General features: G+C 69.7%; 48 protein-coding genes (2 of these 48 running past the window's edge). 28 read left to right on the top strand and 20 right to left on the bottom strand.

Annotation, left to right across the window (positions count from 1 at the left end; genetic code table 11):
- On the top strand, positions 1 to 79 hold the final stretch of the coding sequence (locus tag ACFPQ9_RS22495; protein ID WP_380855944.1) for a nuclear transport factor 2 family protein. 302 nt of this gene lie to the left of the window's left edge; the window shows 79 of its 381 coding nt (coding positions 303-381); its start codon lies off the left edge, out of view; the stop codon is at positions 77 to 79.
- Positions 80 to 118: 39 nt separating this feature from the next.
- Here ACFPQ9_RS22495 and ACFPQ9_RS44650 read toward each other — a convergent pair whose 3' ends face one another.
- Complete coding sequence (locus ACFPQ9_RS44650) at positions 119 to 2,866, bottom strand: SpoIIE family protein phosphatase (protein ID WP_417803952.1); 2,748 nt, start codon at positions 2,864 to 2,866, stop codon at positions 119 to 121.
- A gap of 196 nt (positions 2,867 to 3,062) precedes the next feature.
- Between ACFPQ9_RS44650 and ACFPQ9_RS22515 the strand changes: the two genes are divergently transcribed.
- The 3 genes from ACFPQ9_RS22515 (at position 3,063) to ACFPQ9_RS22525 (ending at position 6,450) form a co-directional block, all read left to right on the top strand.
- On the top strand, positions 3,063 to 4,190 hold the full coding sequence (locus ACFPQ9_RS22515; RefSeq protein WP_380855947.1) for a PP2C family protein-serine/threonine phosphatase: 1,128 nt from the start codon (positions 3,063 to 3,065) through the stop codon (positions 4,188 to 4,190).
- A 208-nt stretch (positions 4,191 to 4,398) separates the two neighbouring features.
- Positions 4,399 to 5,136, top strand: coding sequence for a hypothetical protein (locus tag ACFPQ9_RS22520; protein ID WP_380856286.1), 738 nt, complete (start codon positions 4,399 to 4,401; stop codon positions 5,134 to 5,136).
- A gap of 252 nt (positions 5,137 to 5,388) precedes the next feature.
- Complete coding sequence (locus ACFPQ9_RS22525; RefSeq protein ID WP_380855950.1) at positions 5,389 to 6,450, top strand: NAD(+)/NADH kinase; 1,062 nt, start codon at positions 5,389 to 5,391, stop codon at positions 6,448 to 6,450.
- Between the two features lie 71 nt (positions 6,451 to 6,521).
- Here the strand turns inward: ACFPQ9_RS22525 and ACFPQ9_RS22530 are convergent, their stop codons facing one another.
- Positions 6,522 to 7,154: a TetR/AcrR family transcriptional regulator gene (locus ACFPQ9_RS22530; RefSeq protein ID WP_380855953.1), complete on the bottom strand. Its 633-nt coding sequence runs from the start codon at positions 7,152 to 7,154 to the stop codon at positions 6,522 to 6,524.
- Between the two features lie 138 nt (positions 7,155 to 7,292).
- On the opposite strand from ACFPQ9_RS22530, the gene ACFPQ9_RS22535 reads away from it, so the two are divergent.
- Positions 7,293 to 8,690 (top strand): MFS transporter, encoded by a 1,398-nt coding sequence (locus tag ACFPQ9_RS22535; protein ID WP_380855956.1) that lies wholly within the window; start codon positions 7,293 to 7,295, stop codon positions 8,688 to 8,690.
- The gene (locus ACFPQ9_RS22540) at positions 8,687 to 9,907 is read left to right on the top strand and encodes an FAD-dependent monooxygenase (protein WP_380855959.1); all 1,221 of its coding nucleotides are present in this window, start codon (positions 8,687 to 8,689) and stop codon (positions 9,905 to 9,907) included. Before ACFPQ9_RS22535 ends, ACFPQ9_RS22540 begins: the two co-directional genes overlap by 4 nt.
- A 13-nt stretch (positions 9,908 to 9,920) precedes the next feature.
- On the opposite strand, the gene ACFPQ9_RS22545 is transcribed toward ACFPQ9_RS22540, so the two are convergent.
- Together ACFPQ9_RS22545 and ACFPQ9_RS22550 are read right to left on the bottom strand one after the other, a co-directional pair.
- A complete protein-coding gene (locus ACFPQ9_RS22545) occupies positions 9,921 to 10,994 on the bottom strand; it encodes a sensor histidine kinase (RefSeq protein WP_380855962.1) in 1,074 nt (357 codons plus the stop codon).
- Positions 10,987 to 11,682, bottom strand: a complete 696-nt coding sequence (locus ACFPQ9_RS22550) for a response regulator transcription factor (RefSeq protein WP_380855965.1) — start codon at positions 11,680 to 11,682, stop codon at positions 10,987 to 10,989. The genes ACFPQ9_RS22545 and ACFPQ9_RS22550 overlap by 8 nt, the downstream gene beginning before the upstream one ends.
- An 87-nt stretch (positions 11,683 to 11,769) precedes the next feature.
- On the opposite strand from ACFPQ9_RS22550, the gene ACFPQ9_RS22555 reads away from it, so the two are divergent.
- Entirely contained in the window at positions 11,770 to 12,444 is a 675-nt protein-coding gene (locus ACFPQ9_RS22555; RefSeq protein ID WP_380855968.1) for a M15 family metallopeptidase, read from the top strand.
- Between the two features lie 23 nt (positions 12,445 to 12,467).
- Entirely contained in the window at positions 12,468 to 13,556 is a 1,089-nt protein-coding gene (locus tag ACFPQ9_RS22560; protein WP_380855971.1) for an endonuclease/exonuclease/phosphatase family protein, read from the top strand.
- A gap of 42 nt (positions 13,557 to 13,598) precedes the next feature.
- Here the strand turns inward: ACFPQ9_RS22560 and ACFPQ9_RS22565 are convergent, their stop codons facing one another.
- Entirely contained in the window at positions 13,599 to 14,672 is a 1,074-nt protein-coding gene (locus ACFPQ9_RS22565; protein WP_380855974.1) for an alkene reductase, read from the bottom strand.
- Positions 14,673 to 14,796: 124 nt separating this feature from the next.
- On the opposite strand from ACFPQ9_RS22565, the gene ACFPQ9_RS22570 reads away from it, so the two are divergent.
- Both ACFPQ9_RS22570 and ACFPQ9_RS22575 read left to right on the top strand, forming a co-directional pair.
- The gene (locus tag ACFPQ9_RS22570; protein WP_380855977.1) at positions 14,797 to 15,174 is read left to right on the top strand and encodes a MerR family transcriptional regulator; all 378 of its coding nucleotides are present in this window, start codon (positions 14,797 to 14,799) and stop codon (positions 15,172 to 15,174) included.
- A gap of 262 nt (positions 15,175 to 15,436) precedes the next feature.
- Positions 15,437 to 16,822 (top strand): MFS transporter, encoded by a 1,386-nt coding sequence (locus tag ACFPQ9_RS22575; protein WP_380855980.1) that lies wholly within the window; start codon positions 15,437 to 15,439, stop codon positions 16,820 to 16,822.
- A gap of 38 nt (positions 16,823 to 16,860) precedes the next feature.
- Here ACFPQ9_RS22575 and ACFPQ9_RS22580 read toward each other — a convergent pair whose 3' ends face one another.
- Complete coding sequence (locus ACFPQ9_RS22580; RefSeq protein ID WP_380856289.1) at positions 16,861 to 17,496, bottom strand: nucleotidyltransferase domain-containing protein; 636 nt, start codon at positions 17,494 to 17,496, stop codon at positions 16,861 to 16,863.
- A gap of 2,239 nt (positions 17,497 to 19,735) precedes the next feature.
- Here ACFPQ9_RS22580 and ACFPQ9_RS22585 point away from each other — a divergent pair.
- Entirely contained in the window at positions 19,736 to 20,704 is a 969-nt protein-coding gene (locus tag ACFPQ9_RS22585) for an alpha/beta hydrolase (RefSeq protein ID WP_380855982.1), read from the top strand.
- Between the two features lie 21 nt (positions 20,705 to 20,725).
- On the opposite strand, the gene ACFPQ9_RS22590 is transcribed toward ACFPQ9_RS22585, so the two are convergent.
- The 6 genes from ACFPQ9_RS22590 to ACFPQ9_RS22615 all read right to left on the bottom strand — a co-directional run bounded on the left by ACFPQ9_RS22590 (position 20,726) and on the right by ACFPQ9_RS22615 (position 27,145).
- Complete coding sequence (locus tag ACFPQ9_RS22590; protein ID WP_380855985.1) at positions 20,726 to 22,000, bottom strand: MFS transporter; 1,275 nt, start codon at positions 21,998 to 22,000, stop codon at positions 20,726 to 20,728.
- Between the two features lie 90 nt (positions 22,001 to 22,090).
- A complete protein-coding gene (locus ACFPQ9_RS22595; RefSeq protein ID WP_380855988.1) occupies positions 22,091 to 22,687 on the bottom strand; it encodes a hypothetical protein in 597 nt (198 codons plus the stop codon).
- A 96-nt stretch (positions 22,688 to 22,783) separates the two neighbouring features.
- Positions 22,784 to 23,620 carry a carbohydrate ABC transporter permease gene (locus ACFPQ9_RS22600; protein WP_380855991.1) on the bottom strand — a complete coding sequence of 279 codons (837 nt, stop codon included), beginning with the start codon at positions 23,618 to 23,620 and terminating at the stop codon, positions 22,784 to 22,786.
- Positions 23,617 to 24,597 carry a carbohydrate ABC transporter permease gene (locus tag ACFPQ9_RS22605; protein WP_380855994.1) on the bottom strand — a complete coding sequence of 327 codons (981 nt, stop codon included), beginning with the start codon at positions 24,595 to 24,597 and terminating at the stop codon, positions 23,617 to 23,619. Before ACFPQ9_RS22605 ends, ACFPQ9_RS22600 begins: the two co-directional genes overlap by 4 nt.
- Positions 24,598 to 24,599: 2 nt before the next feature.
- Positions 24,600 to 25,901: an ABC transporter substrate-binding protein gene (locus tag ACFPQ9_RS22610; protein ID WP_380855997.1), complete on the bottom strand. Its 1,302-nt coding sequence runs from the start codon at positions 25,899 to 25,901 to the stop codon at positions 24,600 to 24,602.
- A 17-nt stretch (positions 25,902 to 25,918) separates the two neighbouring features.
- The gene (locus ACFPQ9_RS22615; RefSeq protein WP_380856000.1) at positions 25,919 to 27,145 is read right to left on the bottom strand and encodes an aminotransferase class V-fold PLP-dependent enzyme; all 1,227 of its coding nucleotides are present in this window, start codon (positions 27,143 to 27,145) and stop codon (positions 25,919 to 25,921) included.
- Positions 27,146 to 27,372: 227 nt separating this feature from the next.
- Here ACFPQ9_RS22615 and ACFPQ9_RS22620 point away from each other — a divergent pair, with 227 nt between their 5' ends.
- Entirely contained in the window at positions 27,373 to 28,089 is a 717-nt protein-coding gene (locus ACFPQ9_RS22620; RefSeq protein WP_380856003.1) for a FadR/GntR family transcriptional regulator, read from the top strand.
- Here the strand turns inward: ACFPQ9_RS22620 and ACFPQ9_RS22625 are convergent.
- Positions 28,086 to 29,135, bottom strand: coding sequence for a YihY/virulence factor BrkB family protein (locus ACFPQ9_RS22625; protein ID WP_380856006.1), 1,050 nt, complete (start codon positions 29,133 to 29,135; stop codon positions 28,086 to 28,088). The two genes, ACFPQ9_RS22620 and ACFPQ9_RS22625, sit on opposite strands and share 4 nt — an antisense overlap.
- Positions 29,136 to 29,190: 55 nt before the next feature.
- Here ACFPQ9_RS22625 and ACFPQ9_RS22630 point away from each other — a divergent pair, with 55 nt between their 5' ends.
- Complete coding sequence (locus ACFPQ9_RS22630; RefSeq protein WP_380856009.1) at positions 29,191 to 29,871, top strand: dienelactone hydrolase family protein; 681 nt, start codon at positions 29,191 to 29,193, stop codon at positions 29,869 to 29,871.
- 79 nt (positions 29,872 to 29,950) lie between these two features.
- Here ACFPQ9_RS22630 and ACFPQ9_RS22635 read toward each other — a convergent pair whose 3' ends face one another.
- A complete protein-coding gene (locus ACFPQ9_RS22635) occupies positions 29,951 to 30,577 on the bottom strand; it encodes a TetR/AcrR family transcriptional regulator (protein WP_380856012.1) in 627 nt (208 codons plus the stop codon).
- An 80-nt stretch (positions 30,578 to 30,657) separates the two neighbouring features.
- Between ACFPQ9_RS22635 and ACFPQ9_RS22640 the strand changes: the two genes are divergently transcribed.
- Positions 30,658 to 31,581: an oxidoreductase gene (locus tag ACFPQ9_RS22640; RefSeq protein ID WP_380856015.1), complete on the top strand. Its 924-nt coding sequence runs from the start codon at positions 30,658 to 30,660 to the stop codon at positions 31,579 to 31,581.
- Positions 31,582 to 31,601: 20 nt separating this feature from the next.
- Here the strand turns inward: ACFPQ9_RS22640 and ACFPQ9_RS22645 are convergent, their stop codons facing one another.
- The gene (locus ACFPQ9_RS22645; RefSeq protein WP_380856018.1) at positions 31,602 to 32,621 is read right to left on the bottom strand and encodes an NAD-dependent epimerase/dehydratase family protein; all 1,020 of its coding nucleotides are present in this window, start codon (positions 32,619 to 32,621) and stop codon (positions 31,602 to 31,604) included.
- 259 nt (positions 32,622 to 32,880) lie between these two features.
- On the opposite strand from ACFPQ9_RS22645, the gene ACFPQ9_RS22650 reads away from it, so the two are divergent.
- The 9 genes from ACFPQ9_RS22650 (at position 32,881) to ACFPQ9_RS22690 (ending at position 43,215) form a co-directional block, all read left to right on the top strand.
- Entirely contained in the window at positions 32,881 to 33,441 is a 561-nt protein-coding gene (locus tag ACFPQ9_RS22650; RefSeq protein WP_380856021.1) for a TetR/AcrR family transcriptional regulator, read from the top strand.
- Positions 33,442 to 33,868: 427 nt separating this feature from the next.
- On the top strand, positions 33,869 to 34,063 hold the full coding sequence (locus ACFPQ9_RS22655; RefSeq protein WP_380856024.1) for a hypothetical protein: 195 nt from the start codon (positions 33,869 to 33,871) through the stop codon (positions 34,061 to 34,063).
- Positions 34,064 to 34,239: 176 nt separating this feature from the next.
- A complete protein-coding gene (locus ACFPQ9_RS22660) occupies positions 34,240 to 34,368 on the top strand; it encodes a hypothetical protein (protein WP_380856027.1) in 129 nt (42 codons plus the stop codon).
- Positions 34,369 to 34,525: 157 nt separating this feature from the next.
- Positions 34,526 to 35,557: a LacI family DNA-binding transcriptional regulator gene (locus ACFPQ9_RS22665; protein WP_380856030.1), complete on the top strand. Its 1,032-nt coding sequence runs from the start codon at positions 34,526 to 34,528 to the stop codon at positions 35,555 to 35,557.
- 461 nt (positions 35,558 to 36,018) lie between these two features.
- Complete coding sequence (locus ACFPQ9_RS22670) at positions 36,019 to 37,113, top strand: ABC transporter substrate-binding protein (RefSeq protein WP_380856033.1); 1,095 nt, start codon at positions 36,019 to 36,021, stop codon at positions 37,111 to 37,113.
- A gap of 71 nt (positions 37,114 to 37,184) precedes the next feature.
- Positions 37,185 to 38,744 (top strand): sugar ABC transporter ATP-binding protein, encoded by a 1,560-nt coding sequence (locus tag ACFPQ9_RS22675; protein ID WP_380856036.1) that lies wholly within the window; start codon positions 37,185 to 37,187, stop codon positions 38,742 to 38,744.
- Entirely contained in the window at positions 38,737 to 39,699 is a 963-nt protein-coding gene (locus ACFPQ9_RS22680; RefSeq protein ID WP_380856039.1) for an ABC transporter permease, read from the top strand. The genes ACFPQ9_RS22675 and ACFPQ9_RS22680 overlap by 8 nt, the downstream gene beginning before the upstream one ends.
- Positions 39,696 to 40,730, top strand: a complete 1,035-nt coding sequence (locus ACFPQ9_RS22685) for an ABC transporter permease (RefSeq protein WP_380856042.1) — start codon at positions 39,696 to 39,698, stop codon at positions 40,728 to 40,730. The genes ACFPQ9_RS22680 and ACFPQ9_RS22685 overlap by 4 nt, the downstream gene beginning before the upstream one ends.
- A gap of 124 nt (positions 40,731 to 40,854) precedes the next feature.
- The gene (locus tag ACFPQ9_RS22690; RefSeq protein ID WP_380856045.1) at positions 40,855 to 43,215 is read left to right on the top strand and encodes an AbfB domain-containing protein; all 2,361 of its coding nucleotides are present in this window, start codon (positions 40,855 to 40,857) and stop codon (positions 43,213 to 43,215) included.
- Between the two features lie 69 nt (positions 43,216 to 43,284).
- Here the strand turns inward: ACFPQ9_RS22690 and ACFPQ9_RS22695 are convergent, their stop codons facing one another.
- Positions 43,285 to 46,560: a LamG-like jellyroll fold domain-containing protein gene (locus tag ACFPQ9_RS22695; RefSeq protein ID WP_380856048.1), complete on the bottom strand. Its 3,276-nt coding sequence runs from the start codon at positions 46,558 to 46,560 to the stop codon at positions 43,285 to 43,287.
- A 314-nt stretch (positions 46,561 to 46,874) separates the two neighbouring features.
- Here ACFPQ9_RS22695 and ACFPQ9_RS22700 point away from each other — a divergent pair, with 314 nt between their 5' ends.
- Complete coding sequence (locus ACFPQ9_RS22700; RefSeq protein WP_380856051.1) at positions 46,875 to 47,945, top strand: glycoside hydrolase family 43 protein; 1,071 nt, start codon at positions 46,875 to 46,877, stop codon at positions 47,943 to 47,945.
- 13 nt (positions 47,946 to 47,958) lie between these two features.
- Here the strand turns inward: ACFPQ9_RS22700 and proP are convergent, their stop codons facing one another.
- The 3 genes from proP to ACFPQ9_RS22715 all read right to left on the bottom strand — a co-directional run bounded on the left by proP (position 47,959) and on the right by ACFPQ9_RS22715 (position 51,212).
- Positions 47,959 to 49,467 (bottom strand): glycine betaine/L-proline transporter ProP, encoded by a 1,509-nt coding sequence (proP, locus tag ACFPQ9_RS22705; RefSeq protein WP_380856054.1) that lies wholly within the window; start codon positions 49,465 to 49,467, stop codon positions 47,959 to 47,961.
- A gap of 157 nt (positions 49,468 to 49,624) precedes the next feature.
- A complete protein-coding gene (locus tag ACFPQ9_RS22710) occupies positions 49,625 to 49,909 on the bottom strand; it encodes a hypothetical protein (protein ID WP_380856057.1) in 285 nt (94 codons plus the stop codon).
- A 223-nt stretch (positions 49,910 to 50,132) separates the two neighbouring features.
- Positions 50,133 to 51,212 carry a LacI family DNA-binding transcriptional regulator gene (locus ACFPQ9_RS22715; protein ID WP_380856060.1) on the bottom strand — a complete coding sequence of 360 codons (1,080 nt, stop codon included), beginning with the start codon at positions 51,210 to 51,212 and terminating at the stop codon, positions 50,133 to 50,135.
- 261 nt (positions 51,213 to 51,473) lie between these two features.
- On the opposite strand from ACFPQ9_RS22715, the gene ACFPQ9_RS22720 reads away from it, so the two are divergent.
- The 4 genes from ACFPQ9_RS22720 (at position 51,474) to ACFPQ9_RS22735 (ending at position 56,599) form a co-directional block, all read left to right on the top strand.
- Entirely contained in the window at positions 51,474 to 52,835 is a 1,362-nt protein-coding gene (locus tag ACFPQ9_RS22720; protein ID WP_380856063.1) for an extracellular solute-binding protein, read from the top strand.
- A gap of 21 nt (positions 52,836 to 52,856) precedes the next feature.
- Complete coding sequence (locus tag ACFPQ9_RS22725) at positions 52,857 to 53,807, top strand: carbohydrate ABC transporter permease (RefSeq protein ID WP_380856066.1); 951 nt, start codon at positions 52,857 to 52,859, stop codon at positions 53,805 to 53,807.
- A gap of 2 nt (positions 53,808 to 53,809) precedes the next feature.
- On the top strand, positions 53,810 to 54,709 hold the full coding sequence (locus ACFPQ9_RS22730) for a carbohydrate ABC transporter permease (protein WP_380856069.1): 900 nt from the start codon (positions 53,810 to 53,812) through the stop codon (positions 54,707 to 54,709).
- 66 nt (positions 54,710 to 54,775) lie between these two features.
- Positions 54,776 to 56,599, top strand: a complete 1,824-nt coding sequence (locus ACFPQ9_RS22735) for a glycoside hydrolase family 2 protein (RefSeq protein ID WP_380856072.1) — start codon at positions 54,776 to 54,778, stop codon at positions 56,597 to 56,599.
- Between the two features lie 6 nt (positions 56,600 to 56,605).
- On the opposite strand, the gene ACFPQ9_RS22740 is transcribed toward ACFPQ9_RS22735, so the two are convergent.
- Positions 56,606 to 57,315, bottom strand: the 3' portion of a protein-coding gene (locus ACFPQ9_RS22740) for an alpha/beta hydrolase (protein ID WP_380856075.1). It continues 217 nt past the right edge of the window; only the last 710 of its 927 coding nucleotides appear in the window; its start codon lies beyond the right edge, outside the window; it ends in the stop codon at positions 56,606 to 56,608.

The raw sequence follows: 57,315 nt of genomic DNA on the forward strand, positions 1-57,315 counted from the left end.
CATCTGGCGCGTCGGCGGCGACGGACTCATCATCGGCTTCCGGGTCGTGCTCGACCTGGCTCCGGTGTACGCGCCCTGAGCGCGGTTCGACGGGCCGACGTCGCAGCACGGCCTCACGTCAGGCCTTCGGGTCGGCTGTCTCACGGCTCCGGAACGCGTCCACGGCGGCCGGCGTGGGGACCGGCTGTTCGACGACCTCCGGCAGGGCCTGTTCGGCCCAGATGACCTTGCCCTGCGGGGTGTAGCGGGTGCCCCAGCGCTCGGCCATCTGGGACACCAGGAACAGGCCCCGGCCGCCCTCGTCCGTCGTCGCGGCGTAGCGCAGATGCGGGGAGGTGCTGCTGCCGTCGGACACCTCGCAGATCAGCATGCGGTCGCGGATCAGGCGTACATGGATCGGTTCGGCGCCGTAGCGGATGGCGTTGGTGATCAGCTCGCTCAGGATGAGTTCCATGGTGAAGCCGAGTTCGGCCAGACCCCACTCCTCGAGCTTGTCCGAGACGGCGTCGCGCATCCCTGCGACCGCGGCCGGGTCCGGCCGTACGTCCCAGTCGGCGATGCGGTCGGCCGGCAGTTGGCGGGTGCGGGCGACGAGCAGGGCGACGTCGTCCTTGGGGCGCTCGGGGAGCAGACAGTCCAGCACGTCCCGGCAGGTGTCCTCGGGTGACCGCGAGGGGTGGCCCGTCAGCGCGGCGCGCAGCAGGTCCATCCCCACGTCCAGGTCGCGCCTGCGGTCCTCGATGAGGCCGTCCGTGTACAGGATGAGCTGCGTGCCCTCCTCGAGGCAGAGCTCAGCGGTCTGGAACGGCATGCCGCCGACGCCGAGGGGCGGACCGGCCGGCACGTCCGGGAAGGTGACCGTCCCGTCGGGCTCGACCAGCGCGGGCGCCAGGTGCCCGGCACGCGCCATGACGTAGCGGCGCGTCACGGGGTCGTAGATGCCGTAGAGGCAGGTGGCGCCCACGACGCCCGCGGCACTCTCGGCCGCCTCGTTCTGGTCGATGCGGCCGACCAGGTCGTCCAGATGGCTCAGCAGCTCGTCGGGTGGCAGATCGAGGGTGGAGAAGTTGTGCACGGCGGTCCGCAGCCGTCCCATGGTGGCGGCGGCGTGGAGGCCGTGGCCGACCACATCGCCGACGGCCAGGGCCACCCGGCTCCCCGGCAGGGGAATCACGTCGAACCAGTCCCCGCCCACGCCCGACTGGGCGGGCAGGTAGCGGTAGGCGATGTCGAGGGCGTTCTGCTCGGGCATGGCCTGGGGGAGCAGGCTGCGCTGGAGCGTGACGGCCATGGCGTGCTCGCGGGTGTAGCGGCGGGCGTTGTCGATGCTGATCGCGGCACGGGCCACCAGTTCCTCGGCCAGCGACAGGTCCTCCTCGTCGAAGCGCTCATGATGTTGCGCGCGCCAGAAGTTGGCCATGCCCAGGACGACGCCCCGGGCCTGGATGGGGGCGGTGATCAGGGAGTGGATGCCGTAGTCGATGATCGCCTGGGCACGCTCGGGGTCCTGCACCCGCCAGGTCGTGGCGGTCGGCAGATCGCTGACCAGCTGGGAGCGGCCGCTGCCGTAACCGCGCGCCTGGGGCGTGGCGGGGAGGTAGGCGAACAGCCGGCCCTGCTCGGAGAGCGGATGGTCGTCGCGGATGCCGCAGACGGCCGCGCGTCGCATGTCCGTCGCCGTGGGAGCCGGCTCCTCGCCGTGCAGGACGGCGTCGGCCAGGTCGACGGTGACGAAGTCCGCGAACCGGGGAATGGGGACGCACGCCAGCTCGTCGGCGGTGCGCAGTACGTCCAGCGTGGTGCCGATACGCAGTCCGGCGTCGTACAGCAGCCTGAGCCGCTCCCGTGCGACCTCCGCCCTGCCGGTCACCGCCTGGAGTTCGGTGGAGTCGCGCAGCGTCACCACCGTTCCCTCGGGGCCGCCGTCGCGATCCGTGGGCCGCTGGTTGACCGCCAGCAGCCGCTCCCCGGCGAGGTGCACCTCGTCGGTGGCCTCGCGTCCGGAAACGAGGAGCGCCTTCGTCTCGGGGTCGAGGCCCGACAGCTCCGGGACGAGCCGTCCCTCGGCGTCCGGGGGCAGCTCGAGCAGTCGTCTGGCCTCGTCGTTCGCCAGCATCAGCCGCCCGTCCGGGGCCACGATCAGCACACCTTCCCGGACGGAGTGGAGCACCGTGTCGTGGTGCTCGTACATCAGGGTCATCTCGGCCGGGGCCAGGCTGTGCGTCTGCCGTCGCAGCCGCCTGCCCACCAGTGCCGTCACTCCGGTGGACAGCGCGAGGGCCGCGGCCCCGGCGCCCAGGATGATCGGCAGTTGCCGGTCCACCTGGCTCTCGACGTTCTTGACCTTCATGCCGGCCGAGACGAGGGCCACCACCTGGCCGTTCTCGTCCCTGATCGGGACCGTGGCCTGCACCTCGCGGCCGAGCGGGCCGTTGACGTTCTCCACGTAGACCTTGCCCGCCAGGGACGGTCCGATCTCGCCCACGAACCGTTTCCCGATGCGGTCCGGGAGGGGGTGCGTGTACCGGATGCCCTCGGTGTTCATGACCACGATGAAGTCGACGCCGGCGGCCCGGCGTGCCGCCTCGGTGAGCGGCTGGAGGATTTTGCTCGGGTCCGGGGTCTCCAGTGCCTCCAGGACGCCCGGTGAGTGCGCGAACGTCTGAGCCACGGCGGTGGAGCGGTGCCTGGCCTCGGCGCTGGTATCCCGCTCCGACTGCAGGACAAGGGCGATGACGGCGCAGGTCACGAGCAGCACCACCAGAGCCACCTGGAAAACCAGCACCTGGCCGGCCACGCTTCGCGTGCTCCTGCTGAATAGCCGCTTGACCGATAGGTGCCGAAAACGGGCGAATCGATTCGCCATGCGACCTTTCTAGCATCGGTGATCCTGGGTGGCCAGGGCCCACCCGTCGGATCCTCGCCCGGCTGACCTCGGACGTCTGTGCCGTCAGACCCGCCCGGCCGTGGTTCCTGAGGGCGCGGCCACGCGTCGAGGGCGGGCGTGCGGGCCCATGATTTCTCCGTGCTTGATGCCCGCTTAGGCCGATATGATGCATTTTGTGATCATGTCTGCACGGCCCGGGCGTCGTCGCCCCGCCTACAGCGGCCGATGGGAAGTCGCCCGGCTGGCACCCGTGATCCTTGCCGTACTCATCGCAGGCCTGGCGTTCTCCACCCCCAGGGAGATCTCCATCAGCCGTCTGCTGCCCGCCGCACCCGCCCTGGCCGCCGCGATGTGGCCCGTGTTCCCCACGCTTCTGCTGGGGGCGTTCTGCTTCCTGATCATGATCTTCCTCAGCTTCTTCTACACCGATCTGGGGACGCAGTACACAGCGGCCGCGATCATCGCCGTCACCCTCGCGGCCGCGTACGGGAGCCATGTCCGGCTCCAGCGAGAGGAGATCCTCTTCCACGTCCGGCTCGTCGCCGACGCGGCCCAGAAGGTGCTGCTGCGCCCGCTGCCGCGCCGCATCGACGACGTCGAGATCGAGTCGCTGTATCTGGCGGCCCAGGAACAGGCCAGGATCGGCGGCGACTTCTACGAGGCGATCGGCACACCGCACGGCATCCGGCTGCTCATAGGTGACGTACGGGGCAAGGGCCTGTCCGCGGTGGGGGCCGCCTCGGCGGTGATCAGTTGCTTCAGGGAGGCCGCGTACGACGAGCCCGACCTGAGAGCCATCATCCATCGCCTGGAGACCACCATCACCCGTCACAGCGCGTCGTTTCCGGCCCAGGACCAGCCCGAGCACTTCGCCACCGCGCTCCTCGCCGAGATCCCGCACGGCGGCGGCCGCGTACGCATTCTCAACTGCGGGCATCCTCCGCCACTGATCGTGCACTGCGGGAAGGTGAGGGTCCTGGAGCCCACCATCGCCTCCCCACCCCTCAACCTGGCGGCGCTCATCGGCGACCGCTACTGGGTCGACGTCGTCGCCTTCACTCCGGGTGACCGCCTGCTGCTCTATACGGACGGCGTGTCGGAGACCCGGGACCACTCCGGTCAGTTCTTTCCGCTGGCGGACTGGATGCAGCAGCAGGACCTGGAACAGCCTCGCGACCTGCTCGACCAGCTGCACGGGGACCTGCTCCGGCACAGCGGCGGCAGGCTCGACGACGACATCGCCGCCCTCGCGCTGAGGTGCTCCGGTGTGCAGGATCGGGGGGCTGTGGGGGTGGAGGACTGAGCGGGGGCTTTCCGACGTCCGTCCGACGTCCGTCCGACGTTCTTCCGGAATGTTCTGCCTCACGGCCGGCCGGGCGGATAAGGTCCGCAGGTGCGTTGATCTTCCGGGCGGCGGCCTTCAGTGCTGCCGCAGACGGTGCGGGGCGCTTTCCGAGTCAGGGATCGCCCCGGCAGCCATGCCCGTCCCCACGCCACCGGAGATCCGCACAGTGACCGCTCAGCAGCCACTCACCTACGACGCTTTTGTCGCACACGCCACCGCTGATCCGGCCGTCGTCGGCCTCGTCCTCAAGGGCTCCCGGGCCCACGAAGGCATGATCACCCGGCATTCCGACCACGACCTGTACGTGGTCCTGGCGGATGACGCGACGACCGACCTCACCCGTTTCGAGGGCCACCGCACCCCCGAGCTCGATCTCGTCATCGTCTCTCTCACCGCGTTCCGGGCAGCGGGCATGCCCGGCTTCGAGCGCTACGCCCTCGCCCGCGCCCAGGTCCTGCTCGACCGGCTCGACGGAGGAATCGCCCGGATCCTCGCCGACAAGGCCGGCCTGAGCGCCGAGGAGGCGTTCCGGGACTGCGGCACCTGGCTCGACGCCTACGCGAACTCCCTCTACCGCTCCGTCAAGAACCACCGGGACGGCCACGCCCTCGCCGCGCGCCTCGACGCCGCCGACAGCATCCGTTTTCTGCTGGAGCTGCTCTTCGCTCTCGATCGCCGTCCCCGTCCCTACAACAAGTACCTGGAGTGGGAACTCGCCCGGTACCCACTCCCGGGCTGGGACACCGCCGAGTTGCTCCATGCCGTGGACGGCATCTCGCTGACCGGCGACGCATCGCGACAGCGGAACCTCTTCGCTCTCGTCGAGCCGGTGGTCCGGCGGGCCGGGCACGGGGAGGTCCTCGACGCGTGGGGCGAGGACCTGGACCTCATGCGACCGCAGTAGAGGACGTCTTCTGCGGTCGCGGGTGGGCCATGGGGAAGGCAGTAGCCGTGGACCCCGGCGGTCACGCGGCGGGGCAGGCGGACGGTCGCGATCCGGTCGAGGCCCGAGGCGTCGAGCCCTGCCTACGCCCGCCAGGGTGACACCTGGGCCGCGCTCCGCCGGGTCGCCCCGACCTGGTGGTCGGCTAGGGCTGTGAGGCGACGTGCCGGTCCGCCGGCCCGTCCGTGCGAGGACGAAGTCCCGGAGGCAGAGATGACGGTGAACCGGCTCGGTCTGGTGGTGCACGGCGGACGTGCGGAGGCCGTGGAGGCGGGCCATGTGGTCCGCGCCTGGTGCGAGGAGCACGGCGTACGGTGCGCGGACATCGACGTATGGGACGACGGCGGCCGCCGCAACGCCCAGGACGAGGTCGAGGCCGCGGGCCGGCCCGATCTCATCGTCACGCTCGGCGGAGACGGCACCTTCCTGCGCGGCGCCCGACTGGCCGCTCAGGGCGACGCGCTGGTTCTCGGCGTGGACCTCGGCCGGGTGGGCTTCCTGACCGAGGTCCCGGCCTCCGAGGTGCGTGCGGCCCTGGACGCGGTGCGCGAGGACCGACTCCACATCGACAGCCGGATGCTGCTGGCCCTGCGCGCCTCCCGGCGCCTGGAGGTACCGGCGGACGTGGAGGAGATGATGCGGTACGGCCGCGGACCGCTGCTGCCTGCGCCGCAGGTGCGCCAGGACTGCGAGGTCGACGAGGAGTGGGGCATCCCGCTGAACGTCACCGCGCTCAACGACGTGGTGCTGGAGAAACTCTCCAGGGACCGCCAGGTCTCCGTCGGCGTCTACGTCTCCGGCCGGCTCCTTGCCTCCTACTCGGCCGACGCCCTGCTCGTGGCGACCCCGACGGGCTCGACCGCTTACAGCTTCGCCGCCGGTGGCCCTGTCGTCTCACCGCGCGCCGAGGCCCTCGTCTTCACCCCGGTCGCCCCGCACATGACGTTCAACCGCTCCATCGTCACCGCCCCTGACGAACCCGTCGGACTGCGCGTCCTCGAACGCTCCGGGCAGGCCGCGGTCAGCATCGACGGCCAGGTGCGGGGTGTGCTCGAACCGGGTGACTGGATCGGTGTGTTCGCCGCGCCACGACGGCTGCGTGCCGTCCGGCTCGGGCCGATGGACTTCTACGGCCGTCTGCGTCAGCGGATGAATCTGACGGACGCTCCGGCGGCGGTAGCCGACGGAACTCCCGCGCCCCTGTGGTCCGTTTCGTCACCGCCGCCCCGGGACCTCTCGCATCTGACGCTGCTGACCGTCCCGGACACGCACTGAGACTGCACGTCAGGCCGCGGTCAGCCTCCTGGGCGGGCGACTCCACCCTTCTTTCGTGCTGCTCCCCGGCCCTACCGCGTTCGGTATGCCCGGAGGAACGTCCGCACTCCCTCGACGACGAGGGGCCGGACGCGGGTGTCCTCCGCGGCATTCGCGGAACCGAGCCTGTCCAGTGCGACGCCGAAGGTCAGCGCGATGAACTGATCGGCCGCGAGTCGGGGGTCGGGGACATCGAGCAGCCCGGCCGCGCCGAAGGCGGCGAACCGCTCGGCGATCGCCTCGTCGGGGGTGTCGGCCATGGCGTTGTAGCCCCGGTGCGGCAGGTGGCCGGATTCCGCCCGGACCAGTCGTTGGAGCGTCGCGTACTCGGCCGAGCCGAGCATGTCGGTGGCGATGCTCATCGAGAACGTGACCAGGGCGTCCTCGAGGTCTGCGGCCTCGGTGAGGTCGGTGAGGGTGTCGTCGAGCGTGCTGCGGATCGTCGTGATCATCGACTGGCCGATGGCGTCGACGACCGCCTGCAGCAGCGTCCGCTTGTCGCCGAAGTAGTCGTAGACCGTCCGCTTGGACACCTCGGCCCGGGCGGCGACCGCGTCGACGCTGGTCCGGTCGAAGCCGTCGGTGAGGAACAGTTCCCGGGCCGCCGAGAGGATGGCGGCCCGCTTCCGCGTGGACCCCTCGCGCAGTGTCTTCGTGGTCGGCATGGGCACATCCTAACCGTTCTACACTGCACGGTGTAGTGTAGTGTCGGATCGAACCTCGGACCTGTCCCCAATGCACCCCGCAATCCGTACGCCGCACACCGCGCCACGCGTGAAATGGCCGCCACGGAAAGGACATCCATGACCGCAACTCTGGCTCCCTCGATACGCATCGGGAAGGCGGCTGTCGGGGCCCTCGGCATGCTGGCAGTCGCCACCGGTGCCCTGGAGTCGGTGGTGACGCCGACGCTCCCACTCCTGCAACGAGAACTGGACATGAGCCCCGCCGAAGGGGCGTTACTCAGCATCGTGCTCCTCATCACCGGCGCACTCGTCACACCGGTCGCCGGCAGGTTGGGCGACCGCTACGGCGGGAAACAGGTCCTGATCCGGCTGATGGCCGTGGTCTGCGCCGGTGGTCTGGTGTCCGCCCTGGCACCGAACCTGCCCGTGCTGCTGCTCGGTCAGGTGCTTCAGGGCGCGATGGTGGGCGCGCTGCCGCTGTCGTTCATCCTGGTGCGCGAACACCTCCCCGAGGGAGAGTCGAAGGTGGCCATCGGGGTGGTCAGCGGGCTGTTCGTCGGGGGCGGGATGGCGGGCACCCTGTCCGCCGGGCCCGTGGCGGAAGGGCTGTCCCGACACTGGATGTTCGCGCTGCCGACGATCGCGCTCATCGGGGCCACACTGCTGGTGAACAGGCTGATGCCACACGATCCGCCGCGCCGGTCGGACGACACCGGGGTCGACTGGCCCGGCCTGGCTCTCCTGAGCGGGACCCTGGTCACGCTCATGCTCGTGCTCGCCCTGGCACCCGACATCGGCTCGCACCCGCTCGTGCTCGGCGCCCTCGTCGTCGTACTCGCCGCCTTCGTGACCGGGTGGATAACGGTGGAGCGGCGTGCGGTCGCGCCGATGGTCGATCTGCGCATGCTGGCACGGCCCACGATGTGGAAGTCGTGTGTGCTGACGTTCGTGATCTGTGTCGGGACCTCGGTGGCGGTCTATCTCGTCCCGCAGCTGTTCGCCGTGCCCTCGCGCGAGTACGGCTTCGGGGCCAGCGCCACGGAGATCGGCTTCTTCCTGTTGCCCGGAGCCGTGGCCGCGTCGCTGGCCGGGCCGATGAGCGGGATCGGAACACGGCGTTTCGGCTCGCGTGCCGTGGTCACCACCGGGCTCGTCATCATGGCCGTCGCCCTGACCGCCCTGGCAGCCGTGCACTCCGAGATCTGGCACCTCGTCATCGGCAAGGTGATGATCTCGCTCGCCAACGGCCTGTGCGTCACGGCGTTGGTGACCGGTATCGCCACCTCCGTGGATCGAAGCGACACCGGTATCGCCACCGGCCTGGTCCTGGTGACCCGGGTGATCGGCTTCGCCGTGGGTGCGCAGCTCGGCGGTGCGATCCTCACCGCCGCGACGCCTCCCGGGTCGGATGTCCCGGCCGAATCGGCCTTCGTCACCGGCTTCGTCATAGCCGGTGCCGTCACCGCGCTGTCCCTGCTCGTCGCCCGCACCATGAGCAAAGGAGTCAAGGAATGACCCGCACCGACCTGTCGAGGGACGGCCGTGGCACACCGAGGCGCACGGTCCTTATATCCGGGGCCAGTGTCGCGGGGCCGGCTCTCGCGTACTGGTTGAACCGCTACGGATTCGCGGTCACGGTGGTGGAGAAGGCGGGCGCACTTCGTGGCGGTGGCTATCCCATCGACGTCCGCGGCACCGCCCTCGACGTCGTACGGAAGATGGGAATCCTGCCGCAACTGCGGGACGCGCACATCGACCTCCGCCGACTCACCTTCCTCGCCGAGGACGGCACCGAGGTGGCTTCCGTCCACCCGCACACCGTCACCGGCGGTGTCGCGGCACGGGACCTCGAGGTGCGGCGCGGCGATCTGACGGGCGCCCTGTACACGGCGGTCCGTGACGACGTGGAGTTCTTGTTCAACGACTCCGTCGACACCCTCGACCAGTCCGGACACGGCGTCGACGTCACCTTCCGCGGGGGAGGCAGCCGTACGTTCGACCTGGTGATCGGTGCGGACGGGCTGCACTCACGTACCCGCGAGTTCCTGTTCGGCCCCGAAGAGCAGTTCCACCGGTACCTCGGCTACTGCTTCGCCGGGTTCACCCTGCGCAACACCTTCGGCCTCTCCCACGAGCTCATGATGTGGAACGCCCCGGGCCGGGCCGCGGCACTCTATGCCGTGGGGGACAACGACGACGTGCACGGCTTCCTGAACTTCGCCCTCCCACAACCGCCGTTCGACGCGTTCCGGAACCCCGAAGCCCAACGGGAACTGGTCGCCTCGACCTTCGCCGACGCGGGATGGGAAGTGCCGGGCATGCTTGCCGCCCTGCGCGACGCGGACGACCTGTTCTTCGACGGCGTCAGCCAGATCCGCATGCCCCGCTGGTCCGGCGGCAGGGTCGCGCTGGTGGGCGACGCCGCGTACGCGCCCTCGTTCCTCACCGGACAGGGCTCCAGCCTCGCGCTCGTCGGCGCGTACATGCTCGCCGGCTCCCTGGCCGGCCGCGACCACACCTCGGGCTTCGCTGCCTACGAACACACCACCCGTGAGTTCGTGAACCTGAACCAGGAGCTCGTCGGCGAGGGCGACGCCGCACTCTTCCCGACCACCGCGCGGGCCCTTGCGCAGCGCAACGACATGCTGCGCAATCTCAGCGCCATGCCCTCCGCGGAAGGACGACCGGCCCATTCGGCCCTCACGCTGCCCGACTTCATGCCCATGGCGTGAGCGCGCTGCCGCTTCACGCGGGCAGTTCCACGGTGATACGGATCCCGCCGGCGGAGCGCGGAGTGAGGCTGAGCGTTCCGTCGTGCGCGTGGGTGATGGTTCTGACGATGGCCAGGCCGAGGCCGACGCCCGCGTGGTCGGTGTGGACGCGTTCCGTGCCGCGGCGGAACGGCTCGGTGAGTGTCGAGATCAGCTGTGGGGTGAGTTTCTCGCCGGTGTTCTCGACGGTCAGCGTCACCGTCTCGGGGCGGACGCTGGTCGTGACCCACACGGAGCCCCGCTCGGGCTGGTTGTGGACGATCGCGTTGTGTACGAGGTTCATGGTCAGCTGGAGCAGAAGCGGCTGAGAGCCGTCCGTGGGTGTGATGTCGCCGCTGGTCACGATGGTGACGCCGTGCTTCTCCGCGAGCGGGAGGAGCGTCTCGACGGCTTCTTCCGCCATCAGGGACAGGTCGACGCGCTCTCGGGTGAAGGACCGCTGCTCGGCGCGGCTGAGCAGGAGCAGTGCCTCGGTCAGGTCGATCGCCCGGCTGTTCACGGCTTGGAGGCGGTCCATGAGCGTGCCCGTGTCGGGGCTCGGATCGGCGCGTGCCACATCGATCAGCGACTTCGAGATCGCGAGCGGGGTACGCAACTCGTGCGAGGCGTTGGCGGCGAACCGTTGCTGTTCCGCGACCTGCGCTTCGAGCCGGGCTAGCATCGTGTCGAAGGCGTCGGCGAGTTCACGGAATTCGTCCTTGCGGCCGGACAGCCGAATCCGATGGGAGAGCGATCCGTTCGCGGCCGTACGTGTGGCGTCCCTGATGCGCGTCAGGGGAGCGAGCATGCGACCGGCGAGGAGCCATCCTCCCAGGAGACCGAACAACAACAGGAACGCCATGACCGTGGCCGCCGCAGGGGCGAAAGTACGCACGAGGAGTTGGCGGTTGGGATTCTCGTGGAGAAGTCGGCGGTCCCAGTCGTCGGGGACGTATTCCAGGAGGAATACCCATACGGCGGCGAGCAGCAAGGTACCGGCGAGCATGACGAACCCGGCGTAGCTGAGGGTGAGTTTGACGCGAACGCTCAAGCCCGGTGCCCTATCCACGGTCCGTTCCCTCGTTTCCGGCCCGCGCCGGCGTGTCGATGCGGTAGCCGACGCCGGGCACCGTGGCGATGAGCCAGGGTTCGCCGAGTCGTTTGCGCAGTGCCGAGACGGTGATGCGCACGGCGTTGGTGAACGGGTCGGCGTTCTCGTCCCACGCCCGCTCCAGGAGCTCCTCGGCGCTGACGACACCGCCCTCGGCGGCGACGAGGACGTCGAGCACCGCGAACTGCTTCCTGGTCAGGGCGACATAGCGGCCGTCCCGGTAGACCTCCCGGCGGAACGGATCGAGCCGCAGCCCCGCGATCTCTCGCACCGGCGGCCGGTTGTGGGCGCGTCTGCGGTCCAGTGCGCGGAGCCTGAGCGCGAGTTCCCGGAGCTCGAAGGGCTTGGTGAGATAGTCGTCGGCGCCGAGTTCGAACCCGGAGGCCTTGTCGTCGAGACGGTCGGCCGCGGTGAGCATGAGGATCGGCATGCCGCTGCCGGAGGCGACGATACGTGCGGCGATCTCGTCGCCTGAGGGTCCCGGGATGTCGCGGTCGAGGACGGCGATGTCGTAGGTATTGCTGCCCAGCAGGTCCAGCGCGGTGTCGCCGTCGCCTGCGATGTCGGCCGCGATGGCTTCCAGCCGCAGGCCATCGCGGATTGCCTCCGCCAGATAGGGCTCGTCCTCGACGATCAACACACGCATGTGATCGATGCTAGGAGGCGGCGCATATCGTCGGCATATCGAAAACCACATACGTGCCGGCAACACCGCGCTGCCTTGACTGGCGGCATGACTCGAACCCCACGATTAGCGCGGACGGCGCCCCGCCGGATTCGCGGGCCGCTCCTTTTCGCCGCCCTCATCGGCGTCGTGGCGGCGATCACCGCGGCCCTCGCGTACCAGGCGCTGAAGTCCTCGCCCGCCCTCCCCTCCGCGTCGTTCTCGGCCTCCGCACCCTCCTTTGCCCCGTCACCCTCGGATACGCGCCGTGGGGAGTACCGAGAACCGCTCGGTGAGGCCGACGGTGCCGTCCCCGACGGTGTGACGGTGTTCGATGACGCGGTTCCGGCCGTGGCCAACCTCGACGCGGATCTGCTCCAGGCCCTGCGTCGGGCCGCGACGGATGCCGCGGACTTCGGAGTCGCGTTCCACGTCAACGGCGGCTGGCGCTCCCCTCGGTACCAGGACCGGCTTCTCCGCGAGGCCGTCGCCAGGTACGGGTCCGCAGAGGAGGCCGCCCGATGGGTGGCCACCGCGACGACATCTCCCCACGTGTCCGGTGACGCGGTCGACCTCGGCCGTTCCGACGCGACGGCATGGCTGTCCCGGCACGGCGCCCGCCATGGGCTGTGCCAGATCTACCGGAACGAACCCTGGCACTACGAACTGCGCACCGAGGCGATCCACCACGGCTGCCCGGGCATGTACGCCGACCCCACCCAGGACCCGAGGATGCACCAGTGACCGACAGTGAGCGAGGACGGACGATGACGCAGGTGGACACGGCGGCGACCGGCGAGGCCGGCGCCGACCGCCCGGACGCCGCGGGCTCCGGCACCCGGCGCGCACGCATCCGCGCCGCGATCCGCGTCCTCTCCCGACCGGGTCCCTGGAAGCGCGGCCCGCTCCTCGCGGCCCTGGCGCTGCTGCTGGGCCTGCTCATGCTGGTGCACGCGCGGATCACCGACCGCTGGGGCCTGGGCAGTCTGGTGGAGAGCCTGCTTCCCTGGTTCGGCGCGTTCGTACCGGTGCTCCTGGCCGGTGCGCTGTGGCGTCGGTCGGCCTCCGCGGTGGCCGCGCTGCTGCTGCCGGTCACGGTGTGGCTGAGCCTCTTCGGCGGGCTGCTCACCGACAAGTCCCACCCGGGCAGCGACCTGACTCTCGTCAGCCACAACGTCGGCGCCGAGAACCCCGACCCGACCGCCACCGCGCGTGACCTGGCCGCCTCCGGGGCGGACGTACTGGCGTTGCAGGAGATCACCTCGCAGGCCCGCGCCACATACGAGAAGGAGCTGGCGAAGACGTACCCGCACCACACCGTGCTGGGCACGGTCGGGCTGTGGAGCAGGCTGCCGCTGTCGGACACCCGGCCGGTCGACATCCAACAGGACGTCGGGCCGCTGGGGGACGCCAAGCCGGACGACGTCAAGCTGGCCTACAACCGTGCGCTGCGCACCACGGTGGCCACGGACCAGGGGCCGCTGGCGGTGTATGTGGCCCACCTGGGGTCCGTACGCGTGATGCCGAGGAACGGCTTCTGGACGGACAGCCGGGACCGCAACGCGAAGGCGCTCGCCGAGGCGCTGGCCGCCGAGCGCAATGAGCGGGTCGTGCTGCTCGGCGACCTGAACGGCACCGTGGACGACCGCGCGTTCACCGGCATCACCTCCCAGCTGGACTCGGTCCAGGACGTGGCCGGGGACGGGTTCGGCTTCAGCTGGCCGGCGGAGTTCCCGGTGGCACGGATCGACCAGATCCTGGTCCGCGGCGTGGAACCGACGAGCTCCTGGCTGCTGCCCGCCACCGGCAGTGACCACCGGCCGGTGGCGGCCGGAATCAGCTGGCCCAGGAGGTAGCGGAAGCCGCTCCCACCGGCCGAGGCCAACGGCCCTTCGGCGTCACGCCGAGTGCTGGTACGCCGAGTAGGTCAGATAGCCGTGGTCGCCGCCCTCGAAGTACGTGGCCTCGTCGGCGGGGGCGATCGGGAGGCCGGTGCGCAGGCGTTCCACGAGGTCGGGGTTGGCGATGAAGGCGCGACCGAAGCTGATGAGGTCGGCTCCCAGGCCGAGCCAGTGGTCCGCGTCGGTGCGGTCGGCCTGCTTGGGGCCCATCGGCAGGACCGGGTTCATCACCAGCGTGCCGTCCCAGGCCCGGCGCAGACCGAGGAGCGTCTCCTCGTCGGTGGTGGCCTCGAGGTGGACGTAGGCCAGCCGGAGCCGGGACAGTTCGGTCAGGAGGGCGGCGTAGAGCTCGGGGACGTCGGTCTCCTCGATGCCCCAGAAGGGGCCACCGGGGGAGAGGCGGATCCCGGTCCGGTCCGCGCCGATGGCTTCGGCGGTCGCGGTGGCCGCCTCGACGGCGAACCGGATCCGGTTGGTCACGGAACCGCCGTAGCGGTCCGTGCGCAGGTTGGCGTTGGGGGAGAGGAACTGCGAGATCAGATAGCCGTTGGCACCGTGGAGTTCCACGCCGTCGAAGCCGGCGTCCACGGCCCGGCGTGCGGCATCCGCGTACGACCGCACGTGCTCGGGCACTTCAGCGGTCTCCAGGGCACGCGGAGTCGGCGCCGGCTGGGGCCCGCTGGGGGTGAACACTTCCCCGACGGCCGCCACGGCCGAGGGGCCGACGGGCCGCATCCCGGTGGTGTCGGGATGTGACACCCGCCCGCCGTGCATGATCTGGGCGAAGATCCGGCCGCCGTTGGTGTGCACGGCATCGGTCACCGTGCGCCACGCGGTCACCTGATCGTCGGTGTGCAGGCCCGGAGTGCCCGGGTTGGACTGGCCGATGAGGCTCGGCTGCACCCCCTCGGTGACGATCAGGCCGGCCGTGGCCCGCTGGGCGTAGTAGCGCGCCATCGAGGGCGTCGCCAGACCGCCCGCGGCGGCTCGGACACGGGTCATCGGGGCCATCACCACCCGGTTGGGCAGCACCAGGTCGCCGAGCCGGTAGCCGGTGAAAAGGGTCGTCACGTCATGTCTCCTTGGCCTGTCGCGTGTGAGGCGTCGTGCCTGACCGGGCACACGAGTTACGCTAAAACCTGACACTGACGTCAGAGGCAAGGGTTGTGCCCCGGATCACAGCAGGGAGAGCGGCATGCGCATCGGCGAGCTCGCGGCACGGGCCGGTGTGAGCGTCCGGTCCTTGCGCTACTACGAGGAACAGGGCCTGCTCACCAGCACCCGCAGCGCCAGCGGGCAGCGGCACTACACGGAGGCCCACGTCGAGCGCGTCACGTTCCTCCAGCGCATGTACGCCGCAGGTCTGTCCAGCCGGACGATCGTCGAACTACTGCCGTGCGTCGACTCACCGAGCGAGTCCACGTCCGACGCCGCGCTGGAACGGATGGCCGAGGAGCGCGAACGGCTCTCGGCGCACATCGAAGAACTCGTCCGCACCCGGGACGCACTCGATGTACTGATGGCCGTGAACCGGGCGCATCGCGAGAGCATCCGCCGTCTGCCCTCTGCTTAATCGCCTTTGCTCTCTGCTTAATCGCCTTTCGCGCCCTGCCGCGCCGGAGCTAGTGTTCGCGCAGCGAGTGACTCACGAGGAGCGAAGACATGGTCGGTCGTCCCGGCGCGCGTTGACATTCGAGGCCGTGCGCGGCCTGTCATCGCGTGCCGCCCTTGAATCGCGGCACAGCGAGCGTTCCCTTCCCGCTGCCTGAACCTGGTCGGTGCACCTGCTGCGCGCCGGTTGGCGGGTCACGTCTTCGGTCATCCGAGGAGTCCCTGTGCCGTCTTCTCCCTCCGCCGTATCCGATTCCGATCGACCTGTTTCGCCCAGCCTGTGGCGGGACCGCGACTTCCGCCGGCTCTGGCTGGGCCAGACGGCGTCCCAACTGGGCGAACACACAAGCCTGGTGGTCCTCCCGCTCTTCGCCGTCCTGACGCTCAATGCTGGCGCCGGCCAGTTGGGCGTCCTGCGCGCGGTGGGGCAGGTGCCGATCCTGCTGCTGTCGCTCTTCGTCGGCGCGTGGGTGGACAGATGGCGGACCCGTACGGTGATGGTGCTGACCGACGCCGGCCGGGCGCTCGCGCTGGGCGCGGCCGCCGTGGCCGGACTCCTCGGTGTGCTCGGCCTGCCGGCGCTGCTCGTCGTCGCCTTCGTGATCGGGGCTCTGTCCGTGTTCTTCGACGTGGCGTACCAGGCCTCCTTGGTACGGCTGGTGAAACGGGATCAGTTGCTGCGGGGCAACAGCGCGCTCGAGGGCAGCCGGTCCGCGGCGCAGATCGGCGGTCCCGCCCTCGGCGGTGCGCTGGTGTCCGCGCTGTCGGCGCCGGTCGCTGCCGCGGCCGGTGCTGTCCTCTTCGCGCTGTCGTTCCTGTCCATCGGCCGGATGGGCCATCGCGATCCCCTCAGGGAACACCGAAAACACTGGAAACACCGGGGATACCAGGACCGCCGGGACCGCCGGGACCGCAGGGACCGCAGGCACCGCCAGGAACACCGGGAACGAAGTCCCAGGGTATGGCGCCAGATCCACGAGGGGCTCCGGTTTGTCGCCGACGACACCTCGCTACGGACGGTGTGCCTCGCATCAGCAGCCTTCCAGTTCTTCTTCGCTGCCGTGATGACCGTGTATCTGCTGTTCCTGCCACGGGACTTGGACCTTTCGGGCACGGCCGTCGGGCTGGCCCTCGCGGCGACGGGGCCGGGTGCGCTCCTCGGCTCGCTGCTGGCAGCCCGCCTGCCGAACCGCTTCGGACACGGCGTAGTGCTCGTGCTCGCGGCAGCACTGGGCGACGGCGTGTTCCTGTTCGTACCGGCACTGCACGGCTCGCCTTCGCTGACGGTTGGCGCGCTGCTGGCGATCAACTTCGTCTTCGGGACCTTCAGTCAGCTGGTGAACGTCACGGTCATGGCCATCCGGCAGACCGTCACTCCGGACGGCATGCAAGGCCGCGCGGCCGCGACGATCACCTTCGTCGGCATGGGGCTGACCCCGCTCGGCTCGCTGCTCGGCGGCTTTCTCGCGGAAACGTGGGGGACACGCACGAGCCTGCTGGCAACGGCCGCGGGCATGCTGCTCTCACCGGCCCTGATGGCCCTGTCCCCCCTCACCCGCCTGGGCCGGACGCTCCCCACCCCGCCGGAGACACAAGTGCCGTCCGCGTGACGCCATCTGCCGCATCAGGGCCTGAAGACCCGCGCGAACTACTCCACCAGCTTCGCCAGCCACGGATGCCCGGGATACACCCGCTCCAACCACGCAGCCAGCGTGTCCCGCCGGGCCCGGCCCAACAGCGGCAGCACCCCGTCGAAGTCGGCTTCGTCCTTGGGCCGCGGCGCCTTGGCCTTGAACAGCAGTACCAACTCTGGGACCAGATACGGAATCCCGTCCGCCGTCCGCTCGATGATCTCGTCGTACGACAGCCGAAGGGTGTCGTCCCGCCGGCAGATCCACGTCCCGCCCTCGTGCGGCTCACGGAAGACGTCGAACAGGAACCGACCACTCGCCGGATCCCTCAGCCAGGTCTGATGCGTCGCCGCCAGCTCCTCGGCTTCTGCCGCCGCCCAGACCCGTCCCGAACCCACCGCGTCAAATACGTACCCGGGGAAGCGGGCCTGGATCTCGGAGAACCCCGCAGCGGGCACGGCGATCTCCAGATCACCGTGTGCTCGGGACTGTTCTCCGCGGAACAAGTCCAGCGCCCATCCCGCTGCGACGCACCAGGGTGCATCGACTCCGAGCAACCGCTCCGCCACCTGTTCCGGCCGCCAGGCATCCGCCCATCGGGCGTCCAACTCGTCCACATCGAGCTCCACACCGCCGGGCGGCAGCCACGGCAGTGCGAGGACGCGGTCCAGTGTCGAGCGGAGCTGCTCGTCCTGGAGGAACGCCCGGTGGTCCCGGTACGACGACAGTCGGCGGTCGGAATCTCGCACTGAACGGAGGGTTGACCGGGTCGACGGGGAGACCGTGCCGATGCGAGCGAGGGCCCGTAGCGCGTCGAGGAAGTGGCCGTAGGGTTCGCTGTCATCGGCGAAGCGGAGGGCGCATTGCTCGACGACGGGTCCACTCGGCTCCGACCGGCCCGTGATCGACCACAGCGCGATCGCCGCCCGCAGCCGCACCCAGGTGTCGCCGTGTTCCATGACATGCCGCACCCGGTCCGCGTAGTGCGCCGCCGCCGGGCCGAATTCGCCGAGGAGAGCGACGGGACCGTAGAGCGGCTCTTCCTCCGTCAGCACGGCCTCACCGATCTGTCGCAGCGCCGCGTCGCGGTCGCCGCCGAGGCGCCAGAGCGCCCACGCGATCCTCTGATGGTTGCCGGGGTGGTCGAGGACCGTGCACTTGCGTACGTCGGGCTCGGCGACCGCCGCGGCCGGTCCCATCGCCACCAGCGCATCGACCGCGGCAAGGGAGTACCGGGCGTCGTCCAGTCGGGCCACCACCTCCGGCAGGGCAGGCGCCGCAACCGGCCCCCACGCCGCGAGTACTTCGAGGAGGCGGCGGGGCAGCGAACTCCCGACTTCGTCGTCCCGCAGCAGCCTCCGCATCTCGGGCAGTAGGGCTTCCGCGTGCTCCCTCAGCGGCTTGAGCACGTCCTCGACTTCCGGCAGGCGCGGGTCACCGGCGACGTACGCGCGGGAGTACTGACCGCGATACGGCGCAGCCAGCCGCTCGACCAGCCCGGGCAGGGCACGCCGGTCGCCGAGGCGGGTCAGTGCCCAACGGGCCTGGTCGCCGACGGTGCCCTCGAGGAACTCGGCCTCGGCCGGGTCGTCGAGGAGCGCGGCCAACTCGTCGGCGTAGGGAGCCGCTTGCGAGCCGAGCACGGCGAGCAGATGGGCCGCCCGGTACCGCACTTCGGCGTCGGGGGCGGCGAGCATCGCGCCCGCCTGCGGCAGCAGCGCGGCTGCCGCGGAGGGCCGGACCACCAGCAGCCGCCACGCCTCGTCGAGGGCGGCCCGGGACAGTCGGATGTCTCCGTTCCGGCGTGCCGCTTCCATGAGTTGGACGACGAAGGAGAGTGTCGTCCGCGGCGAGGTCTCGAAGAGCCGGGCCGTCCAGGAGACGACGTCCTCGCGGGTGAAAGCCCTGTCGATGTCCGGCAGGTACCACGCCGCCTCGAAGCGCGGTTGCACGGCCGGGTCGGACAGCACGTCCAGCAGCAGGTCGAGTTCACGGACCGGAGCCTGAGGATCGAACGCGGCCCACGCGTGCACAGCTGCCACCTGCATGACGGGGGCGTCGGCGCGCAGCACCTCGGTCACCACCGACCGCACCCGGTCAACAGCACCGGGGTCGGCGGCGGACCCGGCCACCGCGCCGCCCAACGCGAGCAGCAGGGGCAGCCGTACCGTCGGATCCGTCTCGGCGTGCCACCGCTCCAGCAGCCCGTCGACCCCGTCCGCGAGGGGCAGGGCTTCCCTGCGCACCTCGGGCCGGAGATCCGAGAGCAACGCCAGGACGCGAGGTCGATACCGGTCCCAGGCCTCGTGCCACCCCGCGTCCACCAGACCCGGGTCGGCCTCCGTCGCCGTACTGGACACGCCCGCGAGCCACTGGACGAGTGTGGGCCGCGCGCCCATGTCCTGATCGCAGGCGAGGGCCACGACGAACGGCAGCGCGGCGGTCGCGAGGAAGGGCACACGCCCGGTGCCGAGCGCGAGGCAGTCGAACAGGGGGTCGCAGTCCCCCTCGGCCGCCGCCTCCCCGTTGAGCGCCAGGCGCCGCAGGGCGCGCCGCATCTCCTTGACCGGGTTGCGCCCGAGCGCCGACTCCAGCCGTTCCCACGGCATGTCGTCCAGCACGTCGAGCGCCGCGTCTGACACCTACGCCCCCTGACCTCGCGAATCGGCTCCCCGACGAACATCTTGTCATCGGCAGGGTGCCCTCCCTCTTGGAATGCAGCGACGGAGAATGCGTGACTATTCTGGACATAGCTCGTCACATGGCCCATCAGAGGCTTGATCCCGGGCGCAGGCCCCTCTGCCCACCCCACAGCCCGAGCGCACAGCGACGCTCGTCCATTCTCGTGTGCTCGTCACCCAGCGCTTCACGGACTTCCCAGGGAGTATTCCCATGGCTGCTCATACCGCCTCCGTCGTTCTTGAGCCCGAGGCACAGGAGCTCGCCGACGCCACCGCGCACCACCCGTTCCTGTACGAGCTCGAACCGACCGAGGCGCGCAAGGTCCTCGACGACCTTCAGGCCGCGCCGATCGACAAGCTGCCGGTCGACGAGGAGTGGGTGACCGTACCGGCCACCGTCGGTGATGTACGGGTACGCATCGTCAAACCCCAGGGCGCCACCGGAATGCTGCCCGTCGTGCTGTACATGCACGGCGGTGGCTGGGTGCTGGGCAACGCCGGCACTCACGACCGTCTGGTGCGGGAGTTGGCGGTCGGCGCGCGTGCGGCAGTGGCCTTCGTCGAGTACACGCCGTCACCCGAGGCCCACTATCCCGTGGCCATCGAGCAGGGTTACGCGACCGCGCAGTGGATCGTCCGCGAGGGAGCGTCCAAGGGGCTGGACGCACAGCGCATGGTCGTGGCCGGGGAATCGGTCGGCGGGAACATGACCGCCGCGCTCGCCCTCATGGCCAAGGAGCGCGGTGACGTCGACTTCCTGCAGCAGTCGATGTACTACCCGGTCACGGACGCGGCCATGAACACCGGTTCCTACGACGAGTTCGCCACCGGCTACTACCTGAGCCGCAAGCTGATGGAGTGGTTCTGGGACGCCTACACCACCGACCCGAAGCAGCGCGCGGAGATCACCGCGTCCCCCAACCAGGCCACGGTCGAGCAGCTGTCCGGCCTGCCGCCGGCCCTGCTGATCGTCGACGAGGCCGACGTCCTGCGCGACGAGGGTGAGGCGTACGCCGCCAAGCTCCGGGCTGCCGGTGTTCCGGTGACGACGGTGCGCTACGACGGCACGGTCCACGACTTCATGTTGCTCAACTCGCTCAGTCGGTCGGCGGCAACCCGCGGGGCCATAGATCAGTCCACGCTGTTCCTGCGCAACGCCCTCGGAACCGGCGAAGCCTAGATCGAGAGTCGACAGGCCCGGTCACTGTGCCGTCCCCTCGTCCACCGTGGGCGCCCCGACAGCCGGGGGCGCCGCCGGCCGGGCCGTGGCGGTGAGTCCGCGAACCTGCGGCGACAGCAGGGCGGCGCCCGTGGCCAGAGCGATCAAGGCGGCACAGCCGGCCAGCGCCTGCTGGATGCCGACACCGTCGGCGACGGGACCGGCCACGAGCAGCCCGAGCGGGGCGAAAGCCAAGGAGCCGAACCAGTCGTAGGAACTGACTCGGGAGAGCGCCTCCTCGGGAACCTCACGCTGGATCGTCGTGGCCCAGAGCACGCCGAAGATGTCCGCGGAGACACCCGAGCCGAACATGGCCACCGCGATCAGCCAGACCGGAGCCGAGACGGCGAGCAGGGCGAGGGGCAGGGCAGCCGGGAAAGTGGCCAGAACCGCCACCAGGACGGGCCTGTTCACGCGGACACGCGCGGCCAGGCCGGCGCCGGCGATCGTGCCCAGGGCCTGCGCTGCGACGATGAGCGACCACGCCCGGGCCCCGCCCAGATCTTCCTCTGCCATGAGGGGCCCCAGGACGCCGACGTTGGCGTTGAGCGCCGCGACGACGACCGCGTACTGGGCGACGACGACCCACAGCCACTGCCGGGAGGTGAACTCCCGCCACCCCTCCTTGAGATCGTCCCAGCCCGAGGACTTCTTGGCCGCGCGGCCGGGAACCCGCAGGCGGGTGGTGAGGAACGCGCTGACCACGAAGGACGCGGCATTGAGGGCCAGTGCCCATCCGGCCCCGGTCCACGCGACGACGACACCCGACAATGCCAGCCCCAGCAGCAGGGAGCTGTTCGTGCACACCCGCAGCATTCCGTTGGCCTGCTGGAGCCTGTCCCTCTGAACGACCAGCGGCACAAGGCCGTCCATCGCGGGGGAGAACAGCGCGGTCGCCGTCCCGGCCACGACCGCCAGCACACACATCAGCGCCAGCGGCGCGTGACCGGACAGTACGAGGGCTGACAGTCCGGCGTAGGCGGCCGCACCCACGACGTCGGCCACGACCATCAGGCGTGCGCGCGACATGCGGTCCGCGATCACTCCGCCGGCCAGGATGAACACCAGCTGAGGCAGTGCCTGACAGGCCACCACCAGCGAAAGCCGGCCCGGAGTCGCCCCGGGCAGGGCCAGCACGGCGAATGCCAGCGCCACGCGGGCAAAACCGTTGCCCAGCACCGAGATGGTCCGAGCCGAAGCGAGCAGAAGAAACTGCTGGTCACCCCAGAGGGAGGACCGATCGGGGGAGGCAGACATGGCGTCGGACTCTACGCGGCGGTCCCGATGCTCCGGTCTTCAATCAGCCAGTCTTCAATCAGCCATCCACGAGCCGCGATCGGGGGCGGTTCAGTGGCCGTAGGGCGGCTCGAAGCAGCCCGTCTCCGGGTACGGACCATTGGTCCGCACGGCGTAGTTGGACTTCTGCACGAACGCCGAGACACAGGCGTCGTCATGGACGCGCAGGGCGACCAACGCTCCCTCGGGCGTGACGTATTCGCCGTTCTCGTAGCGCGAGAACATCTCGTGGACGGTGAGCGTCCCGCCGAGCCGCTTACCGTCCTTCGTGATGCGTTCCTCCTCGTAGCCCAGCCGAAGCAGGGCCGAACGCACCGCCGAGGGTTGCCACTTGTGCTGCTCCCACAGTCGCTTCAGCACCGGCCTGATGCGCTCGGCCTCCCGCTGGGCGTCCTTCGCGTGCGCGGGGGACATGTCGCCGGACTGCCGGTAGGCGTTGTTCTCGTTGTAGTGCGGCGCACCGTCATTGGCCCCCGGCTCCACATACGGCGACGCACCCGAGGCGGTCACCGACGGGCTGGGCGTGGCAGCCCCGGCCGTCGTACCCGGGGCAGGCACGTCACCGCAGGCAGTGAGGGTCAGTGCGCCCGTGAGGACGAGGCCGGCGCCGGCAAGAGCCCTGAGACGGGCGGACGTTGGGGAGGACATGGGGTGAGTCTGTCATCGGGCCCGAGTACCCGGATGGGCGGTTTCGCGAGTGAGGAGTGAGTACGCGTACTCATGAGGCGCTGGGGAGCCCGTCCATCAGCCCTTCACCGCCCCCGAGGTGAGGCCCTGCACGATGTGGCGGCTGGCGAAGGCGAACAGGAGCATGGTGGGCAGGATGGTGAGCACGGCCGCCGCGGACATCGAGCCCCAGTCGATGTTGAAGCTGGAGATGAAGCCGTTCAGCGCCGTCGGGACGGTCTTGTTGCTGTCGCTGTTCATCAGCGTCACCGACAGGAACAGCTCGTTCCAGCAGTTGACGAAGTTGAAGATGAACGCGGCGATGATGCCGGGGCGCATCACCGGCAGCAGGACCCGGAACAGCGCCGAGAACCGCGACAGGCCGTCGATCATGGCGGCCTCCTCCAGGGCGTCCGGGATGTTCTCGAAGAAGCCGCGCAGCATCACCGTGCAGAAGGGGATGCACACCGCGATGTAGACGAGGATCAGACCGAAGCGGTTGTCCACCAGCTGCAGGTCGGTCATCAGCAGGTACAGCGGTCCGAGCGCGATGAACGACGGGATCATCTGGGTGACCAGCGCGGCCATCAGCAGCGCGGACTTGGTGCGGAACTCGAACCGGGCCAGCACGTACGCCGAGAGCATCGAGATCGCGGTGGCCGTGGCACCGGCAACGGTGGAGACGATGAGGCTGTTGGTGAGGTAGGTCCCGAAGTCGGCCGTGCCGAACAGGCCGCTGTAGTTCTCCAGCGAGAACCGCTCGGGCCAGTAGGCGAGTGGGAACTTGAAGATGTCGCCGGGGGCCTTGAGCGAGGTGACGGTGATCCAGTAGAGGGGGAAGACGGTGAAGAGCAGCCACACGCCGAGGAAGGTGAACTTCACGGCCCGGCCGGCCGCGGACTCCTTGCCGATCATCGCCTCGCTCCTTTCTTCTCTCGCGTGGCCATGAGGAAGAACACCGCGAACACCAGCAGCGCGGCCACCACGAGGAGGCCGAGCGCGGAGGCCCTGCCGTAGTCGCCCTGCTGAGTGATCTTGATCATCCAGGTGGTCACGATGTGCGTCTCGTTGTTCGGCCCGCCGCCGGTCATGCCGAAGATCAGGTCGGGGAAGTTGAAGATCCAGATCACCCGCAGCAGCACGGTCAGCGCCAGCGTGGTGCGGATGTACGGGATCGTGATCTGGAACAGCGTGCGTGCCTTGCCCGCGCCGTCCAGCGCCGCCGCCTCGTAGAGCTCGTCGGGGATCGACTGGAGCGCGGCCAGGATCATGATCGCGAAGAAGGTGACGCCGTACCAGATGTTGGCGATCAGCACGGCCACCATCGCCGTCTTCGGATCCGCCAGCCAGGCGACCGGCTCGTCGATCAGACCGGCCTTCTGGAGCAGGTCGTTGACGACACCGAACTCACTGTTGAACAGCCAGCGGAAGAGGATGCCGATGAGGAATCCGGAGATCGCCCAGGGGAAGAAGATCAGCGCTTGGTAGAGGCCGCGGAAGCGGAAGCGGCGGCGCAGCCACAGCGCGAGCGCGAAGCCGATCACCAGCTGGGGCACGATCGAACCGAACACCCAGATCGCGCTGTTGCCGAGGACGGTGCCCCAGGCCGGATCGGCGAAGACGTCGCGGAAGTTCTTCAGCCCGACCCAGGAGGTGTCGGTCAGGTCGGTCAACTTCCAGTTGCGGAAGGCCATCTGGCCGCCCGCGATCATGGGGTAGTACGTGAAGACCGCCACGAAGACCGCGGCCGGCGCCATGAACGCGGCGATCTGAAGACCGCGCCGGGTGGTGAACTCCCGCCGCCGGCCCCCACGGGGGAGACCCCGCTTGTGCGAGGTCTCCCCACTGCCCGGCGCCTTCGTCTTCGTGGCCGTTGTGGACGTGACGGACATGTCTACTGCTCCTGCTGCCACTTCTCGGTCCAGTACGCGTCCCAGCCCGCGACCAGCTTCTTGGGCGTGGTCTTGCCGAGGATCAGCTTCTGCACGTCGGCGTCCGCCTTCTGCTGCCACTCGGCCCACCAGGTGACACCACGCGGCTGGGTGACGACCAGGTACTTGTCCGGCTGCTCGGTCATCGTGACGTAGCTCGACCAGGGACCGGTCTTGTAGAAGGGGTCGCTGGTCGCCGACTTGAGGATGGGCACCAGGCTGTTCTTCTTGGTGAACGTCGTCGACGCCTCGCCCTGCGAGAGGAACTCGACCAGCTTGACGGCCTCGGCCTTGTGCTCGCTGCCCTGGGCGACACCCCACCCGGCGGTGGCCAGCGGCTGCACGGTCTTGCCGCCGGGCCCGGCCACCAGCGGCGCGGTGCCCCACTGGTCCTTCGAGATGGACTTGGACTCCGAGACCGTGGCGATCACCTCGGGGTCCTGGAGCAGGAACGCCGTGGAGCCGTTGGAGAACGCCTCGACCATCTCCGGGTAGCCCCAGGCGACGGACGACTTGGGGGAGGCCTCCTTGAAGAGCTTGAGATAGTTCTTCATGGCCTCCTCAGCCTCGGGGGCGGCGAAGATCGTGCGGCCGTCCTTGAGCTTGAAGCCGTTCGCCGGGTCGACCTGGTCGGCGAGGTAGGCCTCGATCGCTGCGGTGGCGTTGCTGTTGGAGTTGGCGCCACCCCTGAAGGCGTAGCCGTACCGGCGCTTGGCCGGATCGTGGATGGCGGAGGCCTGCTCCACCAGTTCCGCCCACGTGGCCGGCGGCTTGCTGAAGCCCGCCTCCTTGATCAGGTCGGTGCGGTAGAAGAGGCTCAGGCCGTAGAAGCCGTACGGGACGAAGTACGTCTTGCCCTTGGCGTCCTTGGATGCGTTGACGGCGTTCTCCGTCATCGCCTCCCAGCCCTTCCAGCCGTCGAGGTCCTTCTTCATGTCGTAGAGCCAGCCGTTGTTCGACCAGGGTCCGACGGTGATGTCGCGGACCTCCAGGACGTCCACGCCGCTGCCGGACTGGAGCATCTGCTGGAGCTTCTGGTCGGCCTGCTCGGTGGGCGGGGAGACCAGGTTGACCTTGACCTTGGGGTTCTGCTGCTCGAAGTCGGCTATGAGGTCCTTGAGCAGTGCGGTGCGGGTCGGGTTCGTCAGGCTCTCGACCATGTTGAGGGTGACTGTTCCGCTCGCCTCGGGGCTCATGGTGGAACAGCCGGTCAGGACCATCGCGGCGGCGGTGCCGAGCGCGAGAGCTGCCGTCCTTCTTCTCATTGTGCTGACCTCTTCCTTCAGTTTCCTCGTGCCCACCGGCCGAGGACGGGGACGCATTCCTCGGCGAAGTACTCGTAGTCGGCGGCCGTGTTGTAGACGTGGGCGGACAGCCGCATGTAGCCGATGCCGTCGAAGCTGGTGAAGGCCGCTTCCACGCCCAGTTCGACAGCCACCCGGTCGCGCAGCGCGTCGGCCTCCAGGCGGTCGGCGGCGAGCCCGTCCGGGAGGCGCACCAGGCGCATCCCGGGGACGGGCATGCCGACGTCGACCGCGCCGTCGCTGTCCGCGCCGGCCGTTTCGGCGAGCGCGCCGCCGATGACACGGGCGCCGTAGTCGGCAAGTTCGTCCATGTAGCGGCGGGCGGCGGGCCAGCCCCAGGTGCGCTCGATGAACGCCAGCGATGTCGGCGCGGCGAGGTAGGAGGTGGCGTCGACGGTCCCCTGGGTGTCGAAGCGGTCCGGGAACGGATCGGCTGCGGCCCAGGAGTCGATGAGCGGGTAGAGCCGGTCGCGCAGGGGGCCGCGGGCGACCAGGGCCGCCGTGCCGCGCGGGGCGCAGCCCCACTTGTGCAGGTTGCCGGTCCAGACGTCGTAGGTGGCGTCGGCGAGCGGGGAGTCGAGCAGGCCGGGCGCGTGGGCGCCGTCCACGAGGACGGGGATGCCGCGCCGACCGGCCTCCGCCCCGATGCGCTCCACCGGGAACCGACGCGCGGTCGCCGACGTGATCTGGTCGACGACGACCAGCTCGGTGGCATCGCCGAGTTCGGCGACCACGGCCTCGTATGCCTGGTCCTCGTCCGCGTCCAGTGGCACCCGGGCGGTACGGACCCGGCCGCCCCAGCGTCGTGCCAGCCGCTCGGCACCCATCGTCACGGCTCCGTAGCCGTGGTCGGTGACGACGATCTCCCCGCCGGGACGCAAGCTGAGTGCGGCGTAGACGACACTCGCACCGGCGCTGGCGTTCGGTACCAGGGCGAGGTCGCCGGCGCTGACGCGCAGGAAGTCGGCGAGCTCGACACGGGCCGAGGCGAGCCGCTGGGGGAGCGCGGGGAACCACACCACGGGTGAGCGTTCCATCTCCACGCGCAGCAGTTCCTGCCGCTCCTGGGCCACCAGCGGGACGGCCCCGAAGGAGCCGTGGTTCAGATGCTTGAGGGCAGGATCCAGCGACCACGCCCGGTCGGCGGGCCGACCGTCCGCAAGCAGCAGAGGGCGCGGTGCGGTGGTCACCTCGGTCTCGCTCACAGGACTCCACATCTGGGCAGGGCGGGCTCACGGAAGATCGGAATCCGCCGGACACGTTTGATGACTCGGCATCCTGCACTACCTTTCTCGAAGGAAACAAGGGTCGTACAGTGAAAGTCATCAGATGACTTCGGAGTGACACGCATCCGACACATCTGACACTCGCTACAGTGCTCCAAGGGGACGGCGGTGTGATCGCCGGACCGGCAGGGGAGGAAGAGGGACGGATGTCCGCAGTCGAGAAGGCGTTCCACGGCCTACGGCACATGATCGGGACGGGGCGCCTCGGTCCGGGCGACCGCATTCCCCCCGAGGGCGAGCTCTGTGAGGAGTTGGGGGTCTCCCGCGGGTCGCTGCGCGAGGCCGTACGGATGCTCGCCGCCCTGGGCGTCATCGAGCCGCGGCACGGCTCGGGCACCTACGTCTCACAACTGAGGCCCGAGGACGTGATCGGCAGCCTCTCCCTGACCCTCGAACTCCTCCCGCTCTCGGGCCTGTTGGAGGTCTACGAGATCCGGCGCGTCCTGGAGGCCCACGTGGCCGCCCAGGCGGCGGCGCGCTGCACACCAGAGACCGTGCGCACGCTGTTCTCCCTCATCGAGGACATGGAGGCCACGAGCGACCCCACCAAGGCATCCGAACTCGACCACCGCTTCCACGCGGAGATCGCACGCGTGGGCGGCAATCCCACCCTGGCCACTCTCCTGGCGGTCTTCCGCGCCCGCTCCCGCAAGTACCAGGTCTTCACCCTGCCCGAAGGCCCCGACCTGCGCAGGAAGAGCGACGACGACCACCGCGTCCTGGCCACCGCCATCGCCGACCGTGACCCCGTGGCCGCGGCGGGCGCGGCACAGGCGCATGTCGCGCAGACGGAGCGGTGGCTGCGGGCGTTCATGCCGCCGGTGGAAGAGGCCGACGGACCTGCCCGGCGGGACTCGGCCTAGGACCCAAGCCGTCGGCGGTCGTCCTCGTCCCACTTGCTGGTGTCGCGAGGCTCTACGTACGGCTCCTTCTCGGCGGGGTGACCGCCCGCGACGGCACGTTGGCGAGCCAGCTCCGCATCGCACTCCAGGCCCAGCAGGATCGCCAGGTTCGTGATCCACATCCAGACCAGGAAGATGATCACGCCCGCGAAGGTGCCGTAGGTCTTGTTGTACGAGCCGAAGTTCGCCGCGTACACCGCGAAGCCGGCCGAGGCGATCAGCCAGATCGCCAGTGCCAGGAAACTGCCCGGCGTGACCCAGCGGAAGCCGCGGACCTTGGCGTTCGGAGTGGCCCAGTAGAGGATCGCGATCATGGTCGAGACCAGGAGGACGAGCACCGGCCACTTCGCGATCGACCACACGGTGAGCGCTGTGTCGCCGATACCCAGTGAGGAGCCGACTTCTTGGGCCAGGCCGCCGGTGAACACGACGATCACCGCGCTGATGACCGCCATGACCAGCAGGGTCACCGTCACACCGACGCGGACCGGCAGCACCTTCCACACCGGGCGGCCCTCCGGGACGTCGTACACCGCGTTGGCGGTCCTGATGAACGCGGCGACGTAGCCGGAGGCCGACCACACGGCGAGGAGCAGACCCACGGCGGCCATGGCGGACCCGATGCCGGCGTTGCCCTGCATCTGCTGAACGGCGCTGGTGAGCACGTCTCGCGCGGCGCCGGGGGCCAGCTTCTGGATGTTGTCCAGCACTCGCTGCGTCGCGGACTCCCCGATGACTCCGAGCAGCGAGATGAGCGCCAGCAGCGCCGGGAACAGGGCGAGGATGCCGTAGTAGGTCAGCGCCGCGGCCCGGTCGGTGAGCTCGTCCTTCTTGAACTCCTTCAGGGTGCCTTTCAGCACCGCGACCCAGGAGCGCTTGGGCAGGTCCGTGGGACTGTCCGGCGCTCGCCGCTCCACCTGTTCGTCCGGGCCGGCCTCGGATGCCCGCCCGGTCTCGGCCGCGCGGTGCCCACCATGCCTCTCGTGCCCTTTCAGCGTCCGTACCATTCCGCACGAGTAACCGGTTGTGCGTCACCCCACACGTATGCGCGGAGGAGAACGGATGGCAGGGCACGAGAGCGGATCCGGCGGCACGGGAGCGCATGGAGCCGCGACCGCGCTGCTGACCCGGCGTACCTCGCGGTCGGTGCGCGCCGCGGTTCTGTTCCTGCACGGCGGATCCGTCGACAGCCGGGCCAGGTCCCGCCACTGGCATCCGGCAGCCGTGCGGATGCGGCCCTTCGTCCGTGCCGTCGCCGCCGCGGTGCCGGATGCCGACGTCCTGCTGGCCGAGGTGCGCTATCGCGTACGGGGCTGGAACGGCCAGGACGCCGATCCGGTCCGCGACGCCCACCGGGCGCTGCGGGAGCTTGCCACACAGGTCGGAGACGTTCCGGTGGTGCTGGTCGGGCACTCGATGGGCGGCCGCGCCGCGCTGCGCGCCGCGGTGGCCCCGGAGGTGCGGGCCGTGCTTGCGCTGGGGCCGTGGTGTCCGGAGGGCGAGCCGGTGGAGCAGCTGCGGGACAAGGACGTGGTCGTGCTGCACGGCGACCGCGACCGCATCACCGACCCGGCCGCGTCGGCGGCATTCGTACGCCGGGCCGGTGTGGCCGGCGCGCGGGCTCACCTGGAACTGGTGAAGGGTGGGGATCACGCCATGATCCGCCGCGGACAGTATTGGCATCGCTCCGTCGCCGCGACCGTCGCCGGGCTGCTGGCGGCGCTTCCGCGACCGGGACAGTAGCGGACGCGGTACGTCGGAGCTCGGTCATCACCTTCGCGCCGTGCGAGTGGGCGTCGTCCCTCCTCGCCGGGGTGTCGGGTCAGCGCGGGCTCGGCAGTCCTGCCTGCTCCGCGTCCGGCGTGCACGCGCGCAGGATGGACGCGATCACGTCGTCGAGTCCGTGCTCCAAGACCACCGGTGGCAGCATTCCGCTCACTGCCAGGCTGGCGTAGCCGTGCAGGGCCGCGAAGATCGGCAGGGCGACGCGCTCCAGCTGTCCCTCCCGCACTTCGCCGCTTCGCTGCCCGTCGCCGATGAGGCCGAGGAGTTGCTCGGACCAGCGGTGGGCACTCGCCCCAAGCTCCTGCGACGCCTGCGGGCTGTGCTTGACGGAGAACATCAGGTCGAGCAGGGCGGCGTTGTTCACGGCGAAGCCGACGTAGGCGCGGGCCGCGGCGCCGAGTCGGTCGCCGAAGGATGCGCCGTCGAGGTTCTGTTGGGAGGTCGTGATGGCCTCCGCGAGCCGCTCGAAACCGGTCAGGGCCAGCGAGTCCAGCAGCGCCTGCTTGGTCTTGAAGTGGCGGCTGGGAGCGGCGGGACTCACCCCGATGTCGCGGGCCAGCTCCCGCAGTGACAGTGCCCCGGGCCCCCGCTCGCGCAGGGCCTGCTCGGCGCGCGTGAGCAGGGCGGTCGGGAGGTCTCCGTGGTGGTAGGGGCGGCTCGTCATGCCCTCAGCCTAGCGTCGGCGTGAGCAACGCCCACATTGTGAGCGTTGCATACATTGTTATCACCGCTTACATTGGAGGCATGGCAAAGAACCAGAACCCTCAGCCCTGGACCACCACTGACATCCCCGACCAGAGGGGCCGTACCGCCGTCGTGACCGGTGCCAACAGCGGACTCGGCCTCGCGACCGTCGAGGCGCTGGCCGGCGCCGGCGCCCACGTCGTTCTCGCCGTCCGGGACACCGGGCGCGGCGAGAGCGCGGCGGCGGCCGTCAACGGCAGCGTGGAGGTACGCCGCCTCGACCTGGCCGACCTGTCCTCGGTCCGCGAGTTCGCCGCCGCCTGGCATGGCGACCTGGACCTGCTCATCAACAACGCCGGCGTCATGAACATCCCCGAAGCGCGCACCAAGGACGGCTTCGAGATGCAGTTCGGCACCAACCATCTGGGCCACTTCGCCCTGACCAACCTGCTGCTGCCGCATATCACCGACCGTGTGGTGACCCTGTCGTCCACCGGACACAGGGCGCCCGGCAACCCCCGCATCCGCTTCGACAACCTCGACCTCGCCGGCGAGTACCACCCGATGGCCGCCTACAGCCAGTCCAAGCTCGCCAACCTGCTCTTCACCCTTGAGCTCCAGCGACGGCTCACCGGGGCGGGCTCACCGGTCCGCGCCCTCGCCGCCCACCCCGGCTGGGCCGCCACCAACCTCCAGAGTCACGACGCCAATTTCCTGCGCGGCCTCGCTCTCCGCCTCGGCAACAGGCTCGTCGCCCAGGACAGCCGGGCCGGGGCGCTGCCCACCCTGTACGCCGCCGTCCAGGACCTGCCCGGCGCTAGCTTCGTAGGCCCTGACGGCATGTTCGAGATGCGTGGCGCCCCGGCTCTGGTCGGCCGCTCGGCGGCGGCCGGCGACCCCGCCGTCGCCCGACGTCTGTGGACCGTGTCCGAGGAGCTGACCGGTGTCACCTTCCCCGAACTCGCCATCGGCGTCCGGAGCTGAGCAGGCGGCGACGGCCCTAGCTATACCGCGCCGTGGGCGATCAGGCTGTCGGCACAGTCGAGGACCGTCTCGCGCGCGGGTCGTGCTCGCCAGCCGAGGAGCGTGCGCGCCTTCTCGGTGCTGTGCCGGTTACGGCGGCCCAGCGAAGGGGTGATCTCGCGGAGCGAGGGATCCTTGAACCGCGCCGTCAGACGGACCGCGAAGTCCGGGATCCGACGCGTCCTGACCCGGCGGCCGTGTTCACCGAGTCCGTCACGCAGGATGCGGGCCATGTCGGTCATCCACAGGAACTCGCCGGTGGCGAGGAAGCGTTGGCCGGCGGCAGCCGGTGAGGTCATCGCCAGGATGTGCGCATCGACCAGGTCGCGGACATCGACGACCTCGAGACCGATGCGCGGCGCTCCCGCCATCTGCCCCGAGATCATGCGGGCGATGATCCCGACCGATCCGAGGTTGTCGGGCGTGAGTACGGGGCCGAACACGGCGCCGGGGAGCACGGTCGTCAACTCGGTGGGACCGTCGTAGCCCTCCATGTAGTCCCAGGCGGCGCGTTCCGCGAGGGTCTTGGAACGGCGGTAGGGGATCAGTGTCGGGTCGTCCGGGTCGGTCCACAGGGTCTCGTCGGTGATGCCTTCGGAGGCGTACGACGACGGGCTCGCCGCGTTCGCCGCCGACGTCATCACCACGCGCCGTACGCCGGCCGCGGTCGCCGCCCGCAGTACGCGCAGGGTGCCGTCGCGCGCCGGGGCGATGAGGGCTTGGGGGTCGTCGGGGGCGGCGCCCAGCGGGGAGGCGACGTGCAGGACGTACTCGACGCCCTTCATCGCCGCGTCCCAGCCGTCGTCCGCCGTGAGGTCGGCGACGGCGAAACTCAGGCGCCCCGCCGGGTCGACCTCGGTGGAGACGACCTCCGTGACGAACCGCTCGCGCTCGGGGCTGCGCACCGTGGTCCGTACGTCATATCCGCGGTGCAGCAACTCGGCGATGCACCAACCGGCGATGTAGCCGCTGCCGCCGGTGACCAATACCAATTCGGGCATGGGATTCCTCCGTGGAATGGGGTGGGACGGGGCGATGTGCCAGAATGAAACGGAGGGTCCTCCGGTATGTCCTCCAACGTAACGGAGGCCCCTCCGTTTGGCAACTGGCGGCGTGGCCGCGTGGCCTACCGGCACGACCGCCCGACACGACCGCCCGGCACGACCGAATCGGCACGACCGCCCGGCACGACCGAATCGGCACGACCGAATCGGCACGATGGAATCGGCACGATGGAATCGGCATGATTGGATCTCTCACGTGAACCCGCCGCCCGCGAAACCGACCCGGAAAGACGCTCTGGACAACCGGGAGCGCATCCTGGCCGTCGCCCGCGAAGCGCTGTCCGGGTCCGGTTCGGCCTCGCTGACGGCGATCGCCAAGCAGGCGGGCGTGGGCATCGGCACGCTCTACCGGCACTTCCCGACGCGGGAGGCGCTGGTCATGGAGCTGTACCGGCATGACATCCAGTCCCTGATCGACCGTGTCCCGGCCCTCCTGGGGGAGAACCCGCCACTGACGGCGCTCCGCCTCTGGTTCGAGGAGGTCGCGCACTACGGCCGGCTCAAGTTCGGCGTGGCGGAGGTCATCCACGCGGCGACCAACGGCGGTCTCGACGACGAGTACTACGAGCCCTTCGTCGGTGCCATCGCCCGTCTGCTCGAAGCCGGCGCGGATGACGGCACCCTCAAGCCCGGCCTCGACCCGGAGGACGTCCTCCTGCAACTGAGCGTCCTGTGGCGTATCGACCCGGCCCGAGGCGGCGCGGTGCGGGCGGCCCGCATCCTGACCTTGATCGTGGACGGACTCCGGACCAGGTAATCCTGACCGGCCCGCGGTGTGACGGGTGTGGGTGAGGCTCGACGGCATTTCCATCGGATACGCCCAGCCCCGGGCCGTGAAGGGCTGGATACGCCCACCCCCCGGGCTGTGAAGGGCCGGAGCCCGAGCAGCCCGCATCACAGCGCGTAGCGCCGGAGAACACGTGCCGGCACGGATTGCCCGGCATGGTCCCTCGCTCGGCTTGCAGGGCTCGGAATGCCGCGTTTTCGTGGAGGGGAGCCGTCGATGACCCAGGAGTTGCCATGTCGATGTCGTCGTTCGGTTTCGGCTCGCCAAACGCCTTCTGCGGTTTGTTGAACCGGTGTCTTCGGCATGTCACCGACAGCGTCGCCAGGGGTGATCCAACAGGTGCTGAGGAGCTGACTCGACTCTCAGCACTCCCGGCCCTCGATCGAGGAGGCCGCGCATGACGCACCATCACAAGTCCAACAAGGCCGTCGAGGGCGACTGGGAGCATGGCCACAACAGGGGCCTGCCCCGCCGCCCCGACCAGGACGAACTCGCGCAGCTGACGGTACGCGAGCAAAGGGAAGCAGGGCTGATCGGCGAACCCGCGCAGGGCGCGGAGACCCCCTATGGCTGGGAGGGACGCAAGGGCTAGAGACCCGGCGGGAACGCGGGGGCGGTCAGGAACCGCCCCCGATCCATGCCGATGCCCCAGCCTGCCCAGCCGATGCCCCAGCCTGCCCAGCCGAAGCCCACCCGGCCCAGCCGCGATGCGCAGCCGATGCCCACCCGCTGCAGTGCGTCGGCGCCGGGCGCCGGGACAGTGCATGGATGAGACGGCTGCCACGAGAACACCGGCTTCGACTCACCCGCTACGACTCACCCGCCACCACCTGGCCTACCGCGGCGATCGTCGGCATCCTCTACGGGACGATGAGCAGGTCGGACGGCGACGTGTAATCCGCGCCCCGGGTGTCGGTTCAACGCCTTGTCAGCGCGACGATGACAGCTGTATAACGTTGTAAATGTCAAGCACTGGGACTCGGCGCCAGGCTCACGGTGACGACACCGTACCCGCACCGACCACCCGAGTCGGGCCGCTCTGAAAGGGAATGCCGTGCGGGTCAGCCTCAAGGACGTCGCCGCCCATGCCGGGGTCTCCATCAAGACCGTCTCCAACGTGGTGAACAACTACCAGCACGTCACTCCGGCCATGCGTGAACGGGTCCAGCGGTCCATCGACGCGCTCGGCTACCGGCCCAACCTGGCCGCCCGGCACCTGCGCAAGGGCCGCACGGGCATGATCGCGCTCGCCCTGCCGGAACTCGGCAACCCGTACTTCGCCGAACTGGCCGCCGCCGTCATCGATGCAGCCGCCGCCCATGACTACATCGTGCTGCTGGATCACACCGGCGGACGCCGCGAACAGGAACTCCTGGTCAGTCAGGGCTTCCGCGCGCGCGTCATCGACGGACTCATCCTCAGCCCCATCGAGTTGGAGGCCGAAGACCTGCGCGACCGTGCGGAGAACGTGCCGCTGGTGCTGCTCGGGGAGCGTGACTACGACCTCCCCTACGACCACATCGCCATCGACAACGTCGCCGCGGCGCGCGCCGCCGTCCGGCACCTGGTCGGCCTCGGACGCCGGGAGGTGGCGTTCATCGGCGACCGGCGCGGCCGCAGCGAGCCCGCGCAACTGCGCGTACGCGGCTGGCGCGAGGAGCTCACCGCCGCCGGACTCCCCGCCGACGACGGGCTCGTGGCCGCCACCGACGGCTGGGGGCATGCGGACGGCGCGGCGGCCATGACGCGGATCCTCGACGCCGGCCGGCGCCCCGACGCGATCTTCGCGTACAACGACCCGATGGCCATCGGCGCCATGCGCGTCCTGCACGAGCGCGGACTGCGCGTCCCCGAGGACATCGCGGTCGTCGGCTTCGACGACGTGGTCGAGGGACACTTCGGCGCGGTGACGCTCACTTCCGTGTCGCCGGACAAGTCAGCCATCGGCCGACTGGCCGTGGAGTCGGTGCTCGCCCGGCTGGGCGGCGAGGCTCCCGAACCCCGCCGAGTCTGGGCGGAGTACCGCCTGGTCGAGCGGGAGAGCACCCTCGGGCGCGGCGCGCCGAAGGACCGTCGGCAAGGCTGACCCGCCGACGGGCGCCGGTTCGTACGGGTACGGCCGCGGTGACCACTTCACCGACTCCGGCTGAAACCCTGCTTCCCGCTGCCTATTCCCTGCTTCCCGCTATCCACCCCCTGCTTCCCGCTCCCTGCTCCCCGCTTCCCGCTCCCGACTTCCCGCTTCCTGCTTGCTGCGCCCGGTGGGCACCCGCGGCTGCCGCAAAGAGCCTGGTCGCCCGAGGGCCGGAGGCCCTACGGGAGTTGACGCACGCCCTCAACCCGCGGTCGGGTAAGCGCTTCCCCCGTATCCCTGCCTTCCCAGGATGCACACAGGTGTGCGCACAGGGGGTTTACAGCGTCCTTCCAACGATGTAAAAACCTCCTTGCGGCGGGCCCGACAACGTTGCCCGCCAGGGGAGATGCACCGTTTCTGCTCCTGTGTCAGCTCCCCAGTTCCCTTTCAGCGTCGCCCGGATCGGGGTCACCATGCAGCGCACCACTCACCGTCCTCGTCTCCTCACCCGCCCCGGGGTCGTGGCCCTGGCCGCCGCTGTGGCCTTGACCGCCGGCGCCTGCGCGAAGTCGGAGGACGACGCGTCGAAGGACACACAGTCCCCGGCGGCCGCCGGAGCCGAACAGAAGGTCGTCACACCGAAGCCGGGCAGCAAGACCTGTGCGATCGACGCCTACGGCGCCGAGAAGCTGGATCTGAAGAACGCGACAGTGGGCTTCTCCCAGTCGGAGAAGGAGGCCAACCCGTTCCGCATCGCGGAGACCCAGTCCATCAAGGACGAGGCGAAGAAGCGGGGCGTCAAGCTGCTGACGGCCAACGCCCAGTCGCAGTTCTCCAAGCAGATCAGCGACGTCCAGGACCTGCTCGCCAAGGGCGCCGACCTGCTGGTGATCGCCCCGCTCAACTCCGACGGCTGGGACCCGGTGCTGCAGGCCGCGGCCGCCAAGAAGGTCCCGATCGTCACGATCGACCGCAAGATCAACGCCACCGCCTGCAAGGACTACGTCTCCTTCATCGCCTCCGACTTCGTCGAGCAGGGCAAGCGCGCCGCCGACCAGATGATCGAGGCGACCGGCGGCAAGGGCGAGGTCGCCATCCTCCTCGGCTCGGCCGGCAACAACGTCACCACCGAGCGCACCAAGGGCTTCAAGGAGCGGATCGCCGAGAAGGCACCGGAGTTGAAGGTCGTGTTCGAGCAGACCGGTGACTTCGCCCGGGAGAAGGGCCAGCAGGTCACCGAGCAGCTCATCCAGTCGAAGCCCGGTATCAAGGGCATCTACGCCGAGAACGACGAGATGGGTCTCGGCGCGGTCGCCGCGCTGAAGGGCGCGGGCAAGAAGGCCGGAGACGTCAAGATCGTGACCGTCGACGGCACCCGCAATGCCGTCCAGGGCATCGTGGACGGCTGGATCAGCGGCGTCATCGAGTCCAACCCCCGGTTCGGCCCGCTGGCGTTCCAGACCCTCGACACCTTCACCAAGGGCGAGGAAGTCCCGCAGGACGTCATCATCCAGGACAGCGCCTACGACGCGGACAACGCGAAGTCGGAGATCGGCAAGGCGTACTGAACCCGCGGGGGCCCGGCCGAGGCCGGGCCCCCGACCCACTCCTGCATTCCTTCTTCTTCCTGGAGGCACAGGTGGCACCCCCCGCCGAAGTCCTCGCCGTCCGCGGACTGAGCAAGTCCTTCCCCGGCGTCCGGGCCCTGGACGACGTGGACCTCACCCTGCACGCCGGTGAGGTCCACGCCCTCATCGGCGAGAACGGCGCCGGCAAGTCGACCCTCATCAAGCTCCTCACCGGCGTGTACCGCCCCGACGCCGGCGAGATCACCTTCCAGGGCGACAAGGTCTCCTTCGCCACGCCCCTGGACGCGCAGAAGGCGGGCATCTCGACCATCTACCAAGAGGTCAACCTGATCCCGCTGCTCAGCGTGGCCCGCAACCTCTTCCTCGGTCGTGAACCGCGCAACCGCTTCGGCGTGCTGGACATCGCCCGCATGAACCGGGAGGCCGAGGAGACCCTGCGCGGCTACGGCGTCCGCGTCGACGTCCGCCGGCCGCTGCGCACCCTCGGAGTCGGCGCCCAGCAGATGGTGGCCCTGGCCCGAGCCGTCGCCACCGACGCCCGCATCGTCATCATGGACGAACCGACCTCGTCCCTCGAACCGCGCGAGGTCGAGACCCTGTTCTCGGTGATCCGGCGCCTGCGCGACGCGGGCATCGCCGTCGTCTACGTCAGCCACCGCCTCGACGAGCTCTACGCCGTGTGCAGCACGGTCACCGTGCTCCGCGACGGCCGGCGCGTCCACCACGGCCGGCTGGCCGACCTCGACCGCCTCGCCCTCGTCTCCACCATGCTCGGCCGCGACCTGGGCGAGGTACGCGAGGAAGGTCTCACCAAGTTCACCGGCGACCACGAGGCGACCGACAGCCAACCCGTGCTGGACGCCCGGGAACTGACGGTGCCGCACAAACTGCACGAGGTGTCCCTGAGCATCAGGCCCGGTGAGGTCGTCGGCCTGGGCGGACTCCTCGGCTCCGGCCGTACCGAGACCGCGAAGGCCATCTCCGGTGCCCTGCCCGTCCGTTCGGGCCGGATCACGGTGGCCGGCGTCCCGCTGCGCGGCGGTTCGGCGCCGGCCGCCATCCGGGCGGGCGTCAGCCTGCTGCCCGAGGACCGCAAGAGCGAGGGCATCGTCCCCGGCCTTTCGGTCCGGGAGAACATCGCGCTCGCCGTCCTGCCCCGCCTCTCCCGCTTCGGCCTCGTCTCCGAGGCCCGCGTCGACAGCGTCGTCGACACCTTCATCAAGCGGCTGCGCATCAAGGCCTCCTCACCGCACCAGAAGGTCGGGGAACTCTCCGGCGGCAACCAGCAGAAGGTGCTGCTCGCCCGCTGGCTCGCCATGAACCCCAAGGTGCTCCTGCTCGACGAGCCCACCCGCGGCATCGACGTCGGCGCCAAGGCCGAGGTGCAGAAACTCGTGGACGAACTGGCCGCCGACGGCCTGGGCGTCCTGCTCATCTCCTCCGACCTGGAGGAACTGATCGAAGGGTCCGACCGCGTGGTCGTACTGAAGGACGGTGCCGTCGTCGGCGAACTGACCGGCGACGACGTCACCGAGGACAAGCTGATGCGCACCATCGCCGGGGACGCCCAGGTGGAGCACCTGGCCAAGGAGGTGGCCACCGATGGCTGAGGCCACCCTCCGCACCGCCCCGCTGGACAAGGCCCGCGTGCTCCAGTGGCTCCAGACGTACGGCGTCTACGCGGGCGTCGCGGCGCTGCTCGTCGTCAACACCGTCATCACCCCGCACTTCCTCTCCGCCGAGAACTTCCGCACCCAGGCCGTCCAGGTCGCCCCCGTCATCATCGTCGCCCTCGGCATGGCCCTGGTCATCGGCACCGAGGGCGTGGACCTGTCCGTCGGTGCCGTGATGGCACTGGCGGCGTCCGTCACCGCGCTCTACCTCGGCTACGGGCTGCTGCCCGCCCTGCTCGTGGTCGCGCTGTTCGCCGCCGCGGTCGGACTGGCCAACGGTGCGCTGGTCGCGCTCGTCGGCGTACAACCGATCGTCGCCACCCTGGCGCTCATGGTCGGCGGCCGGGGCCTCGCCCTGGTGCTGCTGCCCCAGCTGGAGGACCTGCGCAACCCCTCCCTGGCCTCCCTGGGTTCCGGCGACTTCCTCGGCATCCCGTACCTCATCCTGATCGCCGCCGTCCTGGCCGTGCTGGTGGCCTTCGTGGTGCGTCGCACCACCTTCGGACGCCAGCTCCTCGCCATCGGCGACAGCCGGCCCGCCGCGCAGCTCGCAGGTCTGCCGGTGCGGCGCGTACTGATCGTCGTGTACGTCGTGTGCGCGCTGCTGGCCGCCGTCGCCGGTGTGCTGGCCACCGCCCGTCTCCAGGCCGGCGACCCGACGTCGCTGGGCAACCTGATGGAGCTCTCGGCGATCACGGCGGTCGTCGTCGGCGGTACCCCGCTGACCGGTGGCCGGGTCAACATCGCCGGCACCGTCGCGGGAGCCGTCCTGATCCAGCTGCTCACCGCCACCCTCATCAAGCACGATCTGCCGCCCTCCTGGACCCAGATCGCCCAGGCCATAGTGATCGTCGCCGCGGTCTACGCGGCACGGGGACGGGGGAAGCGATGACCGTCACGAAAACGGACGCGCCTGTGACCACCGCGAGCAGCAAGCCGACGGGGGAGAGCGAACCGGTCGGCTCCGCCCGCTCCGAACGGCTGAGCGCCCTGATCCAGCAGCATGGCGCGCTGGCCGTGCTGGTACTCGTCTCCCTGGTGGCGTCGTTCTCCTTCGACTCCTTTGCCACCGGCGACAACATCAGCAACATGGCGACGAGTTCGGCCTTCCTGGCGATCGTCGCCCTCGGCATGACCTTCGTGATCATCACCGGCGGCATCGACCTGTCCGTAGGCTCGCTGTTCGCCCTCGGCGGCGTCCTCGCGGCCTGGGGATCACGGCACGGCACCCTGGTGGCGCTGCTGCTGCCGCTGGCGGTGTGCGGACTGATCGGCGTCGTCAACGGACTCCTCGTCGCCCGCTCCCGCCTCGCCCCGTTCATCGTCACCCTCGCCGCCATGCTGGGCGCGCGCGGCCTGCTGCTCGCCATCACCGACGAGGGCGCGGACACCTTCCTGATCGGCAAGGGCTCCTTCCTCGCCGAACTGGGCCAGGGCACCACCCTGGGCCTGGGCAACCCGGTGTGGATCACCCTGGCCCTGTTCGTGGCGGGCGCCGTCGTACTGCGCCGCACCCGATTCGGACAGCACGTGTACGCGGTCGGCGGCAACGAGGACGCGGCGGCCCTGATGGGCGCCCCGGTCGCCCGCACCAAGATTCTCGTCTACACCCTGTCCGGACTCCTCGCCGGGCTCGCCGGTGCCCTCAACGCCGCCTGGCTCGCCTCCGGTGTGACCATCCTCGGCAACGGCATGGAACTGGAGGCCATTTCCGCCGTGGTCATCGGCGGGACCCTGCTGACCGGCGGGCTCGGCTACGTCAGCGGCTCCCTGGTCGGCGTACTGCTGTTGAAGGTCATCCAGAACGTCATCAACCAGATCGGCTCCCTCGACTCCTCCTACCAGCAGGTCGTCAGCGGCGCCTTCCTCGCCGTCGTAGTCATAGCCCAGACCTGGCTGGGCCGCAGACGACAACTCATGTGAAAGCCCCGGACCCGGCGGTCGAGCCCCCACGGCCGGCCGCCGCGTCCGGTTCCAGGCGGCCCGAGCCCTCTCGGGCCGCCGTCCGCACGCGCACGTCTCCCACCCCACGATTCAAGGAGGCACGATGCGTCGAGTACCCGCAGGCCGAAGGCCGTTGGACTGGCTGAGACAGCTAGCGCGGTGGGCGACCACCGCGCTCGCCGCGCTCACCCTGGTCGGCGGCACGGCACTGACGGCCACCGGGTCCGCGGCCGCCGCACCCCGGGCGTGGACTCCCAAGCCGTCCCCCATGACCACCCCCTGGACCAACCAGGTCCCCACCGACAACCCGCTCCCGGAATACCCCCGCCCCCAACTCACCCGCCCCGACTGGGCCAACCTCAACGGCATCTGGGACTTCGCCGTCACCTCGGCGGACGCCGGACAGCCCGACACCTTCACCGAGCAGATCCGCGTTCCGTTCGTCGCCGAGTCCGCGCTCTCCGGCATCCAGCGCAAGATCACCGAGAACGACAAGCTCTGGTACAAGCGCACCTTCACCGTCCCATCGAACTGGAACGGCCGCCGCGTTCAGCTCAACTTCGGCGCCAGCGACTGGCGTACGACCGTCTGGGTCAACGGCCGCCAGGCCGGCGCCACCCACAGCGGCGGCTACGACGCCTTCTCCTACGACGTCACCGACCTCCTCACCGCCGGCACCAACACGATCGTCGTCTCCGTCTGGGACCCCACCGAGACCGGCACCCAGGCCATCGGCAAGCAGCGGATCCGCGACGTCGCCCCGCACCCCGGCGGAGGCATCCTCTACACCGCCGCATCGGGCATCTGGCAGACCGTGTGGCTCGAACCCACGGCCTCCGCGTACATCAGCCGCCTCGACATGGTGCCCGACCTGGCGAACAACCGCCTCAAGGTCACCGTCCGCGGCACCGGAACGAACGGCCACCAGGCCCGCGTCAGCGTCTCCACCGGCGGCACGACGATCGGCACCGCCACGGGCCCGGTCGGCACCGAGTTCACCGTGCCCGTCCCGAACCCGCACCTGTGGACCCCGGAGGACCCCTTCCTCTACGACGTGAAGGCCGACCTGCTCTCCGGCGGCACGATCGTCGACTCGGTCGGCAGCTACACCGGCATGCGCTCCATCGGCATCGCCCGCGTCGACGGCGTCCTGCGCCCCGTCCTCAACGGCAGGTTCGTCTTCCAGACGGGCACGCTGGACCAGGGCTACTGGCCGGACGGCATCTACACCGCGCCCACCGACGCCGCCCTGCGCCACGACCTGCAGAAGCACAAGGACCTCGGCTTCAACATGGTCCGCAAACACATCAAGGTCGAACCGCAGCGCTGGTTCTACTGGGCCGACCGACTCGGTCTGCTGGTCTGGCAGGACATGCCGTCCATGGAACGCACCCCGGACGCCGCCGCCCGCACCCAGTGGGAGGCCGAGTACGACCGCATCATCGACCAGCACCGCAGCTCACCGTCCCTGGTCATGTGGGTCAATCAGAACGAGGGCTGGGGCCAGTACGACCAGGCCCGCCTCGCCGACAAGGTCAAGGCCGCCGATCCCTCCCGGCTCGTCGACAACATGAGCGGCGTCAACTGCTGCGGTGCCGTGGACGGCGGCAACGGCGACGTCGTCGACCATCACGTCTACGTCGGCCCCGGCACCACCGTGCCCAGCGCCACCCGGGCCGCCGTGCTCGGCGAGTTCGGCGGACTGGGCTTCAAGGTCGCCGGCCACGAGTGGTACCCCGGCGGTGGCTTCAGCTATGAGGACCAGCCCGACCTCGCCCACCTCAACAACCGGTTCGTGGGCCTCATCGACGCCATCCGCGAGGTACGCATGCCGCGCGGCCTGTCCGCCTCGGTCTACACCGAGATCACCGACGTCGAGAACGAGGTCAACGGCCTGCTCACCTACGACCGTCAGGTCGTCAAGGTCGACGAGGCCCGGGTGCGCGCGGCCAACCGCGCCCTCATCGACGCCTCCCGCGGCGCGACGGCCCCCATCACCCTGCCCACCGGCCAGTACAAGTCCCTGCGCGTGACGACACCCGGCTACACCGACCGGTTCGTGCGCCACAAGGACGGAGCGGTCTTCACGGAGATCGTGGGCGGCGGCAGCGACGGCCTGCTGAAGAACGACGCCACCTGGAAGATCGTCCCCGGACTCGCCAACAGCTCCTGCTACAGCTTCGAGTCGCGCAACTACCCCGGCGAGTACCTGCGCCACCGCGACTACCGCGTCTACAAGGAAGCCGGCAGCGGCGATCTGTACCGGGCCGACGCCACCTTCTGCCCCGTCCGGGGTGCGAACGGGGGTGTGCGGCTGTCCGCCTACAACTTCCCGGAGCAGTACCTGCGCCACTACAACGCCGAGTTGTGGCTCACCACCCCGGGTGGCACCCACACCTGGGACAACCCCGCTCTCTTCACGGAGGACACCACGTGGACCGTGGAAGCCCCTTGGGCACCGTGAGGGAAGAGTAAATCGGGTGGGCCCCGGCGGGGGAGTACCCTCGCCGGGGCCCAGTCGTCGTCGCTGCCGCTACGGCTTCTCGTCCGTGTACAGCGCGCTCACCTCCTCGGCGGTGAGCGCCTTGTCATAGGCGTGGACCTCGTCGACGGCGCCGTTCCAGAAGTCCGTGTCGTTGCCGCCCCACTGGGCGCGGCCGACGGCCAGGGAGCCGGTGCTGGGGTAGGCCGCGCCGCCGGTGGCGGTCGCCGCCGACTTGCCGTCGACGTACAGCTTGATGGTGTTGTTCGCGCCGTCGCGGACGCCGACCAGGTGGTACCAGCGGCCCTTCTCCGGCGTGGTCACCAGGCGGGCACGGCTCTCGCCCGGGGTGCTGAAGGCGAACGCGCCCTGCCCGTACTGCAGATAGAACGGGCTGGCCTGGCGCCGGGTGTCCTGGCTGACCGCGGTGGCGTAGTTGCCGGGGAGCTCGTCGAGCCGGACCCATGCGGACACCGAGTAGCTTCCGGTGGTGTCGAGCACCGGTCCGTCGGTCTCGGCGTACTGGCCGTTGCCGTCGAACTTCAGCGCGCTGCCGCTGACGCCCGGCGTCCAGGTGGTGCCCGTGGAGAGCGTCAGGGGCTTGGCGTTCGGGCCGGCGTCCTTCGCCGTGGTCCCGGTGCCTTCGTCGAGGGACCAGTGACCGCCGCCCTTCAGCGGCTGCCGCTCGCCCGCGGCGGCACCGGCGGCGATGACCTTGCGATTGATCTCACGGACCCGGACCGGGTCGACCTTGATCTCCCGACGGTCGTACGTGTACAGGCCGTTGAGCTCGTTCTCCAGGTCGGTGATCTGGGTGTAGATCGAACCGGACAGCTCGTTCGCTGCCTGGTCGAGATAGAACTTCTCGGTGTTCTCGACGTACTTGCGGGTCAGCGCCTCCTTGTCGTTGACGCCGCTGTAGATCACCGTCGGGGCGCCCGGCCACATGTGCCCGGGGGTGCGCAGGGTGAAGCCGCCGTGCTCACCGTCCATCGCGGCCCGCTTGTCGTCGGGGAACGGCGGGTCCTCGTTGTTGTAGTCGTGGTGGTCGATGATGTCGCCCTTGCCTGAATCGCCCTTGGAATTGCAGCAGTTGACACCGCTGTGGGCGTTGACGACACGGGACGGGTCGGCTTCCTTCACGGCCTCGGCGATCTTGCCGGTCTCCGTGCGGTCCCACTCGCCCCAGCCCTCGTTGAAGACGATCCAGCCGATCACGGACGGCGCGTTGTGGTGCTCGCGCATCATCTCCCGGCCCTGGCCGACGAAGGCGCGCTGCCCGGTCTCGTTGGTGATGTTGCCGGAGACGAAGTCCTGCCAGACCAGCAGGCCGAGCTTGTCGGCGTGGTAGAACCAGCGCGCGGGCTCCACCTTGATGTGCTTGCGCACGGCGTTGAAGCCGAGTTCCTTGTGCGCCTTCAGGTCGAAGGCCAGGGCCTCGTCGCTCGGCGCGGTGTACAGGCCGTCGGGCCAGAAGCCCTGGTCGAGGGTGGCGAGGGAGAAGACCGGCTTGCCGTTGAGCACCAGTTTCTGGAATCCGCCGACCTTCGCGATGCCTGTCTTGCGCATACCGAAGTAGCTGCCGACCTTGTCGGTCGACCTGCCGTCCGTGAGCTTGACGTCGAGGTCGTAGAGGTAGGGGTCGTCCGGGCTCCACAGGTGCTGCTTCGCGACCGGCAGTCGTAGCTGCTTGTTGGCCGGTCCGCTGACCTTGCCGACGACGTTGCCGCGCTTGTCCCGCGCGACCGCCTCGACCCGGGCCCCGGAGGACGCCTTGTCGGACTCCACCGTCACGGCGAGGCTGCTCGTGTCGATGTCGGGCGTGGAGACAACGTTATCGATCGCGGCGTTCGCGACCGGCTCCATCCAGACGGTCTGCCAGATGCCCGACGACTGGGTGTAGAAGATGCCGCCCGGGTTGGTGGACTGCTTGCCCATCGGCTGGTCGGCGCCCCCGGTGTCGGTGACCGCGACCACGACCTCCTGCGGCCCCGAGCCCTTCAGCGCGTCGGTGATGTCGGCGCTGAACGCGTCATAGCCACCGGTGTGTTCGGCGACCTTGGTGCCGTTGACAAAGACGCGGGCCTGATAGTCCACGGCGCCGAAGTTCAGCTTCAGCCGGTTGCCCTTGCCGTCCTTGCCGACGTTCCAGTCCTTGGGGACGTTCACCAGCCTGCGGTAGAACATGTGGTCCTCGTGCCGCTCAAGGCCGGAGAGCTGCGACTCCACCGGGTACGGCACGACGATCTTCTCGCTGAGGTCCTTGCCGAACACGGGCTGCTCGCCCGCCTTCGCGCCGCTGAACTGCCAGGGTCCGTTGAGGTTCTTCCACTTGGAGCGCACCTGCTGCGGCCGCGGGTACTCCGGCAGCGGGTTCCGCTTGTCGACCTTGTCGCCCCACTTGGTGGTGAGACGGTGGGTGGAGGCGTTGTCGGCGTAGCGGATGACCTTCGGAACGGTCTCGCCGCCCGACGTCAGGCCGCCCTCACCGTCGTAGGTGACCCGGACCTGCTGGTTCTTCTGGACGGGCTCCGCGAGCGTCACGAGCAGGGAGTTGCGGTCCCCGGGGGCGACGGTGACCGACTTCAGGGGCATGGCCGTGGTGTCGGCCTCGACCTTCAAATGGTCCTTGACCGCCTGGAGTTCACCGACCCGGCCCTCGAAACGGGCCCGCAGCCGGCGTCCGTCCGCGGCCACCGACAGCTCCACCGGGTACACCTCGAAGCCCTCGGGCGGAGTGAACGCCGACATCGGCACGAGCTGCTTGGACAGGCCCGGGCCGGCCCAGCGCAGGAACATGTTGGAGCCGCCGAAGTCCTGGAACATCTCCAGGCGGAAGTCGTGCTTCTCGCCGGCGTTGAGCCGGATCGCGGCGCTGGTCTGTTCCCGGTCCCAGTCCGGCTCCCAGTGATCGATGACCGGTTCGCCGTCGATGTAGAGGCGGAAGCCGTTGTCGCCGATGGCGTAGAAGGTGTAGTCGCCGGTGGCGGGTGCCTCGATCTGGCCCGTCCAACGGGCGGTCGTGTGCTCCGTCTTGCCGGTCAGTTCCTGGAAAGTGCTGGTCAGACCCGAGAAGTTGATCTGCGGGTCGAGCAGTGTGCCACCGAGTTCGGCGAAGTCCCGCGCGCCGGGCGCCGACATGCTGAAGTACTCGCCCTTCAGGCCGTGCACCTCGACGTCGGCCGCTTCGGCGGAGAGCGCCGAGGCGCTGCCGGTCGGCTCCGCCGCCGACGCGGTGGCGGCCAGACCGCTCGGGGGAACGACGAGAGCGGCCGTGGCCAGCAGCGCCCACAGTCTGGTCCGTGGGCGGATGTGTTGTCTTGTCATCGAACCTTTCCTCGCACAGAGGCCGCGGACCGGGACCGGTCAGCTGGAAAGACCAGGCCGCAGGAATGACGGAAGACCGGAACGGACGCGGTCGGGCGGCTCTTTCAACGTTGGAAATCTTGCGACAGCCGAAATGACAGCACGGCCCCGGACCGCTGTCCAGACCTCGCGCACCACTCGGTCATCAACCCTCACGGTGCTGCTGCCGAAGGTGACTTGCGGACTCGGCCCTCCATGGCATTGACATGCTCGCGACTCATAACAATGCTGCCGGAGAGCTGTTCCATCGATGGAAAGCGGGCGCCGAAGTGACCATGAGACTTCCTCGCCGGATCACCGGCGTCGCTGCCGTGCTGCTGGCCGGCGTCCTGGCCGCCGTGCTGTCCTTGACGTCCGCCGAGCCGGCCCGGGCGGGTCAGACCAGTCTGCGGGCAGCGGACCCGAGCGTGCTCCGCGTCGGTGGCACCTATGTCTCGGTGCAGTCGTCCGGCGGCGGCATCGTCGTCCGGCAGGCGTCGTCCACGGACGCTCTCGCGAGCGCGCCGGCCCGGCAGGTATGGTCCGACACGCGTAATCGCGGCGAGGTCTGGGCCCCCGAGATCGTGCGGGACGGCGGCCGCTACTACATCTACTTCACGGCGGGCCGCGGACCGGCCCACCGGATGTACGTCATCAGCTCGGCCGTCGCCGACAGCGGATACACGGCCGAGACCGAACTGGCCCTCCCGGACGGCAAATGGGCCATCGACGGAACCCTGTTCACCTTCAACGGGCAGCGCTGGTTCGTGTGGTCCGGCTGGGCCGGCGACACCAACGTCGAGCAGAACCTCTACATCGCCCGTATGAGCAGCCCGACCACCCCGACCGGCGCGCGCCACATCATCTCGCAGCCAAGGGAGAGCTGGGAGCGGGTGGTCGGCAACCCGTTCATCAACGAGGCCCCCGAAGCCATCAAGGACCCGGGCGGCCAACTGCACATCGTGTACTCCGCCAACGGCAGCTGGAGCGAGCAGTACTGCCTGGCCGACCTGCGGCTGCGTGCCGGGGGAGACCCGACGTACGTGTGGGACTGGTACAAGTCCAACGGCTGTCTGTTCGGCTCCAACCGCGCCACGATGATGGCCGGCTGGGACCCGACGCTGCACGTCAACGGCCCCGGCCACCACAGCTTCGTCCTGCTCGACGGCGACATCGGCACCAGCCCGCCGGCCGGCCCGAGGTTCCCGCTGATGTTCCACGCGGTCCCCAAGGGGACGCCGTACGCGTGGGAGAACCGGTACTGGTACACCGGCACGTTCTGCTGGTGGGGCGGCACCACCTACAGCCGCGCCAACGTCCCGGGGCCGAACACGAACACCGGCTGGAGCCTGAAGTTCTTCGAGTGAGTACCGCTGTCGCTCAGAACCTCGGTGCCGGTGCCTGGCTCTCCACCATCCGGGCTGCCTCTTCCGGTGTCGCGACGGACGGCGGCGAGCCCGCCAGTGGCTGCCCTGCCGTCTCCTTCATGCACGCCACAGCGATCACACCGACCACGGCCGCGGCCATGACGTAGTACGCGGGCATCAGATCGGTGCCGGTGACGGAGATCAGCGCCGTGATCACAAGCGGCGTGGTGCCGCCGAAGAGGGAGGCGGAGAGGTTGTAGCCGACGGACAGGGAGCCGTAGCGCACGTGCGTCGGGAACAGCGCGGGCAGTGTCGCCGACATGGTGCCGAGCAGACACACCATCGACAGCCCCAGCATCAGCATCGCGGCCGACACCGCCACCAGGCTGCCCTGCCTGACCAGCAGGAACGCCGGGAGCGACAGGACGAGGAAGCCGAGCATGCCGGCCATCAGCAGCGGTTTCCGGCCCAGCTTGTCGCAGAGCCGGCCCACCTGGTTGATGATCAGCATCAGCGCCGCCATGGTGGCGATCAGAACGAGCAGGCCGTGTGTCTCGGAGTAGCCCATCTCGTCCGACAGATACGTCGGCATGTACGACAGGAGCATGTAGTCGGCGATGTTGTAAGCGCCGACCAGGCAGATGCAGAGGATCAAGGTCGGCCAGAACTCCCGGAAGATCTTCGCCAGATCGCCCTTGGCGGTCGTCTCCACCGCGGAGGCCGCGTCCGAGGCGCGGTGCAGGGACTCGTCCTCCAGCTTCTGGAACGCGGGCGTCTCATCCAGCCTGAGCCGCAGATAGAGGCCGACCAGCCCGAGAGGCCCGGCGACCAGGAACGGCACCCGCCATCCCCAGGACTCCATGCCGCCACTGCCCAGCATGGAGGTCATGAGCGTGACCAGCCCCGCGGCGCCGACGTATCCGGCGAGCGTGCCGAACTCCAGGAAACTGCCGTAGAAACCGCGTCGTTTGTCGGGCGCGTACTCCGCGATGAAGGTGGACGCGCCGCCGTACTCGCCGCCGGTGGAGAAGCCCTGAACCAGCCGGAAGAAGATCAGGAGAACCGGGGCCCAGAAACCGATCGCGGCGTACGAGGGGATCAGGCCGATCGCACAGGTACCGATGGCCATCAGGATCATCGTGAACGCGAGGACCTTCTTACGGCCGATCTTGTCGCCCATCGGCCCGAAGACCATCCCACCGATCGGGCGCACCAGGAAGGACACCGCGAAGGTCGCGAACGACGACAGCAGCTGCACGGTGTCGTTGCCGGACGGGAAGAAGACGTGACCGATGGTGACCGCGAGATAGCTGTAGATCCCGAAGTCGAACCACTCCATGGCGTTACCGAGCGCGGCCGCTTTCACCGCCCGCTTCACAGCCGCCTCGTCGGTGACGGTGATGTCGGTGCGCCGGAGCGGAGGGTTCTTGCGCCGCTGCACAGCCCGGAAGAGCAGGCGATGGCGCCTGACCGCCCCTGGGTCCGGATCGGCCTCGACCAGATCGGAGACGCTGACCGCCATGAGGGGTCCCTTCTGCCAAGCCTGCATGACCGCCGTCACGCCATGCCCGGGTACCCCATCGCTCACACGTGTCCCACTGCCGGGAGCCGACGTCCGCCTCGGCGGGCCGACACACCGGAACAGCCTGTCGCCCTGGTCCCGGCCGGCTCAGGGGCCGCTACGAGTGGGCCACCACCTCGCCGGCCGTCACCTGGGGCGGGTGGGGAAGCAGCGCGGCCAGCCGGTCCCGTACGAAGTCCCGCGCCCTGTCGGTCGATTCCTCGGCGCCCGCCCGGTCCTGGAAGACACCCGTCGAGACCATCACCCCGCCCCCGGCATCGACCCAGTAGTAGGCCAGGAAACCCGGGACCTCGCGCAGGAGTGGCACGAACTCCTCGTTCACCCGGCGCCCCGCCTCAGCCGGATCGGTCACCTCTTCGTACCGCCTGACCACTGCGTACATGGCTGCACTCCTCCTGGATCGTGAGGCCCTGATCTGCGCAGACGGCGTACCCGTCACGGCCCGTGCGACCTGCGCGAGCCAGGCGTAAATCACCGGAAATGGGCTCAGCGGTGGTCCGAACGGGGGCGCACTCGTGCCAAGCCGGCGTGGGGGAGGGAGGGGGCGGGCGGACTGCTGCGGGCGCTGCTCGCCCGGTACGGCCGACTGGTCCCCCTCGCGCAGGTCACAGGCCGCGGCTCGTTCCCGGCGCCGACACCCCGCTGACACCTTCCGTGCTCTCGCGCAGGACCAGCCGATGCGCCACCACGAGGTCCTGAGGTGACCGCACGCCGGCCGATGAGGCGTCCGCCGAGGCGGATCCCGTGGCTTCGTCCATCCGGCGTTGCAGGAGTTCGACGGCGACCTGGGCGACCGCGCCCTTGTCGGGGGCGACGGTGCTGAGCGTGGGGACGCTGAAGCGTCCGGCCTCGACGTCGTCGAAGCCGACGACGGCGACGTCCTCGGGAACCCGGACGCCGTGCTCGTGCAGGGTGCGCAGCGCGCCCAGCGCCAACTGGTCGTTGAGGCACAGCAGCGCGTCGGGGCGGGCGCCCTCGCTCAGTGCGCGGGCCACCGCCTCGGCGCCGTCGGGCATGCGGAAGGACTCGACGGGCAGGAGGGCCGCCGGGTCGAAGGCGACGCCGGCTTCCGCGAGGGCGGCGCGGTAGCCACGGGTACGGGCCTCAGCCGTGCCCAGGCCCGCGTCGTCGCGTCCGCCGATGACCAGAATCGAGCGGCGGCCGAGGCCGAGCAGATGCTCGGTCGCCTCCCGTGCCGCCTTCTCGTTGTCGATGGCGACGTGGTCGGCGCCTTCCTCCAGCAGTTCGCCGATCAGCACCGTGGGCGGGGAACCCGCACGGTCGCGCAGGTCGTCGGGGGTGAGGGCGAGCGGGCTGAGGATGACTCCGTCGACGAAGCTGGAGCCGAACCCGGTCAGCGCCGCCAGCTCGTGATCGCGGTCCGCGCCGGTCTGGTGGATCAGCACCGTCAGGGAGCGCCGCTCCGCCTCGCGGATGACGTGCCGGGCGAGTTCGGCGAAGTACGGGACGTCCAGTTCGGGGATGACGAGGGCGATGATGCCGGTGCGGCCCTGGCGCAGATGGCGGCCGGCCAGGTTCACCTTGTAGCCGAGTTCCTCGATGGCATCGCGGACGGCGCGTCTGGTCCGGTCGGACACGTGGGTGTAGTCGTTGATGACGTTGGAGACCGTCTTCTCCGACACGCCCGCGAGCCGCGCGACGTCCTTGATCCTTGGCCGTGCCACCGGCAACCTCCCTGCCCCTCGGAGCTGCTGAGTTTATGTCCCGGCAGGTCGCGGATCGGCGGCCGGCCTTCCCGGCCCCTCGGGCCCTCGTTTTCCGGCCGCGCCCCCTGGCTCTTTACAGCCAATGTACATCGATGTAAAAACTAGCCATCGCATCGGCTCGACCGGTGCGCCCCCGCCTGACCCAGGCGGTGGATCACCATCCCCATGGGTGTTCCACCGTCGGTCCGGCATGCGTGTCCGGCCGTCGGAAGGTCCGCGATGTTCACCCGCTTCTCCGCCTCACCACCAACGCCCGCACCCGGTGCGGCACCTGGTCTCACCCGCCGCCGACTGCTGCGCGACGGCACGGCCGCCGCGGGTGCGCTGCTCGCCGCCGGCCCGCTGTCCGGCTGCGCCTCACCGGCTTCCGCCGACGCCTCGGCGCTCAGCGTCTGGGATCTGTTCCAGGGCGGCGACGGCATGCTGATGGACGACATGATCAAGGCCGTGTCCAAGGGCCCGCAGGGGTTCGAGGTCGAGCGGACGATCCTGGACTGGGGCCCGTCCTACTACACCAAGCTGGCCATGTCGGCCGCCGGCGGCCGCGCCTCCGACGTCGCGATCATGCACCTCTCCCGCCTGGCCGGATACGCGCCCGGCGGCCTCCTCGACCCCTTCGACCTGGACCTGCTCGCCGAATTCGGCGTCAGCCAGAAGGACTTCGCACCGGCCGTCTGGACGCGGACGCAGCACGAGGGGACCGTCTACGCGATCCCGCTCGACGTCCATCCCTTCATCGTGTTCTACGACAAGGAGGCCGCCGACAAGGCCGGTCTCCTCGACTCCTCCGGTGAACTGGCCCCGATGGGCTCCCCGGAGGCTCTGCTCGACGCGGGCAAGGCGCTCGCGAAGGCGACCGGGCAGAAGGGCATCCTGTTCGGCCACGTCACCGACACGGCCCAGACCTGGCGGCAGTTCGCCGCCTTCTACGCCCAGACCGGTGCCGCCTTCACCCTGCCGGACGGCGGCCCGCCGAAGATCGACGTCGACGCAGCCGTCCGCGTGGTCACCTTCATGCAGCAGCTGTTCGACGGCCGCACCAACCCCAACAACCTGGACTACAACGGCGCGATGGCCGGCTTCATCGGCGGACGCGGCGGCATGATCATGCTCGGTGAGTGGGAGCTGCCCACGCTGAAGAAGGCCGGAATCCCCCTCGGCGCCGCCCCGTTCCCGCAGATCTTCGACCGGCCCGGCGTCTACACGGACAGCCACAGCTTCGTCCTCCCGCATCAGGAGAACCCCGATCCGGCGAAGCGCCGTCAGGCCCACCGGTACGTCGCGGAGATGGTCAAGCAGAGCCTGACCTGGGCCAGTGCCGGTCACATCCCCGCCTATCAGCCCGTGCTGGCGGAACCGGAGTACGCCGCCCTCGACCCCCAGTCCTCCTACGCGGACGCCGGAGAGGTGGCGGTGCTCGACCCGCCGAACTGGTTCGCCGGGGCCGCCTCGAACTTCCAGAACCGGATGTGCCAGCCCCTGCAGGCGGCACTGCTGGGCAACACCTCCGCCGAGAAGGCGGTGCGCCAGATGGTCCGCGAGGCGGACACGCTGCTCCGGCAGCCCAACCCGGTGGCCTGACGAGCAGAAGGAGTGACCCACGTGACCACCACCGCACCCCCCGGTACCGACACCGTGACCGGCCCGGCCTCCGACCGCCCCGGCGGCTTGCGCCGTATCGGCCTGAAGGCCGGCCGGACCGCGCAGGGCCCCGGCCTCGTCTTCGTCGTACCGTTCCTGCTCGTCTTCGTCCTGTTTCTGGTGTGGCCCATCGTGCACGGGCTCTGGATGAGCTTCACCGACAGCTCACTCGCGCTGCGCGACACGGCCTTCGTCGGCTTCGACAACTACACCGAGGCGTTCGGCGACCCCGACGTCTGGAGCAGCCTCGGCAACACGGTCGTCTTCACTGCCATCTCCAGCGTCCCGCTGGTGCTGGTCGCGCTGGCGATGGCCCTGCTGGTGCACAGCGGCCTCGCCGGGCAGTGGGCGTGGCGACTGGCCTTCTTCGCCCCCTACCTGCTGCCCGTCACCGTGGTGACGCTCATCTGGACCTGGCTCTACCAGCCCGAACTCGGCTTCGCGAACCAGTTCCTCGACACCCTCGGCATGGCGCCCGTCGGCTGGCTCTCCGACGAATCCGTCGCGATGTGGTCGATCGCCGCCCTCACCGTCTGGTGGACGGTCGGCTTCAACTTCCTGCTCTACCTCGCCGCGCTCCAGTCCCTGCCCTCGACCTTCTACGAGGCGGCGGCCCTGGACGGCGCCGGAGCCTGGCGGCGCCTGTGGTCCATCACCCTGCCGCAACTGCGCCGGACCACCGCACTGGTCGCGATGCTGCAAGTCCTCGCCTCGCTCAAGGTGTTCGACCAGATCTACATCCTCACCAAGGGCGGCCCCAACGGCTCGACCCGCCCGGTCCTGGAATACGTCTACGACGTCGGCTTCACCGGCTACCGGCTCGGCTACGCCTCCGCCGTCTCCTACCTTTTCTTCGCCCTCGTCATCGTCGTCTCGCTCGTGCAACTGCGTCTCTTCCGCCAGGAGGACTGACCGTGTCCGCCACCGCAACACCCCTCCGCCCGCGGCGCCGTCCCCCCTTGGCAGCTGCCGAACCCTCTCTCGTCCTCGGCCACGGCCGGCTGCCGCGCGTCCTGGCCGGCACCGCGCTGGCCGTCCTGGCCGCCGTCTGGCTCCTGCCGTTCGTCTGGGCCGTCGCCACGTCCGTGCAGAGCGAGCAGGACGCGGCCTCGCCCGGCCTGTCCCCGATCAAGGGCGCCTTCACGACCGAGGCGTACCGGCAGATCCTGGAGCGCGGGAACGTCACCGTCTGGGCCTTCAACAGCTTCCTCATCGCCGGCCTGGTCACGCTGATCACGGTCGTCGTCTCCACGCTCGCCGCGTACGGCTTCTCGCGCGGCACCTTCCGCGGCCGCCGGACCCTGCTCGCCGTCACCGTCGCCGCGATCCTGGTCCCGCCGCAACTGCTCGTCGTCCCGCTCTTCGAGCAGATGCTGCTGTTCAACCTGGTGGACACCTACGCGGCGGTCATCCTGCCGCAGGTCGTCGCGCCCATGATGGTCTTCATCCTCAAGCGCTTCTTCGACGGCATCCCCCGGGAACTGGAGGACGCGGCCCGGATGGACGGGGCCTCCGAGTTCCGGGTGTTCCTGTCGATCGTGCTGCCGCTGTCGCGGCCGATCGTCGCCGCCGTCGCGATCTTCGTCTTCATCGGGGCGTGGAACAACTTCATGTGGCCGTTCATCGTCACCAACGACCCCGACCTGATGACGCTCCCCGTCGGCCTGGCCACCGTCAAGGACGCCTTCGGCATCCAGTACGCCCAGTCCATGGCGTCCGCGCTGCTGGCGGCGCTGCCACTGATCGTGGTGTTCCTCTTCTTCCAGCGCCGCATCGTCGACTCCGTCGCCACCACCGGCCTCGGCGGTTCCTGACCTCATCCCCTCGCCGTACCCACAGGCCGGCGGCCTCCCGCCGGCCCCCGATCGACTGGAGCATGTGTGCCCACCCCCTCCGTACCGCGCCCGGAGTATCCGCGACCGCAGTTCGTGCGACGCGACTGGCTCAACCTGAACGGCGCCTGGCAGTTCGAGACCGACCGAGGGGACAGCGGGCTCGAACGCGGCCTGCTCGGCCGCGAGCTGCGCGACCAGATACTCGTACCCTTCCCGCCCGAGTCCGAGCTCTCCGGCATCGGCGACACCGACTTCCTGGAGGCCGTCTGGTACCGGCGCGCCCTCACCCTGCCCGCCGACTGGGCCGGACGCCGCGTCCTGCTGCACTTCGGAGCCGTCGACCACGACACCACCGTGTGGGCCGACGGCAAGGAGGTCGCCCGGCACCGCGGCGGCTTCACCCCCTTCACCGCCGACCTCGGCGACATCGCGGGCGGCGGCGAGGACGTCGTCATCACCGTCCGGGCCCGCGACCCCAAGTCCGGCCCGCAGGCACGCGGCAAGCAGGCCGTCCAGTACGCCAACCACGACTGCAACTACACCCGCGTGACCGGCATCTGGCAGACCGTCTGGCTGGAGCCCGTCCCCGAGGCGCACCTGCGGCGCCCCCGCATCACCCCCGACCTCGCCGGCTCCGCCTTCCACCTCGAACTCCCGATCTCCGGCAACCGCCCAGGCCACCGGGTACGTGCCGTCCTCCGCGACGCCGACGGCGAGGTGAGTCGCGCCGAGGCACGCGCCGACCTGGACCTGGCCCCGCGCCTGCACCTGCCCGTCCCCGACGACCGGCGCCGCGAGTGGAGCCCCGAGGACCCGCACCTGTACGACCTGCGCCTGGAACTCCTCGACACGAACGGGCGGATCGTCGACACCGCCGAGAGCTACGCGGGTCTGCGCGCCGTAGGCCTGCGCGGCAAGGCCGTCCTGCTCAACGGACGCCCCGTCTTCCAGCGCCTCGTCCTGGACCAGGGCTGGTACCCGGACGGCCTGATGACCGCACCGACCGACGACGCCCTCGTGCGGGACATCGAGCTGGCCATGGCGGCCGGCTTCAACGGGGCCCGGCTTCACCAGAAGGTGTTCGAGGAGCGCTTCCTCTACCACGCCGACCGTCTCGGCTACCTGGTCTGGGGCGAGTTCGGCGACTGGGGCTGCGAGGTCGGCGGCTCCTCCGGTGACAACCAGCAGCCCGACGCCTCGTACGTCGCCCAGTGGCTGGAGGCCGTCGAACGGGACTACTCCCACCCCTCGATCATCGGCTGGTGCCCGCTCAACGAGACGTACCAGAAGCTCCACGACCGCATCACCCGGCTCGACGACGTCACCCGCGCGATGTTCCTGGCCACGAAGGCGATGGACACCACCCGCCCGGTGATCGACGCCTCCGGCTACGCGCACCGCGTCGCCGAGACCGACATCTACGACTCACATCACTACGAGCAGGACCCCGAAGCCTTCCGCGAGCTGATGTCGGGGCTGGCGAAGGACGCCCCGTTCGTCAACGCCCATGAGAGCGGCGCCCCCTACTCACTGCCGTACGGCGGACAGCCCTACTTCGTCAGCGAGTTCGGGGGCATCTGGTGGGACCCCGAGGCGGCCGCCGCCCAGTCCGGAGAGGACCGCACCGAGTCCTGGGGCTACGGCGAACGCGTCCGCGACGAGGAGGAGTTCCACGCCCGCTTCGCCGGCCTCACCGGCGTACTGCTCGACGACCGTGACATGTTCGGCTACTGCTACACCCAGCTGACCGACGTCTTCCAGGAACGCAACGGCGTCTACCGCTTCGACCGCGGCACCAAGCTCGACATCGACCGCATCCGTGCCGCACAGCAGCGCGCGGCGGCGATCGAGGAGCAGGACACGGACTGAGCTGCCTCACTTCAACTCCCTTTCGGGGTACGACGCATCGGTGCGCGGGGCGTCGAGCATGTCGCGGAACGCCGTGTTCATTCGTATGAGCGCGTCGTTCGCCGCCTCGGAGATCCCGGCGTACTTGAAGTAGCCGTGGGGGAGCGTCGGTTCCTCCGAGGCCAGGACCCGTACGCCCGACGCCCGCAGTCGCTCCGACAGGACGCGGGCGTCGTCGCGCAGCGGGTCCAGTCCGGCGCTGAAGAGCACGGTCGGCGGCAGCAGCGCGAGGTCCTCGGAGAGCACCGGGGCGAAACGTGGGTCCTGCCGCTGCGCCGGATCGGCCACATATGCGCCGATGAACCACTCGACGGCTCGGGAGGTCAGCCCGTACCCGTCCGCGAACTCGCTGCGCGAGGGCAACGCCGGGTCACCCGAGGCGAAGGGGCAGGCGAGCAGTTGCGCGACCGGCGCCGACGGTGAGGACGCGAGGGCGAGTGCGGCGCCGAGGGCGAGATTCGCTCCGGCGCTGCTGCCCGCGACGGCGATCCGGGTCGCCGAGGTGGTGAACAGCGCTCCCGCGTTCTCGTGCACCCAGCGGACGGCCTCCACAGCGTCCTCATGAGCACTCGGAAACCGGTGCTCGGGAGCCAGCCGGTACCGCACCGACACGACCGGCCGCTCCGTGACCTCGCGCAGCATCCGCGCCTGCCCGTCGTGCGAGTCCAGGTCTCCCT

Origin of the sequence: Streptomyces coerulescens, assembly GCF_042657965.1 — a bacterium.
Lineage (GTDB): Bacteria > Actinomycetota > Actinomycetes > Streptomycetales > Streptomycetaceae > Streptomyces > Streptomyces coerulescens.

Coding starts and splice junctions, on each gene's coding strand:
- ACFPQ9_RS44650 (WP_417803952.1), bottom strand. CDS start 2,866: ATGGCGAATCGATTCGCCCGTTTTCGGCACCTATCGGTCAAGCGGCTA.
- ACFPQ9_RS22525 (WP_380855950.1), top strand. CDS start 5,389: ATGACGGTGAACCGGCTCGGTCTGGTGGTGCACGGCGGACGTGCGGAG.
- ACFPQ9_RS22530 (WP_380855953.1), bottom strand. CDS start 7,154: ATGCCGACCACGAAGACACTGCGCGAGGGGTCCACGCGGAAGCGGGCC.
- ACFPQ9_RS22535 (WP_380855956.1), top strand. CDS start 7,293: ATGACCGCAACTCTGGCTCCCTCGATACGCATCGGGAAGGCGGCTGTC.
- ACFPQ9_RS22540 (WP_380855959.1), top strand. CDS start 8,687: ATGACCCGCACCGACCTGTCGAGGGACGGCCGTGGCACACCGAGGCGC.
- ACFPQ9_RS22550 (WP_380855965.1), bottom strand. CDS start 11,682: ATGCGTGTGTTGATCGTCGAGGACGAGCCCTATCTGGCGGAGGCAATC.
- ACFPQ9_RS22555 (WP_380855968.1), top strand. CDS start 11,770: ATGACTCGAACCCCACGATTAGCGCGGACGGCGCCCCGCCGGATTCGC.
- ACFPQ9_RS22560 (WP_380855971.1), top strand. CDS start 12,468: ATGACGCAGGTGGACACGGCGGCGACCGGCGAGGCCGGCGCCGACCGC.
- ACFPQ9_RS22570 (WP_380855977.1), top strand. CDS start 14,797: ATGCGCATCGGCGAGCTCGCGGCACGGGCCGGTGTGAGCGTCCGGTCC.
- ACFPQ9_RS22585 (WP_380855982.1), top strand. CDS start 19,736: ATGGCTGCTCATACCGCCTCCGTCGTTCTTGAGCCCGAGGCACAGGAG.
- ACFPQ9_RS22590 (WP_380855985.1), bottom strand. CDS start 22,000: ATGTCTGCCTCCCCCGATCGGTCCTCCCTCTGGGGTGACCAGCAGTTT.
- ACFPQ9_RS22595 (WP_380855988.1), bottom strand. CDS start 22,687: ATGTCCTCCCCAACGTCCGCCCGTCTCAGGGCTCTTGCCGGCGCCGGC.
- ACFPQ9_RS22600 (WP_380855991.1), bottom strand. CDS start 23,620: ATGATCGGCAAGGAGTCCGCGGCCGGCCGGGCCGTGAAGTTCACCTTC.
- ACFPQ9_RS22605 (WP_380855994.1), bottom strand. CDS start 24,597: ATGTCCGTCACGTCCACAACGGCCACGAAGACGAAGGCGCCGGGCAGT.
- ACFPQ9_RS22610 (WP_380855997.1), bottom strand. CDS start 25,901: ATGAGAAGAAGGACGGCAGCTCTCGCGCTCGGCACCGCCGCCGCGATG.
- ACFPQ9_RS22620 (WP_380856003.1), top strand. CDS start 27,373: ATGTCCGCAGTCGAGAAGGCGTTCCACGGCCTACGGCACATGATCGGG.
- ACFPQ9_RS22625 (WP_380856006.1), bottom strand. CDS start 29,135: ATGGTACGGACGCTGAAAGGGCACGAGAGGCATGGTGGGCACCGCGCG.
- ACFPQ9_RS22630 (WP_380856009.1), top strand. CDS start 29,191: ATGGCAGGGCACGAGAGCGGATCCGGCGGCACGGGAGCGCATGGAGCC.
- ACFPQ9_RS22635 (WP_380856012.1), bottom strand. CDS start 30,577: ATGACGAGCCGCCCCTACCACCACGGAGACCTCCCGACCGCCCTGCTC.
- ACFPQ9_RS22640 (WP_380856015.1), top strand. CDS start 30,658: ATGGCAAAGAACCAGAACCCTCAGCCCTGGACCACCACTGACATCCCC.
- ACFPQ9_RS22645 (WP_380856018.1), bottom strand. CDS start 32,621: ATGCCCGAATTGGTATTGGTCACCGGCGGCAGCGGCTACATCGCCGGT.
- ACFPQ9_RS22655 (WP_380856024.1), top strand. CDS start 33,869: ATGACGCACCATCACAAGTCCAACAAGGCCGTCGAGGGCGACTGGGAG.
- ACFPQ9_RS22660 (WP_380856027.1), top strand. CDS start 34,240: ATGAGACGGCTGCCACGAGAACACCGGCTTCGACTCACCCGCTACGAC.
- ACFPQ9_RS22670 (WP_380856033.1), top strand. CDS start 36,019: ATGCAGCGCACCACTCACCGTCCTCGTCTCCTCACCCGCCCCGGGGTC.
- ACFPQ9_RS22680 (WP_380856039.1), top strand. CDS start 38,737: ATGGCTGAGGCCACCCTCCGCACCGCCCCGCTGGACAAGGCCCGCGTG.
- ACFPQ9_RS22685 (WP_380856042.1), top strand. CDS start 39,696: ATGACCGTCACGAAAACGGACGCGCCTGTGACCACCGCGAGCAGCAAG.
- ACFPQ9_RS22690 (WP_380856045.1), top strand. CDS start 40,855: ATGCGTCGAGTACCCGCAGGCCGAAGGCCGTTGGACTGGCTGAGACAG.
- ACFPQ9_RS22695 (WP_380856048.1), bottom strand. CDS start 46,560: ATGACAAGACAACACATCCGCCCACGGACCAGACTGTGGGCGCTGCTG.
- ACFPQ9_RS22700 (WP_380856051.1), top strand. CDS start 46,875: ATGAGACTTCCTCGCCGGATCACCGGCGTCGCTGCCGTGCTGCTGGCC.
- proP (WP_380856054.1), bottom strand. CDS start 49,467: ATGGCGGTCAGCGTCTCCGATCTGGTCGAGGCCGATCCGGACCCAGGG.
- ACFPQ9_RS22710 (WP_380856057.1), bottom strand. CDS start 49,909: ATGTACGCAGTGGTCAGGCGGTACGAAGAGGTGACCGATCCGGCTGAG.
- ACFPQ9_RS22720 (WP_380856063.1), top strand. CDS start 51,474: ATGTTCACCCGCTTCTCCGCCTCACCACCAACGCCCGCACCCGGTGCG.